Origin of the sequence: Flavobacterium arabinosi (assembly GCF_048158725.1) — a bacterium.
Lineage (GTDB): Bacteria > Bacteroidota > Bacteroidia > Flavobacteriales > Flavobacteriaceae > Flavobacterium > Flavobacterium arabinosi.
Genome location: NZ_JBLNKX010000001.1, coordinates 1 through 57671, shown reverse-complemented (window position 1 = coordinate 57671; position 57671 = coordinate 1). Strand labels below are relative to the sequence as shown.

The following is a 57671-nucleotide window of genomic DNA, read 5'->3' as shown; positions in this document are numbered from 1 at the left end:
AAGTTAGGACCAATTCCTGTCCTTTCTTTGGACGGAAATACAAGCCAACATCGCCTTTATAGTTTTGGATGTTGTAATCTGCAATGTCGGCTTCTCTGTAACCCGTTCTGGAAACTACATATTTTTTCCCGTTCAGGGTTAATGTTTTTCTGTTTGCCGATTCGTTACCGTAGCCGTTAACTTCATCAAAAGCAGGATTATCAGCACCATATAAATTGGTTGAAGCATTACTATTTGGAGCCAAATCAGTTCTGTTGTCTGCAACCCAATCCGTTCCTCCGGTTGTGGAACCGTTTATTTTGAAAGCTATTTTGGAATTTAATGCTTTTGCATAACGGAAATTGGTCTGGTTGTAAAGCTTTGGAGAGAAGCGGTCTACATGTCCAACATGATTGATTTCGGTTAATTGCTGAATACTCAATCCTTCATATTCAAATGGATTTTTGGTTTGAATATTTGCTAATCCGTTTATGGCATTCATTCCATATAGTGCAGAAGCCGCTCCGGGAATTATTTCAATTTTATCGATATCAAGGTCGTTTGCTCCAAGCGCATTGGCAATGGGCGCGCCCAGATGTGGCGCTTGATTGTCTATACCGTCTACTAATTGGGCAAAACGAACATTGGTTGTGTTGGCAAATCCTCTCGTGTTTATGACTTTAAAACCTAAACTTGGCGTAATAATTTGAACTCCTTTTAAGTTTTCGAGCGCATCAAAACTGGATGGTGAACCCATATTTTTTGCATCTGCAGCTTTTAATTGCTCAATACTTATAGGAGATCGTAAAAAAGTTTCTTGAGTACGGGAAGCCGTAACGACTACTTCTTTCAGTATTTCTTTTTTGAGACTGTCTTGACTTGTTTTTGAATTTTCTTTTTGGGATTGGGCAAGACTTTTTAAGCTTAGTAATACTAGAATAAAATATAATTTTGATTTCAACATAGTTTTTATTTTTCAGTATGCTTTTAAAAGAATACTGCTATTTAAATTTTTTAAAATTTCAAATTCAACGTTTCTTTTCTGGCAAAATCTTGAATTTTCTTTTCTAATTCATAAAAAGTCTGAATGGCTATTTCTCCGGCTTCGGTCAATCTCGCACCGCCACCGCCTTTGCCACCAAGTAATTTTTCTACCAGTGGTTTTTCGGCACGTTTGTTCATTTCTTCCACTAATTGCCACGCTTGACGATACGCCATTTTCATTTCTTTGGCCGCATTAGTAATAGAGCCCGTTTTTGCGATATTCTCCAGCAACCATATCTTTCCAATGCCTAGAAAAGGACCATCGGCTTCTTCAATCCAGATTCTGACTGCAATAGTGTATTTTTTATTTCCTTCCATCAGTATGTTTTAAAAGATATAGTGAAAAGCAACTAACTACTTATAAATAAAATTTTGTAAGATTTGATAATTTAAAATACGTAGATATTATTTTACAAAAATAAGTATTTTTACTTAGTTTTAATTAATTAATTATTTATTTTTTTCTTTGTCAAAGAAATAGCTTTGGTACAATGTACAATAACCTTAAATTTGGCACCTAAAATAGCCATCCTGAAAAGTCTTTGTCACTTTACAACTTTTATAAAATGACCTGAGTATGCGATAGCGTGACTCCATTAAAAAAACAATATATAAAGAGGAATGAAATACAATCCGAACGAAATAGAGGCCAAATGGCAGAAATATTGGTTAGACAACGCAACGTTTAAAGCTGAAAATAACTCAACAAAACCTAAATATTACGTACTTGATATGTTTCCTTATCCATCTGGAGCGGGATTGCACGTTGGGCATCCGCTGGGATACATCGCTTCTGATGTGTATTCCAGATACAAAAGACATCAAGGTTTTAATGTGTTGCACCCTATGGGTTATGACAGTTTTGGTTTGCCTGCAGAACAATACGCCATTCAAACGGGGCAACGTCCGGAAGATACGACTTCGGTAAATATTGACGGAGGAACGGATAAAGAAGGAAATAAAATTGCGGGTTACAGAAAGCAACTGGATAAAATTGGATTTTCATTCGATTGGAGCAGGGAAGTCCGTACTTCAAATCCGGATTATTACAAACATACGCAATGGATTTTCATCCAATTATTTAATTCTTGGTACAATAAAAACAGCGACAAAGCAGAAGATATTTCGACTTTGGTTTCCGTTTTTTCAACAGAAGGAAATGCAAATGTCAACGCCGTTTGCGATGAAAACATTGAAGCTTTTACAGCAGATGAATGGAACGCTTTCGCAAAAGAACAGCAGGAGAGAATTTTGTTGCAATACAGATTGACTTATTTAGCCGAGACTGAGGTGAACTGGTGTCCGGGATTAGGAACTGTTTTGGCGAATGACGAAATTGTGAATGGTGTTTCAGAGCGTGGCGGTTTTACAGTAGTGCGAAAGAAAATGACCCAATGGAGTATGCGAATTTCGGCTTATGCGGAACGTTTGTTGCAAGGGTTGAATGCTATTGATTGGAGCGAAAGTATCAAAGAAAGCCAAAGAAACTGGATTGGAAAATCAGTTGGAGCGACTGTAGAGTTCAATGTTCAAAATTCAGAAGCTAAAATTGCGGTTTTCACGACAAGGCCTGATACTATTTTTGGAGTTACGTTCATGACATTGGCACCAGAACACGAATTGGTAACACAAATTACTACTCCGGAACAAAAAGCGGAAGTGGAAGCTTACATAGAAAAAACCGCAAAACGTTCCGAAAGAGAACGTATGGCGGATGTTAAAACCATTTCAGGAGTATTCACCGGAGCGTATGCAGAACATCCATTTACGAAAGAGCCAATCCCAGTTTGGATTGGGGATTATGTTTTGGCGGGTTACGGAACAGGCGCTGTTATGGCGGTTCCTTGTGGCGACGAAAGAGATTATACTTTTGCTAATTTCTTCAAAGGTCATCCCGAAGCTTCGGGAGGTATGCCAGAGATTAAAAACATTTTTGCAAATGTGGATATTTCAGAAGTTGCCTATGGTTCGAAAGACAATGTAATTATCGCAAATTCAGATTTCCTAAACGGATTGAATTACAAAGAGGCAACCAAAAAAGTTATCGAAGAACTGGAAAAATTAAATCAAGGAAAAGGAAAAACGAATTACCGTTTGCGTGATGCCGTTTTCTCTCGTCAGCGTTATTGGGGAGAGCCGTTTCCGGTATATTATGTGAATGGCTTGCCACAAATGATTGATGCGAAACATTTGCCAATCATCTTGCCGGAAGTAGAGAAATATTTGCCAACCGAAGAAGGTTTGCCACCTTTAGGAAACGCTTTGGTTTGGGCTTGGGACAGTGTTCAGTGTTCAGTGGTTAGTACTCAGTTAGTAGATAATGTAACTATATTTCCATTAGAACTAAACACGATGCCGGGTTGGGCGGGAAGTTCATGGTATTGGATGCGTTATATGGATGCACATAACGAAAACGAATTTGCGAGCAAAGAAACTTTAGCATATTGGGAAAGTGTGGATTTATACATTGGTGGAAGCGAACATGCAACCGGACATTTATTATATTCTCGTTTTTGGAATAAATTTTTAAAAGACAAAGGTTTTGCACCAACCGAAGAACCATTCAAAAAACTGATTAATCAGGGAATGATTTTGGGGATGAGTGCGTTTGTTTATAGATTAAATGTTCCTAGTATTTCTGGTCAGGGCAGTATGGCTATTCCAAAAAATATATATGTTTCAAGTTCTTACATAAAGGAATTAAATAAGTATTTTGGGTCCATAGATTATGGAAATGAAATATTTATTGATTTAAAGCACGATGGGGTTTACTATGATATTCATAAAATTGACAATGATATTCTTAATGATTTAAGTGTGAAAATATTTAAAAATATAAAATCGAATGTAGATTCTATAAGACTTTATGAAGATTCTTTTGATAAATTACATTCAGATGTAAACTTTGTAAATTCTTCTGACGAATTAGATGTTCAAAGGTTTAAAAACTGGAGAGAAGAGTATAAAAATGCGGAATTTATATTAGAAAACGGTAAATATATCGTTGGTCGTGAAATCGAAAAAATGTCGAAATCCAAGTACAATGTAGTTACGCCGGATGATATTTGTAATGAATACGGTGCGGATACATTGCGTTTGTACGAAATGTTCTTAGGGCCATTGGAACAGGCGAAACCTTGGAATACGGCAGGAATTTCAGGAGTTTTTGGTTTCTTGAAAAAACTGTGTCGTTTGTATTTTGATGAAAATGGTTTGATTGTTACTAATGACAAACCAACCAAAGACAACTTAAAATCATTACACAAAACCATCAAAAAAGTGGCGGAAGATATTGAGAGTTTTTCTTTCAATACATCGGTAAGTCAGTTTATGATTTGTGTGAATGAATTGTCAACCCAAAATTGTCATTCCCGTGCGATTCTGGAACCATTAGCAATTGTGATTTCGCCTTATGCGCCGCACATAGCGGAAGAATTATGGTCATTGTTAGGAAATACTGGTTCGATTGCAACGGTTGATTTTCCAATATTCGAGTCATCACATTTGATAGAAAGCAATAAAGAATATCCGGTTTCTTTCAATGGAAAAATGCGTTTCACGATGGTTTTACCTTTGGATTTAACCAAAGAACAAATCGAGGAAATCGTAATGAAGGATGAAAGAACCATCAAACAATTGGAAGGAAGAACGCCAAATAAGGTAATTATTGTTCCAGGAAAAATTATCAATTTGGTGGGATAACGTCCTTTGTAGAGACGCACTACAGTGCTTCTCACGATACGGTTATCATCATGAATATATTAAAACCAAATCCCAAAATAATTTTTGGGATTTGGTTTTTTTTAAATTTATGAAAATCCATGTAAATCAGTTTAATCGGTGTTATCCGTGTTCCATTTCAGGAATGCCAAATTGACATTGTAAAAAATTGGTTCAGATTTTGATGATTCTTTTATAATTTTAAATAATACAATTAAAAAATAAAAATATGGGAATGAGTTATTTGATTCTTGCTGGAGCAATTATGCTGTTTAGCTGGTTAGTTAGTTCAAGACTGAAAAGCAAATTTGAACATTATTCTAAATTACAATTACAAAACGGAATGTCCGGTGCTGAAATTGCCGAAAAAATGCTTGCTGATAACGGAATTCGGGACGTGAAAGTGATTTCGGTTGCTGGACAATTAACGGATCATTATAATCCTTTGGATAAAACAGTGAATCTAAGCGAGGCAGTTTATAATCAACGTAATGCGGCTGCGGCTGCTGTTGCTGCACACGAATGTGGTCACGCCGTACAACATGCCGTAGGATATCGATGGTTGACTATGCGTTCGCAATTGGTGCCAATTGTAAATGTAGCTTCAACGTACATGCAGTGGATTTTACTGGCTGGAATTTTGATGATTAAAACTTTTCCTCAGCTGTTATTAGTTGGAATCGTAATTTTTGCGGCAACAACCTTATTTTCTATTATTACTTTACCGGTAGAATATGATGCGAGTAATCGTGCTTTGGCTTGGTTGGAAAATAAAAGAATGCTGACGCAACAAGAGCAGGCTGGAGCAAAAGATTCACTAAAATGGGCTGCCAGAACGTACGTGGTTGCTGCTTTAGGTTCTATTGCAACCTTGTTGTATTATGTTTCGATATATATGGGCGGAAGAAGAAATTAATTTTTCGTTTAAAAAATATAAATCCGTCTTGTTTAAAAACGAGACGGATTTTTTACAAAATAATCAAATTGACGATTAACCTAAAAACTACAATTGAATCTGTCTGTCAATTTGTTGGTCTAATGATATAAAGGTTTCCGTTCTGGAAACGCCTTCGATAGCCTGGATTTTTGTGTTGAGCAAATGCATTAAATGTTGATTATCGCGACAAATGATCTTGATTAATATTGACCAGTTTCCTGTGGTGTAATGGCATTCCAATACTTCGGGGATTTTTTTCAAATCTCTCACAGCTTCTGGGTTTCGAGCGGCTTTGTCTAAGTAAATTCCAACAAATGCCATCGTATTATAACCTAGAATCTTATGGTTTACCGTAAACTTTGAACCTGAAATAACGCCAGATTGTTCCAGTTTTCGCAATCTCTGGTGAATGGCAGCTCCTGAAATCCCTATTTTGTTTGCGATTTGAAGAATTGGTTTTCGGGCATCTTCCATCAGGTCACGTAAAATTTCTTTATCGATACCGTCTATTTCTACTATAAGGGAGTTTGTTTTCATAAGTTGTTATTTTAAACTAAACTATTACATTTAGTTTGAATTGAAAATCAAATTTAAGGAAAAAACGATTAATGTCAATGAAAATATAAGATTACTGTGCTTTTTCTAGGATCAAATGAACTTCTATTTCTTACATGGTTTGTATTTATCAACATATAAGAAATAGAAGTTCATTTAAGAAATAATGTAATTGTTCAATTTTGTCGCATAAAAAAAAGCCATTCGGATTGTGAATGGCTTTTGATTGTATCTAAAAAGTAATTTTCTATTTTCCTTTATTTGCTTCTACAATGTATTTTTCCAAAGCCATTGTCATTGAAGGCGTTGCTGGTGTTGGTGCAAGAATATCTACTCTTAAACCATGATCCAACGCTTCTTTTTGTGTAGTGCTTCCAAAAACTGCAATTCGGGTATCATTTTGCTTGAAATCTGGAAAGTTCATAAACAATGATTTTATTCCGGTTGGGCTAAAGAAAGCCAAAACATCATAATATACATCTGCTAAATCAGACAAATCACTCATTACAGTTTTGTAAAAAACGGCTGGAGTCCAGTCTACTTTCAATGCATTAAGCGTTATTGGCGCATCTGCATTTAATTGATCTGAAGCAGGTAATAAGAATTTTTCGTCTTTGTATTTTTTTATCAGTGGAGATAAATCAGCAAAATCTTTAGGACCTACGTAAATTTTACGTTTTCTGTACACTACATATTTTTGCAGGTAAAAAGCAATTGCTTCAGACTGGCAAAAATACTTTAATCCTTCGGGTACTTTAAAACGCATTTCGTCAGCAACTCTGAAGAAATGATCAACAGCATTCTTACTGGTTAAAATAATTGCCGTGTAATGATTAAGATCGATTTTTTGAAGTCTAATCTCTTTTGCATTAACGCCTTCTACATGAATAAAAGGTCTGAAATCAATTTTAACTTTATGCTTTTGTTGAAGCTCAAAGTAAGGGGAATTTTCCACTTTAGGTTCGGGCTGTGACACCAAAATTGTTTTCACTTTCATATTTTAACATTTTCTACGCGCTCCCTTTTGTAAGCCAATAATACATAAAGTAATAGGGGGCTATTTCAAGAGCGCAAAGATATAAAATAAAATAAAACAACTTACCTAATATTAAATTTTGATAATTTTTTATTGAAATTATATATGTTAATATGCTCATTATTAACACTATAGAAATAATAAATAATGGAATATTTCTTGAGATTGTGTCGTAATAGAACAGAATAATATTGATTGGTAGTATAAATAATCCAATATATGTTCTATAAGTCACTTTTTGGAGGTTAAATTGTTCTACAAATTCCTCCATATTGAATGCTGTACCAATAATTTTTTCTATGAGATATTTCGATAAAATAAAAAATATAAGGAAAGTGATTATTTGAATATAAAGTATCCAATCTGTTTTTGTGGCATATCCAAACTGACTCAACGAAAGTTGAATAAAAAATGCAAATGAAATAACCTGCACTAAAAATAAAGAAACAGTAAAACCGCTTTTAAGATGGCTGCTGTCTTTATATATTTTGGTGTATTTATTTGAAAAAATTAAATTTGCAAAATCACCAAAACGATTTTCGAAAACAGATTTGGTAATAGCGATAATAGCAAATGACAACACAAATAAAAGTGTGGCCCAGTCTTTATTTTCGGTTATTCTTGGATGAAGTACATGTTCAATCATAGGGATACAAAATTACTAATTTTTTACATCATTCTTTTTTATTATAAATTTATTATGAATCAAATGGCATAAAAAGTTTACTTTTGCGTTGAAATTACTCAAAATATGAACGATTGTATTGTTATAATTCCTACCTATAACGAAATTGAAAATATCGAAGGCATTATTAGAACGGTGCTTTCACAACACAAGCCTTTTCATGTTCTTATTATTGATGATAATTCGCCTGATTGCACTGCGGATAGGGTAGTTATGCTTCAATCTGAATATAAAGACCGATTGTTTTTAGAAAAAAGAGCCAAGAAATCCGGATTAGGAACCGCTTATGTACATGGTTTTAAATGGGCTTTGGAACGTAAATATGATTTTATTTTCGAAATGGACGCTGATTTTTCGCACAACCCAAATGATTTAGAAAAATTGTATAATGCGTGTCACTTAGGAGATGCCGATTTGGCAATTGGTTCACGGTATGTAACGGGAGTAAACGTAGTTAACTGGCCTTTGAGCCGTGTTTTACTATCGTATTTTGCCTCAGTTTATGTCCGTTTTATGACAGGAATGAAAATTCATGATGCGACAGCCGGTTTTGTATGTTATAAAAGAGAGGTACTGGAAAGTATCAATTTAAATAAAATAAAATTTGTAGGTTATGCGTTTCAAATTGAAATGAAATACAGAACCTACTGCAAAAAATTCCAAATTGTTGAGGTCCCTATTATTTTTACGGATAGAACAAAAGGACAATCCAAAATGAGTAATTTAATTATTAAAGAAGCTATTTTTGGGGTTATTTCACTTAGATTAAAAAAATTAGTCAACACATTATAAGCAGAAGATACGATGAACAGGATTTTAATTAAGAATGCCAAAATAGTAAATGAAGGAACGATTTTTGAAGGTGATGTACTAATTGAAGATGACTTAATTGTTGAAATTGCAGAAAGCATAAGCGCTAAATCTTCACAATGTAAAATAATTGATGCCGAAGGGAATTACCTAATTCCAGGTGCCATAGACGATCAGGTTCATTTTAGAGAGCCGGGTCTTACGTATAAAGGCGATATAGAATCAGAATCTAAAGCTGCAGTTGCGGGAGGAATTACTTCTTACATAGAACAACCTAATACGGTGCCCAATGCGGTTACCCAAGAAATTTTAGAAGAAAAATATAAAATTGCTGCGGATAAATCCTATGCCAATTATTCTTTTATGATGGGTGCAACAAACGATAATTTAGAAGAAGTTCTAAAGACAAATCCAAAGAATGTTGCGGGAATAAAAATATTTTTAGGTTCATCTACCGGAAATATGTTGGTCGATAACGAAGCTACTTTAGAAAAAATATTTTCTAGTACGCCTATGCTTATTGCGGTTCATTGTGAGGATGAAACCACCATCAAAAATAATTTAGAAAAATACAAAGAAGAGTTTGGAGAAGATGTTCCGGTAACAGTTCATCATCTTATCCGAAGTGAAGAAGCGTGCTATATTTCGTCTTCAAAAGCAATTGCTCTTGCTAAAAAAACAGGTGCGCGTTTGCATATATTTCATCTTTCGACTGCGAAAGAAATGGATTTGTTTACCAATAAAATCCCATTGGAAGACAAGAAAATTACTGCCGAAGTTTGTGTTCACCATTTATGGTTTACCAATGATGATTATGCAACCAAAGGCAATTTAATCAAGTGGAATCCAGCAGTGAAAACAGCTAATGACCGAAAAGTTCTTTGGGAAGCATTGCTTGATGACAGAATTGATGTTATTGCCACTGATCACGCACCACATACCCTGGAAGAAAAGAAACTGCCCTATCTAAAAGCTCCTTCTGGTGGGCCATTAGTCCAACATGCAGTTGTGGCTATGTTTGAAGCGCATCACCAAGGTAAAATAAGTATTGAGAAAATTGTTGAAAAAATGTGTCATAATCCGGCTAAGATTTTCAAAATTGAGAAACGTGGTTTTATAAAAGAAGGATATTATGCCGATTTAGTTATTATAAATTCAGGTTTGCCATGGAGTGTTAAAAAGGAAAATATTCTTGCCAAATGTGGATGGTCACCATTTGAAGGATTTACTTTTAAATCCAGAATAACACATACTTTTGTAAACGGACAATTAGTGTATACGGCTTTCAAAGTAAAAGATATCCGTGCTGGAAAACGATTGTTATTTGACAGATAAAAGGTAAAAGATGAAGAAATTAATATCACTTTTAGCGGTTGTTTCCATATTTATAAGCTGTAAGGATGAGGTAGTAAAAAAACCAAATCGTCTTATAGAAAAAGAGGTCATGGTTGATATTATATATGATTTGTCATTGCTAGAAGCTATTAGATTAGAAAATTCGGCCTCTTTGGATACTTTTAAAATAAATTCTAAAAAATATATTTATAAAAAGTATAAAATTGACAGCCTGCAATTTGCGCAAAACAATACGTATTATGCTTCTGATTATGAAGAATATGCAAATATCGTTGGTCAATTAGAAGATAGGTTTACTAAAAAGAAAGCAGAGATAACCGCATTGATTAAGGCTGAAGCTAAAAAGAAGAAGAAAAAGAAAAAAACTGTTACTAAACCAGTTTCACCAACAACCAAACTGATAGATTCATTAGAAATCAACCAAAGAAAAAGACTTTAATTACAAGTCTGAAATTTCTTTGATGTATTGATGAATATTTAAAAATTTAGTATTCAATGCAGTCGTAATTTTTTCATTGGAATACTCATTTTTTGAATAAGACGCTTTTGCAGTAGCGCTAGTTAGCTGTCTTTTTTGCATAAAAATATTCGATAGTATCCAGTCTATTTTCCAGAAAATTTTCATGAACAGAGGTTTTGCATGAATAGCAGGTCTTTTTACAAGAAGAGCATCGGCAATGCTATTTAAGATATCTCGAAAAATGATATTTTTTGCAATTAATGTAAATCGTTCGTTATGAATTTCGCTTTTCATTAACTGTGTAGCGATTCGGACCACATCAGTCACGGTAACAAATCCCGAACTTCCCAAAGTGTAAAATGACATTCCTTTTTTTACTTTCATAAAAAGTTGTCCGCTTCCCTGTTCCCAAAAACCGGGACCAATGATGACGCCCGGATTTAGAATTATCACTGGTAATCCTTCCTGTTGTCCACGCCAGATTTCCATTTCGGCGCCATATTTAGAAATGGCATAATCACTGTGTGGCTTTTCGGGATTCCATTCGGTTTCTTCTGTGATAATTTTTTCGTGAGATGCTAAGTCGCCAAGAGCAGCGATTGAACTCATAAAACATAGTTTTTTTATTGTATTGGCAACACAAAAATTGACAATATTTGCGGTTCCTTCAATATTGGTTTTTCGAATTAAATCTTCGTCTTTTGGGTCAAATGAAATCAAAGCGGCGCAATGATACACATAATCGATTCCCTCAAAAGCTTTTTCTAACGCAGGAATATCAGTAATATCAGCTTGAATCCATTCGATAGTGTCAAACAAATCCAATTTCCGGTAGAGACTAAATAGGTTTTTAGTCTTTTCTATACTTTTTGCATTGCGATAAATAGCACGCACTTTTTTACTCCCGATACTTCCGGATTCAATTAAATGAAGTAATAAATGTGCACCTACTAAACCTGTTCCTCCTGTGACTAAAATCATGCTACGAAAATACGAATATTTTTTTTCGAATAACCGAATAAACAAATAACCGAATCCACAATAAATTTTATCTTTGTGCAAATTGATTAAAAAAATGAAGAATTTTATTGAAGAAGTGACTTGGAGAGGAATGCTCCATGATGTTATGCCCGGTACAGAAGAACATTTGATGGAACAAATGCGTGTGGCGTATGTGGGAATTGACCCAACTGCCGATTCATTGCATATTGGACATTTAGTAGGCGTGATGTTATTGAAACACTTTCAACTATCCGGGCACAAACCATTAGCGTTAGTGGGTGGTGCAACAGGAATGATAGGCGATCCATCAGGAAAATCTAATGAAAGAAATTTACTTGACGAAGCGACTTTGCGTCACAATCAGGAAGCTATAAAAGGTCAATTGGCTCGTTTTTTAGATTTTACTTCCGATGCGGCTAATGCGGCAGAACTAGTGAATAATTACGACTGGATGAAGAATTTTTCATTTCTTGATTTCATTCGGGATATTGGAAAGCACATTACAGTAAATTATATGATGTCCAAAGATTCAGTTAAGAAACGTTTGTCTTCGGAAGCTGCCGAAGGAATGTCATTTACGGAGTTTACGTACCAATTGGTTCAAGGATATGACTTTTTACATTTGTACAAAAATAAAAATTGTACGCTACAAATGGGAGGAAGCGACCAGTGGGGAAATATCACCACAGGGACGGAATTAGTGCGTAGAATAGCTCAGGGAAAAGCCTATGCATTGACTTGTCCGTTGATTACAAAAGCGGATGGAACAAAATTTGGAAAATCAGAAGGTGGAAATATTTGGTTGGATTCGGCTCGAACTTCTCCGTATAAATTTTACCAATATTGGTTGAATACCTCTGATCTTGATGCGGAGAAATACATTAAGATTTTTACGTTTTTATCGAAAGAAGAAATCGAAATTTTAACTGAAAAACATAGAGAAGCGCCACATTTACGATTGTTGCAAAAACGTTTAGCAGAAGAAACTACAGTAATGGTGCATTCTGCGGAAGATTTAGAAAATGCCATTAAAGCTTCGAATATTTTGTTCGGGAATTCTACTTCAGATGATTTGAAACAATTGGATGAAGCGACTTTCTTAGATGTTTTTGAAGGTGTTCCTCAAGCAGAAATTACCAGAAATGAAATCGAAACTGGAATTGATATTGTTGCTGTTTTGAATGAAAAAACAGGTTTTATGAAATCTAATGGAGAAGCAAGACGTGCTTTGACTGCAAATTCTATTTCAGTAAATAAGGAAAAAGTTACCGAAGAGTTTGTGCTTTCTGCCAAAGATTTAATTAACAATCAATTTGTATTGTTGCAAAGCGGCAAGAAAAATTATTTTGTGTTGAGTATTGTTTAACTGCTTATTTGTTTAACCAATTAAACAAATTACCGAATAAACTTTTTTAGATAACCATGAGGTTGCAACCTCGAATATCAGAATTGTCAAAACGTCCCAATACCTCGAAAGAGTTGTTGGGATTTTTTTTGCCTAAATCCTGCGTGGCGATAAAGGAACAGGAATTGATATTAGCCAAATCGATTACGTTGATTCCGCCTGTTTTTCCGTTTTGAATGTAGGTCAAAGCATCTTCGGTATCGCGAATGAGGATTTGCATCCAGGAAGGGCATTCAAATACGCCATTTCCTAAAGAATACGCTTGGGATAATAATTCGGTCATTCCATATTCAGAATGAATCGCTGTGACGCCAAATCCTTTACACAGTTGTTCATGAAGTTCTTCACGAATCATTTCTTTGCGTTTGCCTTTCATTCCTCCTGTTTCCATGATTATGGTGTTTTGCAGTTGGAATGGATGTTTCTCAATCAAATCTAATAAAGCATAAGTGACACCAATTAAAATGACATTTTGTCCAGCTTGATCTAAAGCAATTAGTTTCGCTATAAGTTCGTCATGATTGTGCAAATAAAAACCGCTTTCCGGATGATTGGAAAGTGCAATCAAATCTTCAACCATGTAAATCAAAGAAGAGCCTTCTCTTTCAAGATAGGAAGGGAGCAACGCCAAGACAACATAATTTTCGATATTTCCATAAAACTGAGAAAATCCTTTACGGTAACTTTCCTCATATATCGAAGCGTCAGTGACTAAATGGGTACTGGTAATCATTCCGGTTGTTCCGCTACTGGTAAATGTTTCTTCAATTGCATCTGTATTAGAAACTACTTGATGGCTCTTGAAAAACTGAATTGGTAAAAAAGGAATTTGAGATAATGATTTTACCTTTTGTACATCGACTTTTAGAAAATCGCAAAATTCCTGATATACCAAATTGTTTTCGTATTGAAAACGAAACACTTTTAAAGCGATTTTCTCAAATTGTTTTTGACTGGAAATAGCAAATATATCGGTAGTTGTAATCAAGAATTTTTTTTGCAAAAGTAAGTAAAAAATTTGTAGGGACTTAAATACTCAAAGTCTTTGCAAGCGCTTTATTAATTTGGTAAAAACCGGCAGCGTTTTATTATAAAAAAAGCCCCAACAGAATTGGAGCTTTTGAATTTGTCAGTGATAATTATTATCGCACAATTAATTTTCTCGTAGCAGATGCATCATTTTCATTTATTTTGATAATATAAACACCTGGAGTAAGATTTGAGACATTTAGTTCTCTTGAACTAATCATTGTTTGGAGTACTTTTTTTCCTAAAACATCAAAGATAATTATTTCTTTATCTAATTCGTTTTTTGAAGAAATGTAAACCTTACCATTGCTTACGGGATTTGGGTACAAACTCAGTCCCTCTATCGAAGCAGTTTCTTGTGTTCTTGGCTGTTGCTTATTCTCTTGAGCGGAAAGGCTCATCGAAAAGAAAAAAACCAATAAGATAGTAATATAAAAGTAGTTTTTTGCCATGATAAATATTTGTTATGTAAATATATAAAAAATATTTCAAATATTGTACCACAAAAAAAAACATCCTGAATTTCAGGATGTTTCATATAAAATATTTTAGTGTTTGTTATAGATTTCCTAATAAATTAACACCGTCAACTATAGCCCAAGCACCAGGAGTCAATGCAGCTCCAGTTGCAGTTGTACCTGTTGTAAAATTTGCAGTTGGGAAAGCTACAGTAAAAGTAGTTGCACCAGCACCCCATAGAGAAGTGTTATCAGCAATTTTTACATTTAGCAATTTTATTTTACCAGTAGCAACTTGATTTGTATTTGTAGCTGCATCTTGTATTCTAACAGAAGTTGCATTAGCTGATGTGTAACCTGAAATTACTACATTGCTATATTCTCCGTTTCCTTCTTTTTTGAATTGGATTGCATCAATTTCAAGTGGGTTTCCAGCTTCAGTTACCGTTCCAGCTGCTCTTCTTAAAGTAATGTTAGATACTTTTGGAAAAAAATCATTGTTAACACTTTTTGATTCGATTTCCATTCCAAAATTTCCAGCTCCAGTCTGATAAGCATACCAGTTTGTATTCGCTTGACCTTGCCATCCATCTTGCCAGTCAAAAGAATCATCTGTGTTTCCGTAAGAAATAAGATTTTTAGCACTTACAGTTCCTCCGTAAAATTCAAAACCGTCATCTGCTCCTTTGTAGGCCACAAGGTTTTCTAACACTGTTCCAGAACCTACTGAGTAGAATGAAAATCCATTCATTTCAGAATTTCCATCAAGAATCTTTTTACCTGCATACTCTACACGAACATATTTCAAAGAACCACCGTTGTGAGCTGCATTTGTACCACCATACACAATGTTTGTGCCATCTTCAGAAGTAGCTGTTGTTATAGGAGTTCCAGTAGTAGTATTTTTTCCAGATACAATAGGAGCATCTCCAAACATGATTATTCCACCCCAAGAACCTGCAGTTTTTGATTTTTCAGTAAATACAACTGGTTCTGCTGCTGTACCTGAAATATTTAATTTCCCTCCGTTTTCTACCAATAAAGCATCTGCACCATCAGTCACATCCGCAGTAACTAATGAACCAGCTTCAAAAGTTAGTGTTGCACCACTTTTTACTCTAACTGTTCCGCTAATTGTATAAACACCTTTTGCATAAGTTTTAGCCGCTGTAATATCACCTGTAATATTACCTGTTGCTATTGGCGGAGTAGTTGTTACTTCGTCATCACTTGATGTGCAACTTGTAAAAACTAAGCTTAATAAGGCAAGGCTGAATACTAATTTTTTCATTTTTAATGATTTTAAAATTATAATTTTTTTGTTATTTATTATATTCAAAAGTACACTGTACCTTCTTTAATTTAGTTACGTAATTGTTATTAAAGTATTATATAACAATGAATTTCATGTAAACTTTATGTTACTTGTTTAAAATAAAAAAAGAGCCATGTCAGCTCTTTTTTTATCATTTTTAAAATGTGTATCCTATATTAAAGGAGAACCCGACACCCTTTTTATATTCTCTTACAATTAAAGAGTTTTCTGAAATATTCAGCGTGCTTTTGCTTCCCAGTTCTTTTTTATAACTTGGATTTAATATATTATCTACACCAAATTTAAGTTCAATATTTTTTGAAATCGAATTAGACCAAACAAAATCTAATTTGCTGAAAGATTTTTCGTAGATATGATCAATTCCCGAAGAACCTACCGCAAAAATTCTATCTCCATAAACGTTGTAAACTAATGTCATTGAGTTCTTCCAATCTTTATTAAGGATGAAGTCATACTTTAAATCAGAATTAACTAACCAACTTGAAGCACCTTGCAGTTTACGATTTGTACTGTTTTCTAATTCGTTTCCTTGTTTAGTAGGATCCACTTTTACATCAGTGCTCATTAATGACGTATTGAAACCTAGAGAAAAGTTAGAAAGTGATTCGCTAATTCTGCTTAATTGGAAAAGCATTTCTATTTCTGCTCCAAAAATAACTGCTTGTTCTGAGTTTCTAAAAGTTGTGATTTGTCCACCACTATTTGCAGTTGGTTTGAATACTCTTTCAATTGGATTGTTGATCATTTTTCCAAATAATCCCACAGCAAATAACTCTTTGTTGTTTGGAAATAATTCATATTTGAAATCTACATTATAGTTTTCGCTGTCTTTTAAATTTGGATTTCCACTTTCTGAAGTTCCATCCGCGTTGATGTAATTTATTGGTAACAATTCCATAGCAACAGGACGAGTTATTGTTTTTGCTAATGATAATCGTAAGTTACTATTGTCGTTTAAAATACGTTTTGCATTTATCGATGGTAGTAGGTCAAGTTTATCATCAGATTTTTTGCGGTAAGCACTTCCAAAAGGATCTCCTTGTTCTCTGTATTTTATTTCACGAATAGAACTCTCTGCTCTAATTCCTGCATTCAAATCCCATTTTTCTCCAAGGTTCAAGAATAAATTGAAATATCCGGCATTTACAAACTGATTTAGTTTTACTTTATAATCTCCATTCGATTCTTCTTGCACATAAACAATTCCGTTATTGACATCGTTATTGATGTTTTCGCTTATAGTGTTTAAATTGGCAGTGTAGTTTTTCTCAATATTTTTTCTTCCGGAAAAGAAACGGTAACTAGATTGCATATCATTAAGAAAACTGTTGTATCCTATTGATAACTTATTTGAATCTTCTTTGTTTCCAAATTTTAAATTATATTCTAAAAACGAAGAATAATAAAAGTTTCCCTTTACGTCAAGATATTGACGATTCAAATTATTACCGCCATAAGACATATTTATTTCATTATCATTTACTTTAATACCTGTAATGAATTTTCTATCTGGTTGTTGGAAAGATGTTTTTACGTAAGAACCTCCGGCTTTAACACTGTGTTTCCCATCTTCAGTTAATTTATAGTCGCCAAATAATTGTGAGTTCCAATAGTTTGATTCTTCATATTGGTTTAACCTAATAAGATTATTGGTTTGATTTGCTAAGCTATTAGTATATCCTAATTGGTCTTGAATTTTACTTTCAGTAGCTTTAATTAAGAATGTATTTAAATTTACATTCAATCGGTTTGTTTTATATTTCAAGCCTGCTAATCCAGAAAAGGTGGTTTGATAGCTGTATTGTGTATTGTAAAGATTGTTGTCATAATTTCCTTGTCCAAGATTGAATGTTCTGTCAACACCTTCTCTTGTAGAATATTTATTATCGAAATTAAAAGACATGATATAGCTAATGTTTCTTTCATTCTCAAGATTAAATTTTTGAGCATGTAAAAATCCAACACTAGAGTTCAGAGGGCTTTTTGTTTCGTCAACATCCCAAGAATTTTTACCGTATGCATTTTCATATTCAGATGGAGAAAGTTTTTTCCCGCCTGGAACAGATCCAAAAATGCTTGAAAGTTTTCTATCCTTACCTATAAGTCCTAAAGTACCGTTTGTAGAATTAGCATCGTTTGATAGTAGAAATTTCTCTAAATTATTGTTTGTAGTGTAGCCAAAACCAATGTTTAATTTAGTGATGTTTTTTGGTTGAGGTGTTTCAATATTAACCGTTGCTCCAGCGAAATCACCTGAAATGTTAGGGTTGAAAGTTTTATAAATATTCAAAACTCCTACTACATCCGTTGGGAATAAATCCAAAGGGATGATTTTTTTGAAAGGGCTGTTTGATGGGGATTGTAAATCATTTATCAATAGATTATTATATCGGTCCTCTAATCCTCTAATGAATAATCCTCTACCGTCAACTTTTGTAATTCCAGTTATTTTTGTCAAACCTTCTTCAACATCGCTAACTCCTTTACGAGCCATTTCTTGAGCGCCAATACTTTGTTTAATAACCACTGCTTGTTTTTGGTCAAGCAATAATGCAGTTTCTTTTTCTCTGCTTACATTAGATTTTATAACAACATCTTTCAGCTTGTAACTTCCTGAGCCAATCGCTTGATTTATAGTTGCAGTTTCATTTGCTATTATAGTTACGGGAATTTCTATAGATTCATATCCTACGAAACTGAATTGAACAGTATAATTTCCAGGTGTCATAGTGATAGCATATTTACCGTCAATATCAGTATTGGTCCCTATGGTGGTTCCTTTTATAAGTACGTTTGCAAAAGGCAATGATTGGTTGTTAGCATCTTTATCAGTTAGGATTCCAGAAACGGTACCTTTATTCTGTGAAAAAGAAAAAGTTGTAATTAACAATGCTATAAACAATATTCTAAATTTCATTTTTGTGTTTTTTATTTTTATGCAAAGTAATGCCTGTTTTGTAAAGTAAAAGTTACTTGATTATTACCATTTAGTTTCGTGAACATTAATAAATCGTTAACATATTAAATTACGGTTAATGTGATTTTTAAACGGTTCTTTTATTGTTATATTTACAATCGGAATTGAAAATCACTGAGCATTTCAGGCGTAAATTCCATCAGATTAATATAATTTTTCTATTATGAAAAAAAGAAACACAAAGATTTTACTAGTTGATGATGAACCGGATATTTTGGAAATTGTAGGGTATAATCTTACTCAGGAAGGCTATCAAATATTTACTGCAGCAAACGGAAAAGAAGCTATTATAAAAGCCAAAAAAGAATTGCCGGATCTTATTATAATGGATGTAATGATGCCGGAGATGGATGGAATGGAAGCGTGTGAAAATATTAGAAAAATACCGGAACTGAATAATGTAATCATTACTTTTCTTACAGCAAGAAGTGAAGATTATTCTCAGGTGGCTGGTTTTGATGCAGGTGCCGATGATTATATTACAAAACCTATCAAACCAAAACTATTAGTCAGTAAAGTAAAAGCATTGTTAAGACGCTTGAAAGAACAAGAACAAAATAGTGAAACGCTTAATGTAGGAGGAATCGAAATCAATCGGGAAGAATATAAAATAAGAAAAGATAATGTGGAGATTGCCTTACCTCGAAAAGAATTTGAATTGTTCTATTTATTGGCTTCCAAGCCCGGAAAAGTATTCAAGCGCGATGAAATTTTAGATAAAGTCTGGGGTAATGAAGTCGTAGTTGGCGGAAGAACCATAGATGTTCACATTAGAAAATTACGAGAGAAAATAGGGGAAGATTTATTCAAAACCATTAAAGGAGTAGGGTATAAATTTGAAGTGTAAGTACACCTTTTTTATAAGAATACAAATTACAATATTCAAATTGCTTTGAAAGCGAGGTGTGAAATCGATGAAAATAAATTTTAAGAAAACCTATAAGTTTGCCATAAAATCTGCTTTGTTCATTAGCCTTTTTGCTACTGGATTTGTCATGTTAATGGTACTGTTGTTTTTTGGTTCCAAAGTAACTAATTTGCTGCTGTTTGGAATCGTTTGTCTCTTAATAATTTATTTATTTTCTTTTTTGGTTTTGCAATATCGCGTCGAACGGTTTATTTACAGACGTGTAAAAAAAATATACGATGATGTGTCGCTATTGGAATCCAGTACTTTTATAAATCAGCCCATTACAACTGATATGGAAACCTTGACGCGAGAAGTCAAGAAGTTTGCCACCGATAAAAAGCTGGAAATTGAAATGCTGCAGATTCGGGAAGAATACCGAAGAGAATTTCTTGGTAATGTTTCACATGAACTTAAAACACCTTTGTTTACGGTTCAAGGTTATATTTCTACTTTGCTAGACGGAGCAATGGATGATAAAAATATTAGAAAAAAATATTTAAAACGTGCCGAGAAAGGAGTAGAGCGATTAATCTACATTGTGGAAGATTTAGATATGATTACAAAGTTGGAATCAGGTGATTTGAATCTGGAGTTTTCTGAATTTGATATTGTAGAATTGATACAAAACGTTTTTGATTTATTGGAAATGAAAGCCGATAAAAAGAAAATCACATTGGCTTTCGAAAATTATTACATACAGCCTATTATCGTGCATGGAGATAAAGACAAGATTCAACAAGTTGTTGAGAATCTAATTGTAAATTCCATAAAGTATGGTAGAGAAGGTGGTTTTACCGAAGTTGCCGTTGTCAATTTGACCAAGAAAAAAGTTTTGGTTCGAATAACTGATAATGGAGAAGGAATTGAGAAGCAAAATATACCAAGGCTTTTTGAGCGTTTTTACAGAGTAGACAAAAGCGGTTCCCGTACAGAAGGAGGGTCAGGTTTAGGATTAGCAATTGTAAAACACATCATAGAAGCTCATAAAGAAAAAATATATGTGGAAAGTGAATTTGGAATTGGATCTGAATTTTCCTTTACAATCGAGAAGGCCAGATTAAAAAAGCCAGAATTAAATCCTGAAGAAATATATAGTAAAAGTCTTAAAATCAATAAATTAAAAAAACAGTAAGTCTGGAAATGATTGTAAAAAAATCCTACAAATAGGATCGATAGCCTTAGCGAAACGATAATTTATCACCAACATAATAATTTGTTAACATTAGCTTAACATACTAGCATCACCTTTGCAAAAAAATTAATCATATAATAAAGATGAAAAAAATTTTATTTGCAGGTTTGGTTGTTTTATCATGTATAGCCAATGCACAAGAGGTGAAGAAGGATGAAATTGCAAAAGAAGTGGTTCGTGTTTTGGATTCTATAAATAAAGTAAATGTAGCGGAAGAAAAAACGAAGGTTAAGAAAGAACATTGGTACGATAATATAGGTATCAGAGGTTACGTGCAGGTAAGATATAACGGATTGTTTTCTTCTAATGACAAAGTCTCATGTGATCAGTGTGACAAATCTTGGGGAACTACATCAACAGCAATCGATGCAAAATCGAATAATGGTCTTTTTATAAGAAGAGCCCGTATTGTGTTTTCAGGACAAATTCATCCTAATGTATATTTTTATATTCAACCGGACTTTGCAAGTTCGCCATCGACTGGGATAAATAATTTTGCCCAAATTAGAGATGCGTATTTTGATTTGTCATTTGATGCCAAGAAAGAGTTTCGTGTGAGAGTTGGACAAAGTAAAGTGCCTTTTGGATTTGAAAACTTACAATCGAGTCAAAACCGATTGACCTTAGACCGTAACGATGCCTTGAATAGTGCCGTTGCAAATGAAAGGGATTTAGGAGTGTTCTTTTACTGGGCTCCAAGTAAAATCAGAGAACGTTTTGCGATGTTGGTAAAAGATGGATACAAAGGTTCTGGAGATTATGGGGTATTTGCATTTGGGGCATATAATGGGCAAACTGCAAACAAGTCTGAAGCAAATAGAAACTTACATGTAGTGACAAGGGTAAGTTATCCATTTGAGGTAGGAGGTCAAATTATAGAGACGGGTATACAAGCGTATACTGGGAAATGGGCTTTTACTAATGAGCTTTCTACAGGAGTAACTACATCAGATAAGTTATATACATTAGATCAAAGGGTTGCGGCTTCGTTTATTCTTTATCCTAAACCATTCGGAGTTCAGGCGGAATATAATATTGGTAAAGGACCTCGCTATGATAAAATGACTAATACCGTAGAATCTTCTGATTTAGAAGGAGGGTATGTAACCTTAAATTACAAATGGGACTTACCTAAACATCAATATATTTATCCTTTTGCCAAATTTCAATATTATGATGGTGGAAAGAAATTTGAGAAAGACGCCAGAAGCTATGTGGTAAGAGATTACGAGTTAGGAATAGAATGGCAGCCTATTAAAGCATTTGAATTGGTAGCAGAGTGGGTAATTGCTGATAGAACGTTTGAAGATAGTGCGCTACCTAATAACAGACAACGAGGAAATTTATTGCGATTACAAGCTCAGTTCAACTTTTAATAAAAAATAATAAAAACATTACTTAAATTAAAAACAATGAAAACAACAAAATTAAAAATTGCAGCGATATTATTGGTCATAATGGCTATTGGCTATTCGTTTACTTCTTTGAGTAAAATAACAATTAAAGGTTCAGACACGATGGTGATTTTATCACAACAATGGGCTGAAGCATATATGAAAAAGCATCCAGAAACAACAATTCAAGTAACAGGTGGTGGATCAGGAGTAGGTCTTGCAGCATTAATCAATGGTTCTACAGATATCGCAAATTCAAGCCGTCCAATAAAACCGTCTGAATTAGAAAAAATAAAAGCGAAATACAAAAAAAGCGCTATCGAGATTGCTTGTGCAAAAGATGGTTTATCTGTTTTCCTTAACAAAGGAAATACGGTTTCAGAATTAACAATACAACAGTTAGGTGATATTTTCTCCGGAAAAATAACCAACTGGAAACAAGTAGGTGGAGCTGATGCCAAAATACAATTGTATGGCAGAGAAAGTAGTTCAGGTACTTTTGAATTTTTTAAAGAGCATGTAGTTAAAACTGATTTTTCGCCTACTTGTCAAACCTTACCTGGAACAGCAGCTATTGTGAATGCAGTAAAGAAAGACAAATATAGTATTGGATATGGCGGAGCTGCTTATGCTGAAGGTGTGAAAGATTGTAAAGTGAAGAAAGACGCTAAAAGTAAAGGATATTTGCCAACTGCTGCAACCATAAAAAACAAAACGTATCCAATTTCAAGATACTTGTACATGTATTTGAAATCTAAGCCAACAGGTGATACTAAGGCTTTTATAGATTGGATTTTGGGGCCAGAAGGTCAAAAAATGATTGTAACAGTAGGATATTTTCCCGTAAAATAAAAAATATAAAAATATCCCTCTCTTTAATTATGGAGGGATTTTTTTTAAAAATTTATGAATTCTTAAATTAATTAAATGAATTCTCCAATTCCAAGTAAACAAATTTTCACCAAAGAAAGTTTGAAAAAACAATTTAGACTTTCAGAGTTCCTCGCCGAGAAAGTTATTTCTTTTATAGCTTTTTTGTCGATAGCCATTATCTTTTTGATATTTATTTTTGTTTTCAAAGAATCAATGCCGTTATTTAGTTTTGGTAAAAAAGACAAAGTAAAAACCGAAATACAAACTACTTCGGATGTAAAAGTAGAAAGCTACGACGGAGCGGAAACTTCAACAGAAGAAATGCACCCAGAGACATACGGAGCACCTGCAGAAGAGCTAGAGCCTGAAACCTATGGAGCGCCTACTGAAGATTTAAATCCAGTAGCTCAAGAAACACAAACTTCGGAAGAGCTAGAACCTGAAACTTATGGGGCTCCAACCGAAGATTTGAACCCAGAAACAGCAACGGATCAGGAAGTTGTTATTGACGAAAAAGTTACAGAAAATAAAGAAGGAGCTGATAAAACTTGGAGTACTTTTTTCTCTACAGAATGGGTTCCCGTTTCCGATAATCCACGTTTTGGTTTATTAGCATTACTTGTTGGAACTTTAAAAGTTACTATAATTGCCATGTTGATTGCAGGTCCTTTGGCAATATTAGCAGCGGTTTACACTTCTTGTTTTGCTTCGAATAGGAGAAAGGAAATCATAAAACCTATTATCGAAATGTTAGCGGCATTTCCATCAGTGGTAATTGGTTTTTTTGCGATGATGGTTTTGGCCACTTTTTTTCAAGATATTTTTGGATATGATTCGCGATTGAATGCTTTTATAGGAGGTGTTGCTATGGCATTAGCAGCTATTCCAATTATTTATACCATTTCAGAAGATGCCTTATCTGCAGTCCCTAAAACATTTACTGAGGCCAGTTTAGCGCTGGGAGCGAGTAAGGCACAAACTGCATTTTTTGTGATTCTTCCTGCTGCAACTCCAGGTATTTTTGCTGCTATTTTGTTAGGTATAGGTAGAGTTTTTGGAGAAACTATGATTGCATTGATGGCAACAGGGAATGCAGCACTTTTGTCTGCAAATCCTTTTGAAAGTGTACGTACTTTTGCGGCAACAATTGGTTCAGAAATGGCGGAGACTGTTTTTGGGGAAACCCATTACAGCGTGTTGTTTTTTATTGGGTCTTTGCTTTTCATTTTTTCATTTATATTAAATGCAGTGGCAGAATTTTATGTTAAAGGAAAATTAATCAAAAAATTCCAAGGTAAATAAACATGGAAAAAGCAATCAGTGTATCAGAAGACTCGTTTTATAAGACTAAAAAAACGGGTGGGAATATAAAAGAAAACGCAGTTGTAGGATTGACACAAATCGCAGTTCTTTTAATTATTGCTATCTTATTTATAATTTTAGGTATTATTATTTATCAAGGGCGTGAAAAATTTTCATGGGAATTTATCAGTTCTTTTCCAACGGACGGAATGACCAAAGGAGGTATTTTTCCTGCTTTGATTGGGACTTTTATATTAGTAATTGTCATGTCAATAGCTGCAGTTCCTTTTGGTACAATAACAGCCATTTATTTAACGGAATATGCCAAAGAAAATTCAAAATTTGCTGCAGCAGTACGATTTTCAATTCGGACATTGGCAGTAGTGCCTTCTATTATTTTTGGTCTTTTCGGACTTGGATTTTTTATCCAATTTGTTGGGACAGGAATGGATTCAGCTTTCAATGATGGTAAATTGCATTGGGGACAGCCTAATATTCTTTGGGCAAGTTTGACTATGGCATTGCTCACACTTCCAGTGATTATCGTTTCTGTTGAAGAAGCGTTAAAAACAATTCCTCGTGAGTTGCGCGAGGCCAGTTTAGCATTAGGAGCAACAAAATGGCAAACTATTAAAAAAGTAGTTTTTCCAGGTTCTATTTCCGGAATTATGACAGGAACTATTCTTGCTGTGAGTAGAGGTGCAGGAGAAGTAGCGCCTATTTTATTTACAGGAGCGGCCTATTATTTAGCCACTTTGCCAGAGTCTTTGAGCGATCAATTTATGAATCTGGGATATCATGTTTACATCATGTCTACACAATCTTCGGATGTAGAGAAAACAATGCCTATTCAGTTCGCAACCACATTAGTATTGTTAATCCTTACTTTATCATTAAATCTGGTGGCGGTAATTATCAGATCAAGAATTAGAAGAAGAGCAAAATAATTTCAAAGACAACATAATTTTTTTAGATTTAATAAAGAAAACATGAGAGATATAAAAATAGAGGTTAAGGATTTATCGTTATATTATGGTGATAAAAAGGCCTTAAAGGAAATTTCAATGCAAATCCCTGCGAATAAAGTGACGGCATTAATAGGGCCTTCGGGATGTGGTAAATCTACTTTTTTGAGATGTATCAATAGAATGAATGATCTTATTCCGAGTGTAAAAATTACGGGCAGTATGCTTGTAGAAGGGGTGGATATTTACAATAAAGACGTAGATGTTGTTAATATCAGAAAAAAAATCGGAATGGTTTTTCAAAAGTCAAACCCTTTCCCAAAATCTATTTATGAAAATATTGCCTATGGTCCTAAAATCAATGGGATAAAAGACAAAGCACAGTTAAATGAAATCGTTGAAACTTCATTGCGCCAGGCTGCTATTTGGGATGAATTGAAAGATCGTTTAGATGATTCAGCATTGGGTCTTTCAGGGGGACAACAACAGCGTTTGTGTATTGCCAGAACTTTGGCGGTAAGCCCGGATATTATTCTTATGGATGAACCTGCGAGTGCATTGGATCCTATTTCTACTTCAAAAATAGAGGAATTAGTTCATGAGTTGAAAGAGCAGTATACAATAATAATTGTTACCCATAACATGCAGCAAGCAGCAAGAACCAGTGATTATACAGGATTTTTTTATATGGGTGAATTGATTGAAATGGGTAAAACTAATACTATATTTACCAAACCAGAACAAAAACAGACTGAAGATTATATCACAGGAAGATTTGGATAAAAGGTAATATAAATAGAAATAGACTTTCTAAAAGCGTATTTTGATTTTTTAATCTTTTAATTTTTAAATAATAAAACATGGCATCACACTTTGAAATAGAACTAGAAAAACTAAAGAATATAATCATTAAAATTGGTAAACTTGCAGAAAATCAAGTGAGTGGATCCGTAAATTCTTTGCTGTCAGAACCTGTGGCAGAAGGTAAGGAAATAAAAAAAACAGAAAATAAGATTGATAAATTAGATGTAAAGATTGATGAAATTTGTCAAAGCATTTTTGCTTTGCAACAGCCAGTCGCTTCTGATTTGCGTTTTATTATGTCTGCCATGCAAATTAGTAATGAGATAGAAAGAATAGGTGATTTGGCGATAAGCATCATAAAAAAGGCTAAGAATATTAAAGATAAACATGACTTAATTGTTAAGTTTAATATTTCGGATATAGCCAGACAAGTTGAGGTGATTACCATAAAAACGAATGAATGTTTCTTGACTCGTAATGAAAATACCATTGGGGAAATTTTTATTTTGAACAATACCATAAAAAATGAATGTGATGAAGCGATACATAATATCATCAATGAAATGAAGTCAAATTCTAAGACGGTAGTTTCAGGGACGAATCTAGTGATTGTTTTAAAACATTTAGAGCGTATTTCTGAGCATTGTACGAATATTGCGGAGTATGTTTATTTTATGATTAATGCCAAAATCATCAAACACGAAAAATTTGGAGATAAGAAATCAGAGGATTAATCTGATACTGATAATCTATTAAGTTATAGATTTTTATAAAAACACCCTAATTGCATTACTTTCAAAGTATATAATTAGGGTGTTTTTTGATTGTAAAATAAATTGGAACTATTGATTCAATTCAAAAACCTGAAACAATGCTTTCCAGTCTAATGCAGTGTCTAATCGTGGAAGTCCCTTGTATGACTCAATTTCTTCAAGGTTTTCAATTCTAAAGTTGTTTTGCTCGATATATGGAACCAATCCTTCTTTTTTTAGTTTTTTTGCTAGATATTCTTGTTCATATTGGCCGGGAGTAGGAATAAAAAAAGCTTTTTTATCCAGTTTAGCCAAATCCATAATGGTTGTATACCCTGACCTGCATAGTACAGTATCACTTTCGTTAAAAGTTTGTTCAAGTTGTCTCGTATTCATGAAATTATAATAGGTGATATTCTCTATTTGTTCCTTTATTTGGTCTTTTTCTATTATCCCTTTTATAAAAACTACATTCCCATTATATTTCAATACTTCAGTCTTTAATTTATCTTCCAACATACCCCGTTGCGGTTCTGGTCCAGATAAAATAACCATCAAATCATATTTTTTTGGAGTCTCGCGTTTATGCAATCGGCTTAATGGTCCAATGTATTTTGTCACAAAATCAGCCTTTTTTATATGTCCTAATTTGCCTGTCAAATTTGGAGTTTCTTCCAAGTCTGGGATCCAGCATTCAGCATATTTTTTTATAATATGCTGATGGAGCATACTGGTAATCCAAGTGGTATTTCCGGTCATCACGTTCAATTGATGCGTCATAAATACTGAAGGCACCTTTTTACTAAATACGCCAAGTCGATTATCAGATATCACACCTTCAATGGAATATTTCTTAATCCATTTTTTTACTAATTTTTTTTCAGCCCAAATGGCTTCAATCATTTTTGGGCAATTTTGCAATAATTTCCATTTGAAATTTTTACCATTTTTCGAATATTCTATTTCGTATGAGGGTAATTCCAGTATTTTTAGATATGGAAATTCTTTTCGCAATAATTCCAGAGCAATACCATCAGAAGCGATTATTGGGATGTAATTATTGTCTTGTAGCGCCTTAATAATTGGGATGCATCGGGTAGCATGACCCAGTCCCCAATTTAATGGAGCAATCAAAATAGTCTTATTGTTAGTGTTCAAATTCATTTAGCGATAAGGTTCGTTGTTTAAATTTGAAAGTTACTCAATGAAGCGGTTTTTTATATTTCGAGCGCATTACTAAACTATTAATTTATTTCGGTAAATGTAAGGAGCAATTTGTTAAATAGAAAGAGGCTGATCATTTTGAACAGCCCCTTTTTAAAATTAGATTTAAAATATTACTCTTGAATATAGGTTTTATTACCATTTTTATTGATGTAATATTTTCCACCTCTAGGACCGGTATATACTTTTTTACCATTGTATTCTCCTGTTATTCTGTCGGGTACAGTTGGAGCTTTTTCTGTGGTTTCTTTAACTTTTACTGCAGTTTTTTTCGCCTTTTTTTCCGTTTTAATAGCTTTTTCATTGATCGCTGCAGCTTTTTCTTTAGCAACCTTCTGTTCTTTTGCTTTAGCTTTTACATCGCTTTTTGCATTAGTAACTTTCTCTTTTGCTTCTTTAGCTTCACTTTCGGCTTTAGCAGTCTTACCTTTTACGTCGCTTTTTGCTTTCGCGGCTTGTTCTTTAGCTTTTACATCGCTTTTTGCTTTAGTAACTTTCTTTTTTGCTTCTTTGGCTTCACTTTCGGCTTTAGCAGTCTTACCTTTTACGTCGCTTTTTGCTTTAGCAGCTTTTACTTGAGATTCTTTTTTTGCCTTGGTAGCTTTTTCAATTTTTGCTTTTTCAGCTTTCTTTTCTGCGGCAGTTTGTTGTGCATAAAGGTTTCCAGATAAAATAAATACAAAACATAATAACAATAATTTTTTCATGATGTCTGTGTTTTTAAAGTTAGGATTCTTAAATTTAATTTCAGAATAAATTTAAGAATTTTTTTCTTAAAATTTAGCTAATAGTCTAGAAATAAGCTCTCAATTGTACGTTTCCTGTGTGAATGGTCTGGCTGGATTCACTCTTTCGACCTTGGTAATTTAAATTTATATCCAAAAATTGGGTCAGGTTTTTTTGTAACAATAATCTCCAAGTTAAGTTTTGACCCGTTTGCAATCCTTCGAGCATTTGAAATCCTACCGAAGAGAATTCATTTCCTTTAAATTTATTTTGGTAAAAGGAAACTTCTCCATTGATGGTGATTTTTTTATCGCCCGCATAAGAAAACGAAGTTCCCAATCGATTTTGAAGTAGCGTTTCTGAACTTCCAATTTGATTTTCTTTGTTTTGTAACTCATAAAATAGATCCCAACTGGTATTTTTGGAGAATAAATAACTGATTTTTGGAGCCAATTGATAGCCACTGATACTATAATTTTTTTCGGGAAAATTTTCAGATTTAATAGCAGTTTGGATTGTTTTTGCGAAAAAATTAAACAGCCAGCTTTTCTTGTATAAGTTGGTATATTGTAGTTGATGTGAACTGTTTTTTGCTTCTTGAGTTCCTATTGATAATAAATTTTTTGTTTGATTTTGCAAATAGGAATACGTAATGGAATGTTTTTGTTTCCCTCGATTATAAAACAAACTATTCCTGAAACTGGAATTCAATCCCAGCACATTTTCTTTGGAAGAACTAAAAGGATTTAATTCGAAATTATCACCTTCGCTTTTTATTTTTCGATCAATTATAAAGGAGGTTTGATTATAAAAATAGGATAGTAATTTTTTTAATCCAAGTTCATTTTGCCATTGATTTGGATTTATGGTTACGGATTGTGAGAACTTGTTTTGATGTGTTTTTATGTAAATTCGATTCGGTAAGAATATCCGAATGTATTTGGCTTGGTCGATAAATGGGGCAATTTCAAACTCTTGTAATTCCTGAATTTCGTTGCTATTATAATCATTCCAGGTATAAACGCCTTGTCCTGCCGGAACTTCCAAATACGTAAATTCCTGCTGTGGAATACTTCCTGAATTGTTTTCATAAACAGTCATACTTTGAATCAATTGATTAAAAAAACGGTCTGAATACACTATTCTGGAATTTAGTGATGATTCTTTTTTCTTAGTGGCATCAGCAAAATTTAGTACTCTATAATTTACATAAGCGGTTAAATCACTTTTCTTTGTTTGAATTAATTTTGATTTCAAATAGAACGTTTGCGATGCATTTACACGTTGGATGAATCCATTTTGTAAGCTGTCATTTTTTCGTCTCAAATAGCCTAATTCTACAAAAACTTTAGTACTGTCGCCTCGTCCGGTAAAAAAACTATACTCAGTAAACCTTTGGCTTAAAGCCGAAAATTGATTGGTCGTTTTAAACGTTTCCTGATTATCTTCTAATCTAAGATGGGTCCCAATCCAGTTGGTATTAAAATGAAAACGAGCTTGCGTTTGGTTTCTATAAAATTTAGAAGCAGTTTCAATTCCATCGCTTTTTAAGAAACTGCCATGATTTTGAATGGTCCAATTTTTTAATTTAAATGCTGCATCTATACTGTGTCTGCTGCCAGAAAAGCTTTCCGAGAAATCTAGTTTTTCAAATTGATAGTTTAGCAGTCCTTTGTTCTGGGAATTTTCTTTTGGATTTAATTCGAAATGTAGGCCAGAAACCAGCAAACTTTGATTTCCCGTGGTAGTAATTCCTAAATTCCAATCTCGATCAAATTCAATGCTGTAAAGACGTTCCACAGATTTGAAATTTTTCTGGATAAATTGATAACTGGCAAAAGCGTCCACATTCCATTTTTTTGAAAATAAGCGTTGTTTGGCATTTATTTTGGCTGCCAAGCCACGGTTATCAGAATCATCTGTAGAGGAGAAAATATTTTTATCATTGTTACTGATTCCTATTTCATAATCAAAGGCTGTTTTTTCTGTTGGTTTATACTTTCCTAAAAATGTTGCCACTTGAATTTTCGTTGGAGAAACTAATTGTATTATAGGTTCATAATTTCCTTGCGGAATAGCATTAATTGGCTGGATGTATTCATAAATTCGGCCATTGGCCGATGAGTTTTTCAAGATATAATTCCCCTTATTGGTCCCAATAAAAGTAAATCGAACATTGAAGAGTTCGTCTTCGGGATTGTTCGAATATTCGAAAATTTCAACAGAATTGAGTGTTATTTTTTGGTACAATACTTTGTTATCCGAATACGAATCTGCATAAGCGGAAGGTGCCGTCATCAAATTCGGATTGTCACCGGCATTCACTAAAATTTGGGCTTGTTCTGGAGAAAGATTTTGTTGTAAAGGCTGGTTTTTTAAATCACTTTCGGAGTATAAATAGCCTCCAAAACTCCATTTCTCATTTTCGTGCGAAGCTCCGGCATAGGTGACAAATCGAGAGTAATTCCGGTCTGAATATTGGTATTCGATAACGATTCGCATTTCCGAGGTAATGGTAAAAAGCGGAGTAAACAAGATTTCTCCAGCATTATAGTCGATGGTGTAGTCATTGTTTTCGCCTCGTTTCAGTAAAATGCCGTTTACATAAACCCGTTCCGAACCTGAAATAACGAGAACATACAATTCGCCATTTTGACCTTTTAATTTATAGGGACCCTGATTGCCTTCCTGACCAACAAAATTACTTTTGGCATATTGTCCTTTCACTAAAGCTACCGATGCAAAAACATTGGTTTTCCTGTCTTCAGTTCCAAAATCGAAATTAGTGGCGAGGCCCTGAACTTTTTTATTGAAATTGAGGAATTGTGTTTTTTTGTTTTCAAGAAAAACATCTCCGGCTCTAATATTCCATTTGTCACTAAAAAGCTCCATGAAAACATTGTCAAACTGGTCTAACTTCTGGGAATAACCTCCATCTTGCAACGGAATATTGCTGTCTTGCAATGAAGCCCTCAGGCTCACTTTCTCGGATAGTTTTCCTGTGATTTGTAAATCCAGATTCGAATTTAAAACCGTGTTTTGATTGTTGCCAATAGTAACGCCACGCGTGATACTTCCGGAAGTATTTAATCCGTCAAAAGGGATATTTTTTTTAACTGGATCAGTTTCAATTTTATATAAATTCCCTGAAGCAGCTTCGTTGCTTACTATTCGGCTTGAATCATAAATACGATATTCTTTGGTTAGAATTTCTGGAAGTTTGAGATAGTGAATCGTTATAGAATCGGAAGGTTGAGTGGGATTTCCTTTAAAAACCAAGAAAGATTTTTGGAAATTTATTTTATAAAAAACGGTGTCTATTGGTTTTTCATTGGCGTCAAGCACTTTGAAGAAACTAGAATTGATGCTTTGATTTTCAAGATGAATGGTGTCGCGAATAGCGGGGATTTTTTTGGTTTTGTATAACGAGTTAGTTTCCTGGGCTTGAAGTCCGGAAAAACACACTATTAAAAAAAAAAACACTACTTTTTTCAACATAGATTGTATAACGTCTATGCATCAAAAGTAGTGTATTCTGTAAAACAATAAGTACAAGTCGAGACTTTACGATGAAAAGATTTTCTAACTTTCTTTCGTTACTATCTGCATGGTCTCGCGGCTCACTTGTTTCAATAAAACAGTTTTGTTCTCTTCAACAGTTTCTGCTGCTTTATCATTGAAATGTCTAATGGTATATAAAGTAACATTTTCATCAAAATCAACTTTGAATTTTTTCGAAAGAATGGCGTTCAAATCTTTGAAATTCTCAAATTTGTCTTCCACACATACGGAGAAACTTATAGCTGAATTTTGAATCAAATTTACTTTTATTTTAAATTGGTGAAACAAAGCAAAAATTTCACTGATGTGTTCTTCCATAATAAACGAAAAATCTATCGATGAAAGCGAAATCAGGAGTTGGTTTCTTTTGACAATAAAACAAGGTAAATAAGGTTCTAAATCGGCACCTTTGGCAACACGGGTTCCGGGTAATAAAGGATTAATAAACGATTTAACAAACAAAGGAATTTCCTTTTTTTGCAAAGGTTGTAAGGTTTTCGGGTGAATAACAGTAGCGCCATAAAAAGCCAATTCAATCGCTTCACGATATGAAATTTGGTTCAGTAAACTTGCATTTTCAAAATACCTAGGGTCGGCATTCATAACTCCGGGAACATCTTTCCAGATGGTTACGCTTTCCGCATTTAGGCAATAAGCAAAAATCGCAGCAGTATAATCAGAACCTTCACGACCTAAAGTGGTGGTGAAGTTATTTTCGTCAGAACCCAAGAAACCTTGAGTAATATTTAATGTTTTTCTTTTTACGTTTTTTGCAATATTCTTTTGTGTCAATTCCCAGTCTACTTCAGCGTCTCTATAATTAGCATCGGTTTTTATAAAATTCCGCACATCTAGCCATTGTGTTTTTATTCCCATAAAGCTCATAAAATGGCTCAGGACAATGGTAGATATTAATTCACCATAACTTACGATTTGATCGTAAACGAAATTATAATTTGGCGATTTATTATGCGCTAAAAAATATTCTAAGTCAGAAAATTGATTGTTTACCGCAGTAAAAACTTCGTGCTTTTCTTCTTCAAACAAATCCATCAGAATTTGATTGTGGTATTTTTTTACTTCTTGAACGGATGAATTTAATTCAGCCGACTTGTCGAAATAGTTTTTTATTACTAATTCAAGGGCATTTGTGGTTTTTCCCATTGCAGAAACAACCAATAATACATCCTCATAACCTACTTTTTGTAAAACGTCATATACGTTTTTTATCCCCGCAGCATCTTTTACAGAAGCACCACCAAATTTGAATACTCTCATACTTTTTTAAACAAAAAAATTTGTAATTTTTATTTCAATCTATTATCTACAAAATAGTTAATTCCTGCTTCATCCATTTGTGCCACGTACCAATCTCTTAGTACTTTTGCACCTGATTTTTCATAAAATTCAATTGCAGGAGTGTTCCAGTCAAGAACATGCCAGTCAATTCGTCGAACATTATCTCTTTTTCCTTGCTTGATGATTTCAGAATACAAAGCATAGCCTAATCCTGTTCCGCGCATTTTGTCTTTTACCACTAAATCTTCCAGATGGATTATTTTTCCTTTCCAGGTAGAATAACGATAATAGTACAAAGCAATACCCACAATTTCTGATGCTACCTCGGCTACAAAAACATGAAATAAAGGAGTGGCACCAAAACCATCACGAATTAAGTCATCAACCGTGATAAGGACTGCATCAGGCTCTTTTTCAAAGTCTGCTAACTCTTGAATAAGTCCTAAAACAGCTTCCATGTCTTGGGGATTTCCTTTTCTGATATTCATATATTCTTATTTTTAATGGTTGAATTGCTCAAAATAAAGCATTTTCTACCCATTATTCAACTATTTTATAAGCAAATATACAATACTGCCAAACTAAGTAAATATTATTCAATTCATTTTCACAAAAAATCCGATATTTGTGACTTCAAACTAACTACAACGATTTCTTAATGGAAGAACGCAACAGAACACTAGGGGAATTTATCATTGAAAACCAAAATGCTTTTCAATATTCGTCAGGCGAATTATCCCGGATTATCAATTCTATCCGTTTGGCTGCAAAAGTGGTCAACTATAAAGTAAACAAAGCTGGATTAGTAGATATAATTGGTGCAGCCGGGGAACAAAATATACAAGGAGAAGACCAGCAAAAACTCGATGTATATGCCAATGACATTTTTATTCAAACTTTAATCAACCGTGAAATTGTATGCGGAATAGCTTCCGAAGAAAATGATGATTTTATTACAGTAGAAGGAAGTGACAAAAGCCATAATAATAAATATGTGGTTTTGATGGATCCTCTTGATGGATCTTCTAATATTGATGTAAATGTTTCCGTAGGAACAATATTCTCTGTGTACAGACGAGTTACTCCAATAGGGACTCCTGTTACAATTGAAGATTTTTTACAGCCCGGAACCAATCAAGTTGCAGCTGGTTATGTGATTTATGGTACATCAACAATGCTGGTTTATACTACAGGACATGGCGTAAATGGATTTACATTAAATCCGGCAATTGGAACCTTTTATTTATCGCATCCAAACATGCAGTTTTCTAAGGACGGAAATATTTATTCTATCAATGAAGGAAATTATGTTCATTTTCCACAAGGGGTAAAAGACTATATTAAATATTGCCAACTAGAAGAGGAAGATAGACCTTATACTTCACGCTATATAGGAAGTTTGGTTTCGGATATTCATAGAAATATGATAAAAGGTGGAATTTATATTTATCCAACAAGTTCTAAAGCTCCAAAAGGAAAATTACGTTTGTTGTATGAATGTAATCCAATGGCCTTTATTGTAGAACAAGCCGGCGGTAAAGCATCAGACGGTTTTGGAAGTATAATGGAAATTGTGCCTACTGAATTACATCAACGGGTTCCTTTCTTCTGCGGAAGTTATAATATGGTAGAGAAGGCCGAAGATTTCATGCACAAAGCAAAATTAAGCAAGTACTAAAAACAACTATAAAAAAAGCTCCTAAAATTTTTAGGAGCTTTTTTATGATTTTTATTTATGCATATTTTGCATTTCGAAAAGGAAAGCATCTAAATCTACTTTTTTATCTACTAATGACAATGCTTTGGCTATGATATAATTCACGTTTTCACCATTAAAGCCTAATGCTACTCCAATTTTTCTTAACAATAATTCTTGTTTGTCACCTAAATGATGATCAACATGAACCATTCGGGCTAAATCATACAAACGTTCCAATCTTTGCTCGTGTAAATAGGGAGCATTAATAGGATATTTTAATGGGTTTTCTAAAATTTCGGTATATTCTTCTGGAGAAATTTCTAGTCTAACGGCCAGTTTATCCAAAAACATTTTTTCTTCTGGAGCAAACTTTTCATCTGCAAGTGCTACACGAACTATGGCTGAAAAATGACCTTTATTTCTTTGTTTGAATTCGCTATCAAATAAATCTGAAAATGACATAATTATTAATTTTTTATCCTACAAAGATAAATCTATTTTTAAATTATTGATTTTAATTTTATTTAAAATTATGATTTGTTAATCAAAGTGTTTTAAATCCTTTTTTAAGGAATGATTTATATTTTCAAAACAATCATTTTCAAAATTAATCGTAAGTTTACAGCCCCTTATCAATTTAATAAACTACCTATGTCAGAATTTTGGATTTACTTTCAAATAGGGTTAAAACACGTTTTGGATATTCACGCGTATGACCATGTTTTGTTTTTAATAGCATTAGCCGTTCCTTTCTCTTTCAAGGATTGGCCGCGAATAGTACTCTTGATAACACTGTTTACAATTGGACATACAGTAGCTTTATTGCTTTCCGTTTTTGGTATAATAGCCATAAAAGTGAATGTTGTTGAGTTGTTGATACCAATAACGATATTAATTACAGCCTTGTTTAATCTTTTTACGGCTGGTAAATCCAGTAAAAAAGAAAGTATAAATTTGGTGTTTTTTATAACACTTTTCTTTGGGATTATTCATGGTTTGGGTTTCTCGAACTATTTTAAATCAATTCTGGGAGGGAGCGCAACCTCTAAATTATTGCCTTTGGGCGAATTTGCATTGGGAATAGAAGCAGCTCAAATTATTGTAGTTTTTGTTGTGTTGGTATTGTCTTATATTGTTCAAACTGTTTTTAGATTCTCTAAGCGCGATTGGGCTTTGGTGATGTCAGCATTTATAATAGGAGTAGTTTTGCCAATGATTATTGAAAATGAAATCTGGATTAGATAAAAAATAATGGAATCAAAAAAATTAAATAAATACGATAAAGCGTATCTTAGAATTGCTACTGAATGGGGACTTTTGTCTTATTGTAAAAGAAAACAAGTAGGTGCTATCATTGTAAGAGACCGAATGATTATTTCCGATGGTTACAATGGGACGCCATCCGGATTTGAAAATTGTTGTGAAGATGAAGAAGGGTTAACGCGTTGGGATGTGTTGCATGCTGAAGCAAATGCTATTCTCAAAGTAGCGCGATCTACACAATCTTGTGAAGGTGCAACATTATATATTACGCTTTCGCCTTGCAAAGAATGCAGTAAATTAATCCATCAGTCGGGGATAAAAAGAGTGGTGTATCACAATGGATATCGCGATGATTCAGGAATTCAGTTTTTGATAAAAGCGGGAGTAGAAGTAGAGCATATTCCAGTATTAGAAGAATAAAATGAAAATCGATAATAAATACCTGCCTATAATTATTAGTGTGGCTGTTGCTGTAGGAGTTGTCCTTGGCGGGTTATTGAATGCTCCAAATCAAAATCATTTTTTCTCTAAAAACAGTTCCAAAAATAAACTCAATAAACTAATTGATTTTATTGATAACGAATATGTCGATAATGTCAATACGGATTCTATTGTAAATCTTACCGTTGATAATATTCTGGCAAAATTAGATCCGCATTCAGTATATATTCCACCAAGTGAGCAAGCTGAAGTTGTTGAAAGCATGAAAGGGGATTTTGTGGGAATAGGCGTAAATTTCTATATGTACAATGATTCTCTGGCGATAATAAAACCAATTGAAAATGGCCCTTCGGCAAAAGCAGGAATAAAAGCGGGAGACCGAATTTTATACGCTGATAAAACTAAATTATTTGGTCGTAAATTACCTAATGACAGTTTGTTTTCTAAACTGAAAGGCACTGTAGGTTCCGAAATTGAGCTTACCGTTTACAGAAAATCAGAGCGTAAAAAAATTAAATTAATAGTAAAACGAGATGTTATTCCTTTGAAAAGCGTTGATGTTGCTATGCTTTTAAAAAATAATACGGGTTATGTAAAAATAAATCGATTTGCCGAAACTACTTATGGCGAGTTCAAAAGAGGTTTGGATGCGTTGAAAAAACAAGGTGCGAAATCATTAATTATTGATCTGAGAGATAATGGAGGCGGTTATATGGAAGAAGCCATTGCAATTGCGGATGAATTACTGAAAGACAAGCAATTAATTGTTTTTACCAAAAATAAAAAAGGCAATACCGATAAAACTTTTGCAACGGAAAAGGGAAGTTTCGAAAGCGGAAATGTTTTTATATTAATTAATGAAAACAGTGCGTCAGCAAGTGAAATTCTGGCGGGAGCGATTCAAGATAATGACAGAGGAACAATTGTGGGCCGACGCTCTTTTGGGAAAGGGCTGGTGCAGCGCGAAATGGATTTTGACGACGGATCGGCAGTCCGATTGACTATTGCCCGATATTACACGCCAACCGGTCGTTCCATTCAAAAGCCGTATGCTAAAGGAAATGATGCGTATTTTAAAGAATCGGATAATCGTTTTGAAAACGGGGAACTGTATGAAAAAGACAGTATAAAAGTTTCGGATTCTTTAAAATTTAAAACTAAAAAAGGTAAAATCGTTTACGGAGGTGGCGGGATTGTTCCTGACGTTTTTGTGCCGCTTGAAGTAGAGCATGGGAATGAAAGTACTGCTTATTTATTGCAGTCGGGTGTTGTTGGACATTTTGTATTTGAGCAATTAGACAAAAATAGAAATGCTTTTGAAGGATTGACTTTTCAACAATTCATGACTAAGATGAATGAAACCGATTTGTATTTCAATTCGTTTCAAAAATATATTTCTGAAAACGGATTGGATTTGAAATTTGGAAAAAGCAAGTCATTAGTAAAACGGTATGTTGCCGCAGAATTTGCCCGACAATTGTATGGTGAAAAGTACTATTATGAAATTGTATTGAAAGAAGACGCAATGATTAAAGCGGTTTTAAATCAGAAATAGGTAATATAGAATCTAAAAAATTATTACCTAATACTATCGTGACAATGTGTTTGCACGCCACCATTCCATAAAGTAAGAATATCAGTAGCGACGGCAGCGCCACTTCCGGCAGCAATTGCCAGTTGACTTCTCCAGCCCGCTAAAGTTCCTATAACATAAATCCCATCAGTAACTTTGTGGTCACTATTTTTGAGTTGGATTCTTTGTTTTTCAGGGAGTGCTTTTTGATGTGAGACTACATAATCCATTAATCCATCTATTGCAAAAGTATTTGCGGAACCAATGCCTATGACGATTGTTTTAGTTTTGTAAGAGCTCTTGTTTGTAGTAACTGTGAATTCAGGAAACATGCCTTCAATTTTCAGTACTTTTTCATTCGGAATTTGTGTAATGTGCGGATAGGTTTCTGAAAGATGTAGAACACTCTCGTTCAATAATTCAGATCCTAGTTTTCCTGCAGGGATTCCGTATGCATTATTAAACAATGCATCTTGCAGAGCAGATGCTTTTTGATGAGTGAAAACACCAATTTTTTTATCAGTGGCAAAAGATTTGTTTTTTGCGGAACCTAAAACGAGCGCACATGACATTCCGGAAACACCGCCGCCAATAATTAGCACATCAAATATGTTAGTCATGCATTTTTTTTTCAATTTCTTTCGACATTCTAAAGATAACAAGAATTAGAACGGCGCAAAATGAAGCTGCAACACCAATTAGAGCGTACATGCTATCACCTTGAAATAGATGCTTAAAATCAAGACGTGTAATATTAAAGATAATTAGAGCAACTGCTAAAAATATCAAAATGTTAGTAAAGATTTTCATAAGATTTTTTGTTTTTAATATAAAAATAGATGGTTAGGAATATTTCTTTTTGGAAATTTAAGTCCAAATAAAATCAAATTATTTTATATTATTGCGTTATGGGGTAAATTTATGAAAATTTATTTTAGACAAACAAACCTTTAACATTCGCAGCGAATAATTTAACAGCAATGGCAAGAAGTACCACTCCAAAAGTCTTGCGAATGACCCCAAGTCCATTTTCTCCTAACATCCGTTCAATTTTTGCAGATGATTTCAAAACAATATAAACCAGAATAATATTTAAAATAATAGCTACAATAATATTGACGGTTTGAAACTCAGCTTTCAAGGATAATAAAGTGGTCATGGTTCCTGCACCAGCAACAAGTGGGAATGCAATAGGAACAATTGATGCGGAACTTGCCGCTTCATCGCGATACAATCGAATGCCTAAAATCATTTCCAATGCTAGAAAAAATAACACAAAAGACCCAGCTACTGCAAAAGAATTGACATCGATTCCAATCAAATTTAAGAATTCTTCCCCTATAAAAAGAAACACAATCATAATTGCTCCAGAAGCCAAGGAGGCTTTTTCGGATTCAATATGGCCGAATTTCGCTCTTAAATCGATGATAATAGGAATAGTACCAATAATATCAATTACAGCAAAAAGAACCATACTCACGGTAACAATTTCTCTGATGTCAAATCCTATCATAGCTTTTTATTTACAAAGTTAAACTTTTCGATAGATTATTGGATAAAATAGAATAGTATTGCAATTTGTTTAAGCAGTTTTTTAAGATTGTAAAAAGCAATAATTTTTTTTATTAATTTATTTATAAAATATTGAATTTTAGTCTGTTAGTGTTGGTTTGATGATTGGTTTGACTGGAAAGTTAAAGTTGGTTTTATCTAAATAAATACAATTTACTTTGACTACCTTTGCACTTTATAATCACAGTACCAGAAAATAATGTTTCAATTAGGAAAAACCATCGTCTCAGAAGACATACTCGAAAAAGAATTTGTTTGCAATTTGTCAGCCTGTAAAGGGGCTTGTTGCGTAGATGGCGATGCTGGAGCTCCATTGAGTGTTGAGGAAACTAAGATATTAGAAGAAATCTATCCTAAAGTAAAACCGTTTCTTCGTAAACAAGGAATTGCCGCTATTGAAGCGCAAGGAACTTGGGTAACAGGAACAGATGGTGATCTTGAAACACCGCTGATTGACGATAAAGATTGTGCTTACGTGATTTTTGACGGAAAAACAGCACTTTGCGGTATCGAACAAGCGTACAATCAAGGAATAATTGACTGGAAAAAACCAGTTTCTTGTCATTTATATCCTATTCGTGTAAAAGATTTTACAGAGTTTGCCGCTGTCAATTATGACAAGTGGGATATTTGTGATGCAGCCTGTTCTTTAGGTCAGGAACTTGAAGTGCCAGTGTATAAATTTGTTAAAGAAGCATTGGTGAGAAAGTTTGGAGAAGACTGGTATGCAGAGCTTGAAAAAGTGGCTCTGGACATGAAAAAATAAATCCAAAAAAAAATAAATTTTTCTTGTTTCCTGTTTTTAAAATCCTATATTTTACAGTGTTTCACGTTCTTTTTTTTAATTTTAAAGTACTGATTTACAGTTTTTTATATTTTAAGTAAAAGATGTCCTGATTTTTTCTATTTGTTAAAAACTAGGTCCGATTGTGAATAAGTTTGGCTTTTAATTTCGGCAATATTTTACAATCTTTGTAATCCACGAAATACATAAAATTTCGTTAAATTTTCAAAAAACAAACAATTATAATGGCGCAAGTTGAACCAATTTTACAAGAAAATAAAAATCGTTTCGTAATTTTTCCTATCAAACACCATGATATTTGGGAATTTTATAAAAGTATGGAAGCCAGTTTCTGGACTGCTGAAGAAATCGATTTGTCACAAGATTTAAACGACTGGAATAACAAACTTTCTGATGAGGAGCGTTATTTTGTAAAACATATTCTTGCTTTTTTTGCTGCTTCCGACGGAATTGTAAATGAAAATTTAGCCGAAAATTTTGTCAACGAAGTGCAATATGCTGAAGCAAAATTCTTTTACGGTTTTCAAATCATGATGGAAAATATTCACAGTGAAACGTATTCTTTGTTGATTGATACGTATGTGAAAGATGAAGTAGAGAAAGATGAATTGTTCAACGCTTTAGAGGTTTTTCCAGCGATTAAGAAAAAAGCGGACTGGGCTTTGAAATGGATTGAATCCGATTCATTTGCGGAGCGTTTGATTGCTTTTGCAGCTGTGGAAGGAATTTTCTTTTCGGGAGCATTTTGTTCTATTTATTGGTTGAAAAAACGTGGGTTAATGCCAGGATTGACATTTTCTAACGAATTGATTTCTCGTGATGAAGGGGTTCATTGTGATTTTGCAGTGCATTTACACAACCACCATTTGGTAAACAAAGTTCCAAAAGAAAGAATCAGAAGCATTATTGTTGACGCTTTAAATATTGAGAGAGAATTTATCACTGAATCACTTCCTGTGAGTTTAATAGGAATGAATGCGGTGTTAATGACACAATATTTAGAATTTGTTGCCGACAGATTATTAGTTGAATTAGGTTGCGACAGAGAATACAATACCTCAAATCCTTTTGATTTCATGGATATGATTTCGCTTCAAGGGAAAACAAATTTCTTTGAAAAGAAAGTGGCCGAATATCAAAAAGCAGGTGTTATGAATACCGATGAAGATGCTCAGAAAATTAGTTTTGACGCTGATTTTTAGAAAGTAGTTATCGCATCAGCGGGTTTTTAGCCCCGATGGAAGGGAATATCCTTTTTGTTTTTTTTTCTTTAAAAAAACAAAAAGATTGGAATGACAGCGGGATTAGCTTCCCAAAAAAATGAAACAAATACTCAAAAACGGGAAAGGGATTTTCTGTTTTTTAAAACAATTAAGCGTATGTATGTAGTTAAAAGAGATGGGCACAAAGAGCCGGTAATGTTCGACAAAATCACAGATAGAATTAAAAAACTGTGCTATGGTTTGAATGATTTGGTTGATGCCGTGAAAGTGGCAATGCGAGTAATTGAAGGACTTTATGATGGTGTTTCAACATCTGAGTTGGATAATCTTGCTGCCGAAACTGCCGCGTCAATGACTATTGCGCATCCTGATTATGCCCAATTAGCCGCTCGTATTGCAATCTCAAATTTACATTCGAATACAAAAAAATCATTTTCGGAAACGATGAGTGATATGTTCAATTATGTAAACCCAAGAAACGGTCAATATGCTCCGTTACTTTCTGAGGAAGTACATAAAGTAATTATGGATAATGCAGAGTTTTTAGACTCACATATTATATACAATAGAGATTTCAACTACGATTATTTTGGTTTTAAAACCTTGGAAAGATCGTATTTACTAAAAATAAACGGTAAAATCGTAGAGCGTCCGCAACACATGTTGATGCGTGTTTCTGTAGGGATTCACTTAGACGATTTGAAATCGGTGATAGAAACCTACGACTTAATGTCGAAAAAATTCTTTACGCATGCAACTCCAACATTGTTCAACGCCGGAACGCCAAAACCTCAAATGTCTTCTTGTTTCCTTTTGGCCATGCAAGATGATAGTATTGACGGGATTTATGATACGTTGAAACAAACGGCTAAAATCTCTCAATCAGCAGGTGGAGTTGGACTTTCTATTCATAATGTGAGAGCTACAGGTTCTTACATACGTGGGACAAACGGAACCTCAAACGGAATTGTTCCTATGTTACGTGTTTTCAATGATACAGCACGTTATGTAGATCAAGGTGGAGGAAAACGTAAAGGTAGTTTTGCCATTTATATCGAAACTTGGCATGCGGATATCTTTGAATTCCTGGACTTGAAAAAGAATACCGGAAAAGAAGAAATGCGTGCAAGAGATTTGTTTTTTGCGATGTGGACTTCGGATCTGTTCATGAAAAGAGTACAGGAAGACAGTTATTGGACGTTGATGTGTCCTAATGAATGTCCGGGATTGTATGATGTGTATGGCGAAGAATTTGAAGCGATGTACATTGATTACGAGAAACGTGGAAAAGGTAGAAAAACCATCAAAGCGCATGAATTGTGGGAGAAAATTCTGGAATCGCAAATCGAAACTGGAACGCCTTACATGTTGTATAAAGATGCAGCCAACAGAAAATCAAACCAAAAAAATCTAGGTACGATTCGTTCATCGAATTTGTGTACCGAAATTATGGAATACACTTCGAAAGATGAAATTGCGGTTTGTAACCTGGCTTCACTTTCGTTGCCCATGTTTGTGGAAAACAAAAAATTCAATCACGAATTGTTGTACACCGTTACCAAACGCGTGACCAGAAACTTGAATAAAGTTATCGACAGAAATTATTATCCGGTAATAGAAGCGGAAAACTCAAACATGCGTCACAGACCAGTTGGTCTTGGTGTGCAAGGATTAGCTGATGCTTTCATTATGTTGCGTTTGCCTTTTACAAGTGATGAAGCGAAGAAACTGAATCAGGAAATTTTTGAAACGTTATATTTTGCAGCCGTTACCGCTTCAATGGAAATGGCCAAAGAAGAAGGACCTTATTCTACTTTTGAAGGGTCGCCAATGTCACAAGGTGAATTCCAGTACAATTTGTGGGGAATGAAAGATGAGGAATTATCAGGTCGTTGGGACTGGGCTTCCTTGCGAAAAGAAGTGATGCAACACGGGGTGAGAAACTCCTTGTTAGTGGCGCCAATGCCAACTGCATCGACTTCTCAAATTTTGGGTAACAATGAAGCATTCGAACCCTATACTTCTAATATTTACACCAGAAGAGTACTTTCGGGAGAATTTATTGTGGTAAACAAACACTTATTACACGATTTAGTGGAACGAGGTTTGTGGAACGAAACATTGAAACAAGAATTAATGCGAAATAACGGTTCGGTTCAAGACCTGAACATTCCGCAAGATTTGAAAGAATTGTACAAAACCGTTTGGGAAATGTCCATGAAAGACATTATCGACATGTCCCGTCAACGTGGTTATTTTGTGGATCAATCACAATCGTTGAACTTATTCATGCAAAATGCCAATTATTCTAAATTGACATCGATGCATTTCTACGCTTGGCAATCCGGATTGAAAACGGGAATGTATTATTTAAGAACAAAAGCTGCGGTGGATGCGATTAAATTTACATTGAACAATGATAAAAAAGCGGAGCCAATTGAAATTAAAGAGCAACCAATCGCTGTTCCTGTAGTAGCAGAACAAGTAGAGATGACTACCGAAGAATACAAAGCAATGATTGAACTTGCTAAAAATGCGGGTCCAGACGAATGTGAAATGTGTGGTAGTTAATTATAATAGGAAAATAATAAAGGCTTCTTAATTGAGGCCTTTTATAAGAATATTAACCTTTAATCTATTCTGCTGAGGTAAAGAAAAAAAGTAATACGCATAAAAAAAGGGATATCTGTGACATCCCTAACTTGGAAACTTAAAATTAAAACGGCCGGGAAGCTTTTAAAAAATTAAGTTATAAAGATCATGAGATTACCTCACCTACTTTTTTATTATACCAAAAGTAAATAAAAATATCTTTTTTCCAAGTTAAATTATTCACAGAATTTAAAATATTTTTTTAAACCCAAGCAAAACAAAGGCTTGGAAGAAAATGAATTTTGAGAAAATTCTTAACAAAAAAAAGACAGTATGATAAATTTATCAATTTACCGATTTACGCTTTTAAATAAAGCGAAAGAACAACAAGTTCTTAGCTTCTTCAATGAAGAGGAAGACTTGTTAGATACCATGAATGACTTCTGTAGTCACATCCATAAAAATACTAAATCTTATACAGATGTACAGGGAAAGTATAGAACTTTTTCACTTGCAAATAATCAAATTAAAGATGTTGAAAAAAGGATTATCACAGGCTATTTTGATTCTGGATACACTGGGGAATATGGGCAAATAAAGGATGGGAAAACTTCTAATCTCAAATATGACATTTTAAAAGGAGATTTATTTAGTAAAGATTTTTTTTATCTTATTCATGTTCCTAAAAATTCAAAATATGGGTTTTTTATTTTTCAGAAAAAAGAGAATCATGGTGTGAAAATGATATTTGAAAATGCTTTCAATTCTTTTATGAGGTTGAAAGGAGTTTCAAATTATTTTCTACAATTAAAACAAGCGCCGGCAAGATATCTGATTAATAATTTTTTGAAATTTGGAAAGCTAAAAGAATTTAGGTTAATTGATGGTACAATTCAATCTGCTATAGAAACATTAAATGTAAATTTAGGTAGAGAGGAACGTGTAATAAAGTTGAATAGTTCAACAAATAATCAAAGTGTGAAAAATGTTTTGGTTGAGTTGTTTGATAATTTTTCATCTCAAGATAAAATTCCTTTTATGAATCAAGGTGCATATGATGAGATAACTTTTGTGATTGGTCACAATGGTGTTTCGAAAACCTTTTACATTAAGGACAAAGAGAAAATTAGAACAAGCTTTAATGTTACTTCAATGCTTGAATTTGAGGATGGAGAGGCCACATTCGAATCATTAATAAGGATTTCTTTAGAATTAATAAATTCAGCGGCATAGTATTTATTAAATTTTAAACTTAAGGGAGCATTTGAATTGTCAAATGCTCCTTTTCGTTAATATATCCCAAAATAGAAGGCTACATAAATCTTTAATATTGAATATTTGGATTAAAACTATAAGAATAATTCACTATATTTGAGATGGTTGTCATTATAAATAATCATTTTTATACTACTATTATGGAAAATAAAAAATTTACTGTTACAGATGATTTATTAGCTTCCAAAAGCCAACGTTTCCTGAATTTTATTATCGATTTACTGATTATTTATATTATCGGAATTACTATTGGCACTACCATAACTATAATTGGAGACTTGACCCATAGTTATGCAGCCTCGAATTGGATTAAAGCATTGAGTCCAATTGAAAATTCCTTTTTTGGACTCATTATCCTGTTTTTTTATTACGGACTTACTGAAATGTATTTCTCCAGAACCTTCGCCAAATATTTTACTAAAACACTAGTTGTAAAGCATGACGGTTCAAAACCAAATATGAAAAGCGTTATTATACGAACATTATCCAGATTAATTCCTTTGGAACCTTTTTCTTTTTTAACTGGCGATTTACGAGGATGGCATGATACATTGTCTGTTACTTATGTGGTGAAAAAGGATGAGTTTATTGCGAGAAAGAAATTGCTTGATCCATCCGGTGAAATTGTAGTTTGATAATAGTTTCCCTTAAAAAAGAAAACCTAGTAAATTTTTAAATCTACTAGGTTTTTTTGAATTATACAGTTGCAATATTTTCTACAGCTATTCTCATTTCTTGAGCAGCGGCTACCATTTCTATTAAAGCCTTTTTAGTTTCGTCCCAATGGCGGGTTTTTAAACCACAATCCGGATTTACCCAAAGTTGGTCGACAGGAATCACTGCCGAAGCTTTTTCTAATAATTTTACCATTTCAGCACGGAAAGGTACACGAGGCGAGTGGATATCATATACGCCAGGTCCTATTTCGTTTGGATAATTGAAATCGGCAAAAGCATCCAGTAATTCCATTTGCGAACGCGAACACTCTATGGTGATTACATCGGCATCCATATCAGCAATATTTTGGATAATATCGTTGAATTCGCTGTAACACATGTGCGTGTGAATCTGGGTGTCATCTTTTACTCCACTTGCCGAAATTCTAAACGCTTTTACTGCCCAATCCAAATAGGTTGCCCATTCTTCTTTGCGTAAAGGCAATCCTTCTCGAATGGCTGGTTCATCAATTTGAATAATCTTAATTCCTGCTTTTTCTAAATCGATTACTTCATCTCGAATCGCCAATGCAATTTGAGTACAGGTTTCAGAGCGCGGCTGGTCGTTACGGACAAAGGACCATTGCAAAATAGTCACGGGACCGGTTAGCATTCCTTTTACCCATTTTGGTGTAAGCGATTGTGCAAAGGCTGACCATTTTACAGTCATTGGATTTGGGCGGGAAACATCACCATAAATAACGGGTGGTTTCACGCAACGGCTACCGTAACTTTGTACCCAACCGTTTTTGGTAAAAGTAAATCCGCCTAATTGTTCTCCAAAATATTCCACCATATCGTTGCGCTCAAATTCTCCGTGAACCAATACATCAATACCCGTTTCTTCTTGAAAACGAATCGTTTCTTCGGTTTCTTTTTGGAGTAAATCATCGTATTGTTGCTGATTTAATTCGCCTTTTTTGAACTTGGCCCTCCAGCTTCGTACTTCGGTAGTTTGCGGAAAAGAACCAATAGTTGTAGTTGGGAATAACGGAAGATTTAATACGTCTATTTGCTTTTTTCTTCTAATTGGAAACGGATTTTCTCTTTGGTCATCACCAGTTGTAATACTAGCGACACGATTTTTCACCGCATCATTATGTATTAAAGTGGATGTTTTTCTATTTTCGTTGGCAATCGTATTTTCTTGAAATAGAACAGAATCATCAAGGGTTATCTCACCTAAAGCGAAATTTTGAAGAAGCACGACTTCATCGATTTTTTGTTTGGCGAAAGCCAGCCATTGTTTGATTTCCGGAGTTAGTGTTGCATCATTGGTTTCTAAATCCAAATCACAAGGCGAGTGAATCAGGGAGCAAGATGGCGCAATTAAGATTCTGTTTTCACCAAGTGCATCAGTCGCTTTCTGGATAAGGGCTAAGGATTTTTTGAAATCATTTTTCCAAATATTTCTTCCATCGACAACACCGAGCGAAAGACTTACAGTATTGGACAACTGTCCTGATTCCAAGATATCATCCAATTGGGAATGGCAACGCACCAAATCCAAATGCAAAGTATGAATAGGTAAGGCAAGAACAGTGTCAAGATTTTCGCCAAAACAATCAAAATAATTAGCAAGAATCAATTTAATTTTAGGGAAGCGTTTGTTGATTTCGGTATACACATAAGTGATAGCACTTCTTTCTTTATCGCTTAAATTTAAAGCCAAAAATGGTTCGTCAAATTGAATCCATTCTACATTTTCATTTTCCAGTTTTTGAAGAATTTCAAAATAAACCGGCAGTAATTTATCGATAAGGTCAATTCTATGAAAACCTTCTTCTTTTTCTTTTCCAAGAAGCAAGTAGGAAACAGGTCCTATTATAACTGGTTTTGTTGCGATTCCTAAGGCATTGGCTTCTTTGAACTCATCGATTATTTTTTCGGAGAATAATTTAAATTCTTGATCTTTTGTAAATTCCGGGACAATATAATGGTAGTTAGTATCAAACCATTTTGTCATTTCCATGGCAACGACATCTTGTCCGTCTTTTTGCGAACCTCTGGCCATGGCAAAATACAAATCGATAGTGGAGTTTGTTTTGGCTAATTCTTGATAACGTTTTGGGATAACTCCTAATGTAAGTGATAAATCCAGTACTTGGTCGTAAAACGAAAAGTCGTTAGAAGGGATTAAATCGATTCCGGCTTCTGCTTGTAATTGCCAGTTTTCCTTGCGGATAGTTGCGCCTACAGTTAAAAGTTCTTCTACGGAAATTTTTCCTGCCCAATACGATTCACAGGCTTTTTTTAATTCTCTGTTGCTACCAATTCTTGGATAACCTAGATTGTTTGTTTTCATTGTATACAGTATTTTTTACTATGCAAAGTTATTGTATTGGATATTTAAACTTAAATTAGCCTATTGTTTCAGTGAATAAAAGTATTATATGGATGTATGGTAGGTTTTAGTTCTGAATGAAACTTTGAAAATGATTTTTAACAGTAAAAAATACTATGGAAAATATTGACAACATTGATTTGCAAATCTTAAAACACCTGCAGGAAAACTCGAATATCAATACTAAAGAGCTAGCAAGTAAATTATTTCTGACGGTTACACCAGTCTATGAACGTATAAAAAGACTGGAACGTGATGGCTATATTATGAAATATGTTGCCTTGCTAGATAAGAAAAAATTAAATCTTGGGATGACTGTTTTTTGTAATGTTCGGCTAAAGGAACATGCCAAAAATGTGGGGAGTAATTTTGTAAAAGATATTGTTGCGCTTCCTGAAATTATAGAATGTTACAATATAGCAGGGGATTATGATTTTATGCTGAAAATTTTAGTGGAAGATATGTCCAGTTATCAAGATTTTGTAATGAATAAATTATCAACTATTGAGAATATTGGTAATACTCAAAGTGTTTTTGTGATGGGAGAAATCAAGCACAGTACCGCATTATCCATTTGATAATTTACATTTTTGATTTGTCTTTTCTGTATCTTTGAAACCAAATCCTAAAAATAAATCATGAACTGGGAACAACTTTTATCATTAAGAAGGCAAGGCGACAAAGGCAAAAGATTGCGTGTAGAACAAGACGATACCCGTTTGGGTTTTGAAGTTGATTATGATCGTATCATCTTCTCGTCCGCTTTTAGAAGTTTGCAGGATAAAACACAGGTTATTCCCTTGTCAAAAACTGATTTTGTGCATACCAGATTAACGCACAGTTTAGAAGTTTCGGTTGTTGGGCGTTCTTTAGGACGATTGGTGGGTAAAAAAATTATAGAAAAATATCCGCATTTAAAAGAAGTTCACGGCTATCACATGAATGATTTTGGTGCTATAGTTGCCGCAGCATCATTGGCTCATGATATTGGGAATCCGCCTTTTGGACATTCTGGTGAAAAAGCGATTGGAGAGTATTTTTCTATTGGAAAAGGACAGCAATACAAAGACCAACTTACTGCCAAAGAATGGCAGGATTTAATTGATTTTGAAGGGAATGCGAATGGATTTTCGGTGCTGACAGCAGGTCGTCCGGGAATAGAAGGCGGACTTAGAATTTCCTATGCTACTCTTGGCGCTTTTATGAAATATCCAAAAGAAAGTTTGCCGAAAAAACCAACCAAACACATTGCCGATAAAAAATACGGTTTCTTTCAAACCGACAAAGCCTTTTTCCAAGATGTAGCTGCTGATATGGGTCTGATTCCAAATAAATCGGGAGATAATATAGGTTTCGAAAGACATCCTTTGGCCTATTTAGTCGAAGCAGCGGATGATATTTGTTATACCATTATTGATTTTGAAGACGGAATCAATTTAGGATTAGTTTCCGAAGATTTTGCTTTAGAATATTTGATAAAATTAGTAAAAGACAGTATTGATACTTCTAAATACAAGACTTTAGAAACCAAAGAAGACCGAATAAGTTATTTGCGCGCTTTGGCAATCGGTAGTTTAATTAATGATGCAGTCAAAGTTTTTGTCGAAAATGAAGCGTTAATTCTGGAAGGTAAATTCCCTTTTGCAATTATGGATAAAAGCAAGTACAAAGTACAAATGGATGATATTATCAAAATCAGCGTCAAAAATATTTACCAAAGTCGGGAAGTCATCGAGAAAGAAATCGTCGGTTATCAAATTATACAAACTTTATTGGATAAATTCATAACCGCTTTCAATAATAAATTCAACGGGGAAGCATCAAATTATGATGCTCTAATTATGAAAATGTTACCTGAGAAACATCATTTGGAAAAAGAAAATCTTTATGGAAGATTACTCCATATTTGTCACTATGTATCTCTTTTGACTGATGGGAATGCGCTCGAATTATTTGAAACTATTAATGGAAGGAAGAAAGCTTAATCGTTTAGAAAGCATATACTATTCCCACACCTAAGAGTTGTTTTAGTTGTGTTTTTGGACCTTCGGTAATTTGCTTGCCATCAATTTCTTTTTTTGTTTTTATATCATCGTCATAGACTATTCGCGTTCCTATATTTGCTTTTACATATTGGTTTACAACTAAGTCTAATGTTAAATCGCAATCGACATCAACATTGCCGAAATTATTAATGTAATCAGAGTATAAACTTAAGCGGTTTTCTATATTAATATTTTTGGCGATTTCTTTTTTATAAGAGCTAGTCACTAAAAAACCAAGTTCAGTTTTTGACTTTTTACCTTCAGAAATTAAAAGTCCATTACTGTCATAAGTCGCTTTTTGAACACCAAAAGCACCTTGATTGGCTAATCTTTGATCTAAAACCAAGGTTGTTTTAAAAGTAAATGGCGAAATATAGAATATTCTATTTTTGTCTTTATTAGTGTTTTCAGCCCCCATTCCCATAAATGCATACGCAGGAGCTAAAGGTTTTGATTTGGCAATTTCTGTATTAGGATACGAATAACCATTTGAAAATTGTGAGTTAAAATTGAATTTTGCAGTATGGTACCAATTTGAAAGGGTGTCGTTTCGATAACCAAATGAGGAATTAAATCGTATTGCATCTTCGGTTTTTCTTACTTCTATTCCATCTTGTTTATTTAAACCATATCTAATAACAAGTTCGTTTACCCATTTGCGATTTTTTTTTGCATAAACTCTTGAAAAATCTCCTTTAATCAATCCAGATATGGAGCTTGTTCCACCAGCACTCCAATTGACAAAAGCAATTTCAGAGAGGTAGAAGCCTAAACTATTTTTTTTTGTCCAGGGAGATACCGTATATGTAGGGATTGGCGGATATATTTTTAGTGCCACTGTCAAAGGTTCGTATGTAGTTACTTTTACAAGTGCAGTTGTAGGTATAAGCTCAGTTATTATGGGTGTTGTTTCTGTTTCTTGAGAAAAACTATTTATAGAAATTGTTAGCGAAAAGAAGAGTAAAGTGTAGGATAGTAATTTCATAAAAGCGTATTAAATTTAAGGGCGTAAAATAATTATTTTAATAACTTGAAAAAAGTATTTCAAGACTTTTAACGTCGATTCTGCAATATTGTTGTAGTTCGGCAACAGTTCCGTGTTCTATAAATTCATCTGGAATTCCAAGAACAGTTATTTTTGAAGTATAATTATTCTCAGATGCAAACTCAAGAATTGCACTCCCAAAGCCGCCTTTGACAACACCATCTTCTATTGTGATTATACTTTTAAATTCAGTAAAAATGGAGTGTAATTCATTTTTGTCTAATGGTTTAACAAAAGGAAAGTCGTAATGGGTAATGATTGTTGCATCTTTCATTTTGGCTATAGCCAAAGTAACATTATTGCCAATTGTTCCATTTGATAAAACGGCTACTTTCGAACCTTTTTTAATACAAATACTTTTTCCAATTTCTATTTTTTTATACTTTCCAAGATGTTGATTTTGCCAATCTGCAATAACACCACGACCACGAGGATAACGAATCGCTATGGGGTTTTTTAAACCCAATTGTGCCGTATAGAGAATGTTTTGTAGCGCTATTTCGTTCCTTGGAGCATAAACAATCATGTTGGGAATGCAACGTAAATAAGCCAAATCGAAAACGCCATGATGCGTTGCGCCATCTTCACCCACTAAACCAGCTCTGTCCAAGCAAAAAATTACCGGAAGGTTCTGTATGGCTACATCATGAATCACTTGATCGTAGCCTCTTTGTAAAAAAGTAGAATAGATATTGCAGAAAACTACCATGCCTTGCGTTGCCATTCCAGCTGCTAGAGTCACTGCATGTTGCTCGGCAATTCCTACATCAAAAGCACGTTTAGGGAAAGCGTCCATCATGAATTTCAAGGAGCTTCCTGACGGCATTGCAGGTGTGATGCCAATAATTTTTTCGTTCTTTTTAGCTAAATCCAATAGGGTCAAACCAAAAACATCTTGGTATTTTGGAGGTAAATTTTCTTCGGATTTTACGTGGATTTCGCCTGTGTTGGCATCAAATTTTCCGGGGGCATGGTATTTCACCTGATTTTCTTCGGCTTGTTGCAATCCTTTTCCTTTTGTGGTAATCACATGGAGGAATTTTGGGCCTTTAATTTTTTGTAATCGTTTTAATTCTTTTATGACTGCAAAAATATCATGTCCATCAATAGGTCCTGAATAATTAAAATTCAGGGACTTAATCATGTTGTTTTGTCTTGGATTCTTTCCTTCTTTCACGGCAGTGAGATACTGTTTCAAAGCGCCCACACTTGGGTCAATCCCGATAGCATTGTCATTAAGAATTACCAATAAATTAGCATCCGTAACTCCGGCGTGATTTAAGCCTTCAAAAGCCATTCCTGATGCGATGGATGCGTCTCCAATCACTGCGATATGTTGTTTGTTGAAATCGCCTTTCAAATTGGAAGCGATTGCCATTCCTAAAGCTGCCGAAATAGAAGTGGAGGAGTGGCCTACGCCAAAAGCATCATAAATACTCTCACTTCTTTTTGGGAAACCGGAAATACCACCCAATTGTCGATTGGTATGAAAATTTTCTCTTCTGCCGGTCAGTATTTTATGTCCGTAGGCTTGATGTCCTACGTCCCAAATCAGTAAATCGTTTGGTGTGTCAAAAACATAATGCAAAGCAATGGTTAATTCTACAACGCCAAGACTGGCACCGAGATGTCCTTCTTTTACAGATACAACATCAATAATGAAATCACGTAACTCTTGAGCGACTTGAGGAAGTTGGGCTTCGTCGAGTAAGCGTAAATCGGTAGGGTTATTTATGTTTGAAAGTAAATTATCTGACATGAAGCAAATGTACGAATTGAATTCTTATTTTTGTAACTATGATAAATCCTTTCACCGACGAATATTTTATGAAAAAAGCTTTGCAGGAAGCAGAAATGGCTTTTGAAAAAGGCGAAATTCCTGTTGGAGCTGTTATAGTTGTTGATCATAAAGTGATAGCCAGAAGTCATAATTTAACCGAATTACTCAATGATGTTACGGCTCATGCCGAAATGCAATCCATCACGGCTGCAGCTAATTATCTTGGCGGAAAATATTTAATTGGTTGTACACTTTATGTGACAATAGAACCTTGTCAAATGTGCGCAGGAGCTTTATACTGGAGCCAGATTTCAAAAATTGTTTTTGGTGCAACCGATGAAAATCGAGGTTTTACAAAAATGGGAACGCAATTACATCCTAAAACTACTGTTGTTAGCGGAATTCTGGCTGAGGAAGCTTCGGACTTGATGAAACGATTTTTTGTGGAGAGAAGAAAATGATTAAATGGGACAATAGTTATTTTGCTTTATATCCTTCAAGCAAATAAATCAGCATATTTCTAACATGCTTTTTATTCCTGAATTGTCTGATGACTACTGGCGTGTTAATTTTTTCGAACATTATTTTGTATGGCTCACTCGGATCGCTAAAATTATTGGAAACTGTAATAAAATAGGCATCATCACCATAGTTTAGTTTTTTTCTATATTTATTTAGCCACTCATAGGTATGAATATCCTCTAATTTCCCGACAGCAATAAAATCTAAATGCAACGGTTGTGCAATATAATTATCGATATGTGCACCTGGAAACCATTTGTTGTTAATGATAAAAGTAGTTGTCGTTTTTCCTGATTGAATGTCCTTTTGGTATATTTTTTTAAACTCGTTCTGAAAGAAATTCCAATCGTACATGTCTAATGTAACATCCCCTTTGCCAAATGATTTTTCTTTTTTATTCCCAATGGTGTCGGGAAAGTAATTAATTAACAGAATTCCGGAAATTGTTATGATCAATATGAAAATACAAGAAGAAATGGCTAATTTATTTAATCTTAGATTTTTGTTTTTTAAAGTTTGTACTTCATCAGCAATGTAACAAGCGGTGAGAATCATCAATGCTATAAAGGCCGGTCCGGACCAATGTGGAAGTGTATCTCTGAACAATGACATAAAAAGCAGCAAGAAAATTAATGGAATACTTAATAAAAGAAGTACTCTTTTGATTGGCGCTGCGATATCGAGTTTGTTTTTCCAAAGCGCAATTATTGATATAATAAACAAAAAATAATTAATGGGGTTGTTATAAAAAACACCTCCAAAAAATTCTCTAAAAAAACTACTGGGATTAATACCGCTATTAATGGAAACTCTATTGCTGTGAAAAGTATAGGTGATGAAATGATTATTAATATTCCAGATTAATATGGGTGAAATAATTATAATAGTGATTAATACCGCAAGATAGAGGTATTCATTAGTCAGTAGCGTTCTTTTGTAGCATAAAATATATAATCCAAAACCGAACCATAAAAACACACCGTGTATTTTACTCATAATGCACAAGCCGGCAACTAATCCAAAAAGTAAAAGATTATAATTTAGATTCGTATCAGTTTTGGTGGCTGATACAATTTTGATAAGTAAAGAAACACAGATCATCCAAAAAAATAATTGAGGGGAATCAGGCATAATAAAAACACCTGCAATTATACTCGAATAAAAAGAACCAGTAAACAATAAAGCAGCGATAAAACCTGCTTTTTCATTCTTTATATTTTTGCAAATAGTATATATCAAATAGGTATTAACCCCTGCTAAAATAATAGAACCTAAACGAATGAAAAGTTCGTTTGTGAAAAACAAATTGAGTGTTGTCAATCTGATAAGTAAGGCAACCATAGGTGGATGGTCGAAATAATTCCATTGTAAATGTTGGGCATAAGTAAGGTAATAAACTTCATCGTTGCCTAGTCCTGTTGTAATTGCAATAATCCCCCTAACTAAAGTGGCGATAAGTATCAGTAAAAATAGCTTGTGCTTTTCTATCATTATAATTTAAAGGTATACAGTGTGTTGGCGGTGAAATTCCATATAACCACAATAATAGTAACGATTACTTTGCATACATAAAAATTGATTTTGGTGTTTTTTTGAAGCAAATAAAGCAAAATTGTGTTTAATGTAAGACCTATAACTGAAATAATTAAAAAACTAAAAAACTGAGATACAACATGGCTGTCGTTATTGTGAAAAGTAAAATATCTGTTGAGAATATAATTGTTTACAACTGCAAATGAAAATCCTAACGAGTTAGCGACATATTTATTTAGTCGTAATTTTTCTTTACAAAACCAAGTTATGCAGAAATCGATTGCAAGACCGGTGAAGCCTACCAATCCAAATTTTATAAATATAATGAAATCCATTTACTCGTTGGTTATTGAAGAGTTCGGAAAAGTAGTGCCCCAAGGTTTTAGTATTAAACGACTTTGTTTAGTAACTATTTTGATAATTTTAAAACTAAGGGCATCGTACCAAACTATAGATAAAGACGCAAACAAAATCCCTATTATAGCTCCGCCCAATACATCTATTAAAAAATGATGGGCTAAATATATTCGGGAATACCCTATTAAAAGCCCAAAGGCCAATGAAAAAATACTAACGTGTTTACTTGTAAAATAAGTGGAAAAAATTGTAGCCATTGCAAAGGCGGAAGCGGAATGGCCAGAAGGAAAACTACGAAATCCAACTCTACTATTCACAAAAGTATCTAAATAAAATTTATATTTATGGACTGCAAAATACACACTTGGCCTAGGTGCAGTAATAATTGTTTTGAAAATTTGGGAAAATATGCCGGAGACTAAATAAGCCACTACTAAAAGCAAAGCTAGTTTTCTATGCTTTTTGAAAAAAACAAGAATTACTAAACTAACTAAAAAGGTGAACATGCCATCTCCCAAAAAAGTGATATTCTGAAAGAAGGTTTTTAGGGTTTTTGTGTGAAAACTGTTCAAAAAAATAAAACCTTCAGTTCTTGAAAGAACGCACAAAAAAACAGCAATAGTTATTGTCAACAGCAAATTAATTTTATAAAACAGACTGTTTTTATGAAGTATGATTAAAATTGCATTCATTTTAAAAAATAAATATTTCCGCAAAATTAACCGGTTGCTGTGCTCTTAATTGAAATTAAATATTATAAAAATAAAGTCAAATCGTAAAACTAATGTTAGCTCTGCGATGATTTTGATGAATCTGGTGTTTTGTTTTTATTAAGTATTATATTGTCAGTAAGTTAGTAAAAAAGTAAAAATAAAAATCTAAGTTAGACATCAAAGATTCGGCGAATCGAAATGGCTTCTAAAAAAAGACATAAAAAAACCGCCAATCTCACGAAAGGCGGTTTTTTATTCTGAATTTTGTCCCGTCCTGAAATAGTGATACACAAAAAGTATCCTTATGGAAAAACAAGAAGAACCACGCTATTTAAAGCGCACCCAAAAAGACTATTCGATGTTTTTTAAATTGCAAATTGTT

51 protein-coding genes (1 of these 51 running past the window's edge) are annotated in these 57671 nt (G+C 33.9%); 26 read left to right on the top strand and 25 right to left on the bottom strand.

Translation table 11 applies throughout. The features are described 5' to 3' along the window. Nucleotides 1-943, bottom strand: the beginning of a protein-coding gene (locus tag ACM55K_RS00255) for a TonB-dependent receptor plug domain-containing protein (RefSeq protein ID WP_416848233.1). It extends 1628 nt beyond the left edge of the window; the window shows 943 of its 2571 coding nt (coding positions 1-943); the start codon lies at nt 941-943; the stop codon falls past the left edge of the window. Nucleotides 944-993: 50 nt separating this feature from the next. Further along, the gene (locus ACM55K_RS00250) at nt 994-1341 is read right to left on the bottom strand and encodes a winged helix-turn-helix domain-containing protein (RefSeq protein ID WP_416848232.1); all 348 of its coding nucleotides are present in this window, start codon (nt 1339-1341) and stop codon (nt 994-996) included. 303 nt (nt 1342-1644) lie between these two features. Between ACM55K_RS00250 and ACM55K_RS00245 the strand changes: the two genes are divergently transcribed. Next, nucleotides 1645-4725 carry a leucine--tRNA ligase gene (locus tag ACM55K_RS00245; RefSeq protein WP_416848231.1) on the top strand — a complete coding sequence of 1027 codons (3081 nt, stop codon included), beginning with the start codon at nt 1645-1647 and terminating at the stop codon, nt 4723-4725. Nucleotides 4726-4972: 247 nt separating this feature from the next. Continuing rightward, nucleotides 4973-5659: a zinc metallopeptidase gene (locus ACM55K_RS00240; protein WP_416848230.1), complete on the top strand. Its 687-nt coding sequence runs from the start codon at nt 4973-4975 to the stop codon at nt 5657-5659. A gap of 87 nt (nt 5660-5746) precedes the next feature. Here ACM55K_RS00240 and ACM55K_RS00235 read toward each other — a convergent pair whose 3' ends face one another. From ACM55K_RS00235 to ACM55K_RS00225, 3 genes are all read right to left on the bottom strand, one after another. Further along, nucleotides 5747-6217, bottom strand: a complete 471-nt coding sequence (locus ACM55K_RS00235) for an Lrp/AsnC family transcriptional regulator (protein ID WP_416848229.1) — start codon at nt 6215-6217, stop codon at nt 5747-5749. Nucleotides 6218-6482: 265 nt separating this feature from the next. Beyond that, nucleotides 6483-7232 carry a uroporphyrinogen-III synthase gene (locus ACM55K_RS00230; protein ID WP_416848228.1) on the bottom strand — a complete coding sequence of 250 codons (750 nt, stop codon included), beginning with the start codon at nt 7230-7232 and terminating at the stop codon, nt 6483-6485. A 13-nt stretch (nt 7233-7245) separates the two neighbouring features. After that, a complete protein-coding gene (locus ACM55K_RS00225) occupies nt 7246-7917 on the bottom strand; it encodes a DUF4271 domain-containing protein (RefSeq protein ID WP_416848227.1) in 672 nt (223 codons plus the stop codon). Between the two features lie 105 nt (nt 7918-8022). On the opposite strand from ACM55K_RS00225, the gene ACM55K_RS00220 reads away from it, so the two are divergent. Genes ACM55K_RS00220 through ACM55K_RS00210 form a run of 3 tightly spaced genes read left to right on the top strand, consistent with a single transcriptional unit; the run spans nt 8023 to nt 10561 of the window. Next, complete coding sequence (locus ACM55K_RS00220; RefSeq protein ID WP_416848226.1) at nt 8023-8748, top strand: polyprenol monophosphomannose synthase; 726 nt, start codon at nt 8023-8025, stop codon at nt 8746-8748. 12 nt (nt 8749-8760) lie between these two features. Next, nucleotides 8761-10101, top strand: a complete 1341-nt coding sequence (locus ACM55K_RS00215; protein WP_416848225.1) for a dihydroorotase — start codon at nt 8761-8763, stop codon at nt 10099-10101. Nucleotides 10102-10111: 10 nt separating this feature from the next. After that, entirely contained in the window at nt 10112-10561 is a 450-nt protein-coding gene (locus tag ACM55K_RS00210) for a DUF4296 domain-containing protein (RefSeq protein ID WP_416848224.1), read from the top strand. On the opposite strand, the gene ACM55K_RS00205 is transcribed toward ACM55K_RS00210, so the two are convergent. Further along, nucleotides 10562-11563, bottom strand: coding sequence for an NAD-dependent epimerase/dehydratase family protein (locus ACM55K_RS00205; protein ID WP_416848223.1), 1002 nt, complete (start codon nt 11561-11563; stop codon nt 10562-10564). It lies immediately after the preceding gene. A 94-nt stretch (nt 11564-11657) separates the two neighbouring features. On the opposite strand from ACM55K_RS00205, the gene tyrS reads away from it, so the two are divergent. Then, nucleotides 11658-12950 (top strand): tyrosine--tRNA ligase, encoded by a 1293-nt coding sequence (gene tyrS / locus ACM55K_RS00200; RefSeq protein ID WP_416848222.1) that lies wholly within the window; start codon nt 11658-11660, stop codon nt 12948-12950. Between the two features lie 46 nt (nt 12951-12996). Here the strand turns inward: tyrS and ACM55K_RS00195 are convergent, their stop codons facing one another. The 4 genes from ACM55K_RS00195 to ACM55K_RS00180 form a co-directional block, all read right to left on the bottom strand. Beyond that, nucleotides 12997-13977 carry a LuxE/PaaK family acyltransferase gene (locus ACM55K_RS00195; protein WP_416848221.1) on the bottom strand — a complete coding sequence of 327 codons (981 nt, stop codon included), beginning with the start codon at nt 13975-13977 and terminating at the stop codon, nt 12997-12999. A gap of 154 nt (nt 13978-14131) precedes the next feature. Continuing rightward, nucleotides 14132-14470, bottom strand: a complete 339-nt coding sequence (locus tag ACM55K_RS00190; protein ID WP_416848220.1) for a T9SS type A sorting domain-containing protein — start codon at nt 14468-14470, stop codon at nt 14132-14134. A 106-nt stretch (nt 14471-14576) separates the two neighbouring features. After that, the gene (locus ACM55K_RS00185) at nt 14577-15767 is read right to left on the bottom strand and encodes a hypothetical protein (protein ID WP_416848219.1); all 1191 of its coding nucleotides are present in this window, start codon (nt 15765-15767) and stop codon (nt 14577-14579) included. Nucleotides 15768-15948: 181 nt separating this feature from the next. Then, a complete protein-coding gene (locus ACM55K_RS00180) occupies nt 15949-18729 on the bottom strand; it encodes a TonB-dependent receptor (RefSeq protein WP_416848218.1) in 2781 nt (926 codons plus the stop codon). Nucleotides 18730-18952: 223 nt separating this feature from the next. On the opposite strand from ACM55K_RS00180, the gene ACM55K_RS00175 reads away from it, so the two are divergent. From ACM55K_RS00175 to phoU, 8 genes are all read left to right on the top strand, one after another. Beyond that, nucleotides 18953-19636, top strand: a complete 684-nt coding sequence (locus tag ACM55K_RS00175; RefSeq protein ID WP_035669540.1) for a response regulator transcription factor — start codon at nt 18953-18955, stop codon at nt 19634-19636. 67 nt (nt 19637-19703) lie between these two features. Beyond that, nucleotides 19704-20831, top strand: a complete 1128-nt coding sequence (locus ACM55K_RS00170) for a sensor histidine kinase (protein ID WP_416848217.1) — start codon at nt 19704-19706, stop codon at nt 20829-20831. A gap of 143 nt (nt 20832-20974) precedes the next feature. Continuing rightward, nucleotides 20975-22267: a porin gene (locus ACM55K_RS00165; RefSeq protein WP_416848216.1), complete on the top strand. Its 1293-nt coding sequence runs from the start codon at nt 20975-20977 to the stop codon at nt 22265-22267. Nucleotides 22268-22303: 36 nt separating this feature from the next. Beyond that, on the top strand, nt 22304-23137 hold the full coding sequence (locus ACM55K_RS00160) for a phosphate ABC transporter substrate-binding protein (RefSeq protein WP_416848215.1): 834 nt from the start codon (nt 22304-22306) through the stop codon (nt 23135-23137). A 75-nt stretch (nt 23138-23212) separates the two neighbouring features. Beyond that, a complete protein-coding gene (gene pstC, locus ACM55K_RS00155) occupies nt 23213-24460 on the top strand; it encodes a phosphate ABC transporter permease subunit PstC (protein WP_416848214.1) in 1248 nt (415 codons plus the stop codon). A gap of 2 nt (nt 24461-24462) precedes the next feature. Next, nucleotides 24463-25407 (top strand): phosphate ABC transporter permease PstA, encoded by a 945-nt coding sequence (gene pstA, locus ACM55K_RS00150; protein ID WP_416848213.1) that lies wholly within the window; start codon nt 24463-24465, stop codon nt 25405-25407. A gap of 42 nt (nt 25408-25449) precedes the next feature. Continuing rightward, nucleotides 25450-26208 carry a phosphate ABC transporter ATP-binding protein PstB gene (gene pstB / locus ACM55K_RS00145; RefSeq protein WP_416848212.1) on the top strand — a complete coding sequence of 253 codons (759 nt, stop codon included), beginning with the start codon at nt 25450-25452 and terminating at the stop codon, nt 26206-26208. Nucleotides 26209-26285: 77 nt separating this feature from the next. Beyond that, entirely contained in the window at nt 26286-26963 is a 678-nt protein-coding gene (gene phoU / locus ACM55K_RS00140; protein ID WP_416848211.1) for a phosphate signaling complex protein PhoU, read from the top strand. Between the two features lie 108 nt (nt 26964-27071). On the opposite strand, the gene ACM55K_RS00135 is transcribed toward phoU, so the two are convergent. The 5 genes from ACM55K_RS00135 to ACM55K_RS00115 form a co-directional block, all read right to left on the bottom strand. Then, nucleotides 27072-28145, bottom strand: a complete 1074-nt coding sequence (locus ACM55K_RS00135; RefSeq protein WP_416848210.1) for a glycosyltransferase — start codon at nt 28143-28145, stop codon at nt 27072-27074. A gap of 173 nt (nt 28146-28318) precedes the next feature. Next, entirely contained in the window at nt 28319-28912 is a 594-nt protein-coding gene (locus ACM55K_RS00130) for a hypothetical protein (RefSeq protein WP_416848209.1), read from the bottom strand. A gap of 85 nt (nt 28913-28997) precedes the next feature. Further along, entirely contained in the window at nt 28998-32429 is a 3432-nt protein-coding gene (locus ACM55K_RS00125; protein WP_416848208.1) for a hypothetical protein, read from the bottom strand. An 84-nt stretch (nt 32430-32513) separates the two neighbouring features. Then, nucleotides 32514-33770, bottom strand: coding sequence for an aspartate kinase (locus tag ACM55K_RS00120; RefSeq protein ID WP_416848207.1), 1257 nt, complete (start codon nt 33768-33770; stop codon nt 32514-32516). Between the two features lie 29 nt (nt 33771-33799). Continuing rightward, nucleotides 33800-34279 carry a GNAT family N-acetyltransferase gene (locus ACM55K_RS00115; RefSeq protein WP_416848206.1) on the bottom strand — a complete coding sequence of 160 codons (480 nt, stop codon included), beginning with the start codon at nt 34277-34279 and terminating at the stop codon, nt 33800-33802. Between the two features lie 170 nt (nt 34280-34449). Here ACM55K_RS00115 and fbp point away from each other — a divergent pair, with 170 nt between their 5' ends. Next, nucleotides 34450-35469 (top strand): class 1 fructose-bisphosphatase, encoded by a 1020-nt coding sequence (gene fbp / locus ACM55K_RS00110; RefSeq protein WP_039108650.1) that lies wholly within the window; start codon nt 34450-34452, stop codon nt 35467-35469. Nucleotides 35470-35520: 51 nt separating this feature from the next. Here fbp and ACM55K_RS00105 read toward each other — a convergent pair whose 3' ends face one another. After that, nucleotides 35521-35952 (bottom strand): TerB family tellurite resistance protein, encoded by a 432-nt coding sequence (locus ACM55K_RS00105; protein ID WP_416848205.1) that lies wholly within the window; start codon nt 35950-35952, stop codon nt 35521-35523. A 189-nt stretch (nt 35953-36141) separates the two neighbouring features. Here ACM55K_RS00105 and ACM55K_RS00100 point away from each other — a divergent pair, with 189 nt between their 5' ends. Genes ACM55K_RS00100 through ACM55K_RS00090 form a run of 3 tightly spaced genes read left to right on the top strand, consistent with a single transcriptional unit; the run spans nt 36142 to nt 38749 of the window. Continuing rightward, nucleotides 36142-36735 (top strand): HupE/UreJ family protein, encoded by a 594-nt coding sequence (locus ACM55K_RS00100; protein WP_416848204.1) that lies wholly within the window; start codon nt 36142-36144, stop codon nt 36733-36735. 6 nt (nt 36736-36741) lie between these two features. Further along, nucleotides 36742-37173: a deoxycytidylate deaminase gene (locus ACM55K_RS00095; RefSeq protein WP_035669575.1), complete on the top strand. Its 432-nt coding sequence runs from the start codon at nt 36742-36744 to the stop codon at nt 37171-37173. A gap of 1 nt (nt 37174) precedes the next feature. Further along, on the top strand, nt 37175-38749 hold the full coding sequence (locus ACM55K_RS00090; protein WP_416848203.1) for a S41 family peptidase: 1575 nt from the start codon (nt 37175-37177) through the stop codon (nt 38747-38749). A gap of 23 nt (nt 38750-38772) precedes the next feature. On the opposite strand, the gene ACM55K_RS00085 is transcribed toward ACM55K_RS00090, so the two are convergent. From ACM55K_RS00085 to ACM55K_RS00075, 3 genes are all read right to left on the bottom strand, one after another. Continuing rightward, nucleotides 38773-39378 carry an FAD-dependent oxidoreductase gene (locus ACM55K_RS00085; RefSeq protein WP_416848967.1) on the bottom strand — a complete coding sequence of 202 codons (606 nt, stop codon included), beginning with the start codon at nt 39376-39378 and terminating at the stop codon, nt 38773-38775. Between the two features lies 1 nt (nt 39379). After that, a complete protein-coding gene (locus ACM55K_RS00080; RefSeq protein ID WP_416848202.1) occupies nt 39380-39577 on the bottom strand; it encodes a hypothetical protein in 198 nt (65 codons plus the stop codon). A gap of 124 nt (nt 39578-39701) precedes the next feature. After that, nucleotides 39702-40280 carry a MarC family protein gene (locus ACM55K_RS00075; protein ID WP_416848201.1) on the bottom strand — a complete coding sequence of 193 codons (579 nt, stop codon included), beginning with the start codon at nt 40278-40280 and terminating at the stop codon, nt 39702-39704. A 258-nt stretch (nt 40281-40538) separates the two neighbouring features. Here ACM55K_RS00075 and ACM55K_RS00070 point away from each other — a divergent pair, with 258 nt between their 5' ends. The 5 genes from ACM55K_RS00070 (at nt 40539) to ACM55K_RS00050 (ending at nt 46869) form a co-directional block, all read left to right on the top strand. Next, nucleotides 40539-41105, top strand: coding sequence for a DUF3109 family protein (locus ACM55K_RS00070; RefSeq protein ID WP_416848200.1), 567 nt, complete (start codon nt 40539-40541; stop codon nt 41103-41105). A gap of 263 nt (nt 41106-41368) precedes the next feature. Continuing rightward, a complete protein-coding gene (locus tag ACM55K_RS00065) occupies nt 41369-42346 on the top strand; it encodes a ribonucleotide-diphosphate reductase subunit beta (RefSeq protein ID WP_282727534.1) in 978 nt (325 codons plus the stop codon). Between the two features lie 177 nt (nt 42347-42523). Further along, complete coding sequence (locus ACM55K_RS00060) at nt 42524-44938, top strand: ribonucleoside-diphosphate reductase subunit alpha (protein WP_416848199.1); 2415 nt, start codon at nt 42524-42526, stop codon at nt 44936-44938. 354 nt (nt 44939-45292) lie between these two features. Further along, entirely contained in the window at nt 45293-46192 is a 900-nt protein-coding gene (locus ACM55K_RS00055) for a hypothetical protein (protein ID WP_282714317.1), read from the top strand. A gap of 182 nt (nt 46193-46374) precedes the next feature. Then, the gene (locus ACM55K_RS00050; protein WP_416848198.1) at nt 46375-46869 is read left to right on the top strand and encodes an RDD family protein; all 495 of its coding nucleotides are present in this window, start codon (nt 46375-46377) and stop codon (nt 46867-46869) included. Nucleotides 46870-46930: 61 nt separating this feature from the next. Here ACM55K_RS00050 and metE read toward each other — a convergent pair whose 3' ends face one another. Then, complete coding sequence (gene metE / locus ACM55K_RS00045; protein ID WP_416848197.1) at nt 46931-49255, bottom strand: 5-methyltetrahydropteroyltriglutamate--homocysteine S-methyltransferase; 2325 nt, start codon at nt 49253-49255, stop codon at nt 46931-46933. Nucleotides 49256-49410: 155 nt separating this feature from the next. Here metE and ACM55K_RS00040 point away from each other — a divergent pair, with 155 nt between their 5' ends. Both ACM55K_RS00040 and dgt read left to right on the top strand, forming a co-directional pair. Then, nucleotides 49411-49872, top strand: coding sequence for an Lrp/AsnC family transcriptional regulator (locus ACM55K_RS00040; RefSeq protein ID WP_416835920.1), 462 nt, complete (start codon nt 49411-49413; stop codon nt 49870-49872). 60 nt (nt 49873-49932) lie between these two features. After that, nucleotides 49933-51279, top strand: coding sequence for a dGTP triphosphohydrolase (gene dgt, locus ACM55K_RS00035; protein ID WP_416848196.1), 1347 nt, complete (start codon nt 49933-49935; stop codon nt 51277-51279). 4 nt (nt 51280-51283) lie between these two features. On the opposite strand, the gene ACM55K_RS00030 is transcribed toward dgt, so the two are convergent. Then, nucleotides 51284-52324 (bottom strand): DUF3078 domain-containing protein, encoded by a 1041-nt coding sequence (locus ACM55K_RS00030; protein WP_416848195.1) that lies wholly within the window; start codon nt 52322-52324, stop codon nt 51284-51286. A 37-nt stretch (nt 52325-52361) separates the two neighbouring features. Then, complete coding sequence (locus tag ACM55K_RS00025) at nt 52362-54143, bottom strand: 1-deoxy-D-xylulose-5-phosphate synthase (protein WP_416848194.1); 1782 nt, start codon at nt 54141-54143, stop codon at nt 52362-52364. 38 nt (nt 54144-54181) lie between these two features. Between ACM55K_RS00025 and ACM55K_RS00020 the strand changes: the two genes are divergently transcribed. After that, the gene (locus ACM55K_RS00020; protein WP_416848193.1) at nt 54182-54625 is read left to right on the top strand and encodes a nucleoside deaminase; all 444 of its coding nucleotides are present in this window, start codon (nt 54182-54184) and stop codon (nt 54623-54625) included. A gap of 16 nt (nt 54626-54641) precedes the next feature. Here ACM55K_RS00020 and ACM55K_RS00015 read toward each other — a convergent pair whose 3' ends face one another. The 3 genes from ACM55K_RS00015 to ACM55K_RS00005 are packed head-to-tail and all read right to left on the bottom strand — an operon-like array spanning nt 54642 to nt 57268. Next, nucleotides 54642-56177 (bottom strand): ArnT family glycosyltransferase, encoded by a 1536-nt coding sequence (locus tag ACM55K_RS00015; RefSeq protein ID WP_416848192.1) that lies wholly within the window; start codon nt 56175-56177, stop codon nt 54642-54644. Next, nucleotides 56177-56554, bottom strand: a complete 378-nt coding sequence (locus ACM55K_RS00010) for a GtrA family protein (RefSeq protein WP_416848191.1) — start codon at nt 56552-56554, stop codon at nt 56177-56179. The genes ACM55K_RS00015 and ACM55K_RS00010 overlap by 1 nt, the downstream gene beginning before the upstream one ends. After that, nucleotides 56555-57268, bottom strand: coding sequence for a phosphatase PAP2 family protein (locus tag ACM55K_RS00005; protein ID WP_416848190.1), 714 nt, complete (start codon nt 57266-57268; stop codon nt 56555-56557). Nucleotides 57269-57671: the final 403 nt, after the last annotated feature.

Coding starts and splice junctions, on each gene's coding strand:
- ACM55K_RS00010 (WP_416848191.1), bottom strand. CDS start 56,554: ATGGATTTCATTATATTTATAAAATTTGGATTGGTAGGCTTCACCGGT.
- ACM55K_RS00095 (WP_035669575.1), top strand. CDS start 36,742: ATGGAATCAAAAAAATTAAATAAATACGATAAAGCGTATCTTAGAATT.
- ACM55K_RS00170 (WP_416848217.1), top strand. CDS start 19,704: ATGAAAATAAATTTTAAGAAAACCTATAAGTTTGCCATAAAATCTGCT.
- ACM55K_RS00050 (WP_416848198.1), top strand. CDS start 46,375: ATGGAAAATAAAAAATTTACTGTTACAGATGATTTATTAGCTTCCAAA.
- ACM55K_RS00055 (WP_282714317.1), top strand. CDS start 45,293: ATGATAAATTTATCAATTTACCGATTTACGCTTTTAAATAAAGCGAAA.
- ACM55K_RS00130 (WP_416848209.1), bottom strand. CDS start 28,912: ATGAAAAAATTATTGTTATTATGTTTTGTATTTATTTTATCTGGAAAC.
- ACM55K_RS00015 (WP_416848192.1), bottom strand. CDS start 56,177: ATGATAGAAAAGCACAAGCTATTTTTACTGATACTTATCGCCACTTTA.
- ACM55K_RS00120 (WP_416848207.1), bottom strand. CDS start 33,770: ATGAGAGTATTCAAATTTGGTGGTGCTTCTGTAAAAGATGCTGCGGGG.
- ACM55K_RS00060 (WP_416848199.1), top strand. CDS start 42,524: ATGTATGTAGTTAAAAGAGATGGGCACAAAGAGCCGGTAATGTTCGAC.
- ACM55K_RS00240 (WP_416848230.1), top strand. CDS start 4,973: ATGGGAATGAGTTATTTGATTCTTGCTGGAGCAATTATGCTGTTTAGC.
- ACM55K_RS00100 (WP_416848204.1), top strand. CDS start 36,142: ATGTCAGAATTTTGGATTTACTTTCAAATAGGGTTAAAACACGTTTTG.
- ACM55K_RS00245 (WP_416848231.1), top strand. CDS start 1,645: ATGAAATACAATCCGAACGAAATAGAGGCCAAATGGCAGAAATATTGG.
- ACM55K_RS00235 (WP_416848229.1), bottom strand. CDS start 6,217: ATGAAAACAAACTCCCTTATAGTAGAAATAGACGGTATCGATAAAGAA.
- ACM55K_RS00190 (WP_416848220.1), bottom strand. CDS start 14,470: ATGGCAAAAAACTACTTTTATATTACTATCTTATTGGTTTTTTTCTTT.
- ACM55K_RS00125 (WP_416848208.1), bottom strand. CDS start 32,429: ATGTTGAAAAAAGTAGTGTTTTTTTTTTTAATAGTGTGTTTTTCCGGA.
- ACM55K_RS00215 (WP_416848225.1), top strand. CDS start 8,761: ATGAACAGGATTTTAATTAAGAATGCCAAAATAGTAAATGAAGGAACG.
- ACM55K_RS00210 (WP_416848224.1), top strand. CDS start 10,112: ATGAAGAAATTAATATCACTTTTAGCGGTTGTTTCCATATTTATAAGC.
- ACM55K_RS00220 (WP_416848226.1), top strand. CDS start 8,023: ATGAACGATTGTATTGTTATAATTCCTACCTATAACGAAATTGAAAAT.
- ACM55K_RS00135 (WP_416848210.1), bottom strand. CDS start 28,145: ATGAATTTGAACACTAACAATAAGACTATTTTGATTGCTCCATTAAAT.
- ACM55K_RS00180 (WP_416848218.1), bottom strand. CDS start 18,729: ATGAAATTTAGAATATTGTTTATAGCATTGTTAATTACAACTTTTTCT.
- phoU (WP_416848211.1), top strand. CDS start 26,286: ATGGCATCACACTTTGAAATAGAACTAGAAAAACTAAAGAATATAATC.
- ACM55K_RS00230 (WP_416848228.1), bottom strand. CDS start 7,232: ATGAAAGTGAAAACAATTTTGGTGTCACAGCCCGAACCTAAAGTGGAA.
- pstB (WP_416848212.1), top strand. CDS start 25,450: ATGAGAGATATAAAAATAGAGGTTAAGGATTTATCGTTATATTATGGT.
- ACM55K_RS00040 (WP_416835920.1), top strand. CDS start 49,411: ATGGAAAATATTGACAACATTGATTTGCAAATCTTAAAACACCTGCAG.
- ACM55K_RS00030 (WP_416848195.1), bottom strand. CDS start 52,324: ATGAAATTACTATCCTACACTTTACTCTTCTTTTCGCTAACAATTTCT.
- pstA (WP_416848213.1), top strand. CDS start 24,463: ATGGAAAAAGCAATCAGTGTATCAGAAGACTCGTTTTATAAGACTAAA.
- ACM55K_RS00090 (WP_416848203.1), top strand. CDS start 37,175: ATGAAAATCGATAATAAATACCTGCCTATAATTATTAGTGTGGCTGTT.
- ACM55K_RS00225 (WP_416848227.1), bottom strand. CDS start 7,917: ATGATTGAACATGTACTTCATCCAAGAATAACCGAAAATAAAGACTGG.
- ACM55K_RS00185 (WP_416848219.1), bottom strand. CDS start 15,767: ATGAAAAAATTAGTATTCAGCCTTGCCTTATTAAGCTTAGTTTTTACA.
- ACM55K_RS00025 (WP_416848194.1), bottom strand. CDS start 54,143: ATGTCAGATAATTTACTTTCAAACATAAATAACCCTACCGATTTACGC.
- ACM55K_RS00005 (WP_416848190.1), bottom strand. CDS start 57,268: ATGAATGCAATTTTAATCATACTTCATAAAAACAGTCTGTTTTATAAA.
- ACM55K_RS00160 (WP_416848215.1), top strand. CDS start 22,304: ATGAAAACAACAAAATTAAAAATTGCAGCGATATTATTGGTCATAATG.
- ACM55K_RS00075 (WP_416848201.1), bottom strand. CDS start 40,280: ATGATAGGATTTGACATCAGAGAAATTGTTACCGTGAGTATGGTTCTT.
- ACM55K_RS00020 (WP_416848193.1), top strand. CDS start 54,182: ATGATAAATCCTTTCACCGACGAATATTTTATGAAAAAAGCTTTGCAG.
- ACM55K_RS00250 (WP_416848232.1), bottom strand. CDS start 1,341: ATGGAAGGAAATAAAAAATACACTATTGCAGTCAGAATCTGGATTGAA.
- dgt (WP_416848196.1), top strand. CDS start 49,933: ATGAACTGGGAACAACTTTTATCATTAAGAAGGCAAGGCGACAAAGGC.
- metE (WP_416848197.1), bottom strand. CDS start 49,255: ATGAAAACAAACAATCTAGGTTATCCAAGAATTGGTAGCAACAGAGAA.
- pstC (WP_416848214.1), top strand. CDS start 23,213: ATGAATTCTCCAATTCCAAGTAAACAAATTTTCACCAAAGAAAGTTTG.
- ACM55K_RS00205 (WP_416848223.1), bottom strand. CDS start 11,563: ATGATTTTAGTCACAGGAGGAACAGGTTTAGTAGGTGCACATTTATTA.
- ACM55K_RS00080 (WP_416848202.1), bottom strand. CDS start 39,577: ATGAAAATCTTTACTAACATTTTGATATTTTTAGCAGTTGCTCTAATT.
- ACM55K_RS00115 (WP_416848206.1), bottom strand. CDS start 34,279: ATGAATATCAGAAAAGGAAATCCCCAAGACATGGAAGCTGTTTTAGGA.
- fbp (WP_039108650.1), top strand. CDS start 34,450: ATGGAAGAACGCAACAGAACACTAGGGGAATTTATCATTGAAAACCAA.
- ACM55K_RS00065 (WP_282727534.1), top strand. CDS start 41,369: ATGGCGCAAGTTGAACCAATTTTACAAGAAAATAAAAATCGTTTCGTA.
- tyrS (WP_416848222.1), top strand. CDS start 11,658: ATGAAGAATTTTATTGAAGAAGTGACTTGGAGAGGAATGCTCCATGAT.
- ACM55K_RS00105 (WP_416848205.1), bottom strand. CDS start 35,952: ATGTCATTTTCAGATTTATTTGATAGCGAATTCAAACAAAGAAATAAA.
- ACM55K_RS00070 (WP_416848200.1), top strand. CDS start 40,539: ATGTTTCAATTAGGAAAAACCATCGTCTCAGAAGACATACTCGAAAAA.
- ACM55K_RS00175 (WP_035669540.1), top strand. CDS start 18,953: ATGAAAAAAAGAAACACAAAGATTTTACTAGTTGATGATGAACCGGAT.
- ACM55K_RS00165 (WP_416848216.1), top strand. CDS start 20,975: ATGAAAAAAATTTTATTTGCAGGTTTGGTTGTTTTATCATGTATAGCC.